Source organism: Pseudomonas sp. GW823-FHT05G12 (assembly GCF_058795575.1).
Genome location: NZ_CM179501.1, coordinates 1,650,928 through 1,706,662, shown reverse-complemented (window position 1 = coordinate 1,706,662; position 55,735 = coordinate 1,650,928). Strand labels below are relative to the sequence as shown.

General features: G+C 56.7%; 59 protein-coding genes and 1 pseudogene (2 of these 60 running past the window's edge). 24 read left to right on the top strand and 36 right to left on the bottom strand.

Annotation, left to right across the window (positions count from 1 at the left end):
- The 12 genes from flgJ to AC3RCM_RS07840 all read right to left on the bottom strand — a co-directional run.
- Positions 1–651: the 5' portion of a flagellar assembly peptidoglycan hydrolase FlgJ gene (gene flgJ, locus AC3RCM_RS07895; RefSeq protein WP_230064960.1), read on the bottom strand. The gene continues 504 nt to the left of window position 1, outside the view; the window shows 651 of its 1,155 coding nt (coding positions 1–651); it begins with the start codon at positions 649–651; its stop codon lies off the left edge, out of view.
- A gap of 11 nt (positions 652–662) precedes the next feature.
- The gene (locus tag AC3RCM_RS07890) at positions 663–1,772 is read right to left on the bottom strand and encodes a flagellar basal body P-ring protein FlgI (protein WP_004575771.1); all 1,110 of its coding nucleotides are present in this window, start codon (positions 1,770–1,772) and stop codon (positions 663–665) included.
- 12 nt (positions 1,773–1,784) lie between these two features.
- Positions 1,785–2,480 (bottom strand): flagellar basal body L-ring protein FlgH, encoded by a 696-nt coding sequence (flgH, locus tag AC3RCM_RS07885; protein ID WP_003254461.1) that lies wholly within the window; start codon positions 2,478–2,480, stop codon positions 1,785–1,787.
- Positions 2,481–2,516: 36 nt separating this feature from the next.
- The gene (flgG, locus tag AC3RCM_RS07880) at positions 2,517–3,302 is read right to left on the bottom strand and encodes a flagellar basal-body rod protein FlgG (protein ID WP_003254462.1); all 786 of its coding nucleotides are present in this window, start codon (positions 3,300–3,302) and stop codon (positions 2,517–2,519) included.
- 47 nt (positions 3,303–3,349) lie between these two features.
- Positions 3,350–4,090, bottom strand: a complete 741-nt coding sequence (gene flgF / locus AC3RCM_RS07875) for a flagellar basal-body rod protein FlgF (RefSeq protein WP_010955101.1) — start codon at positions 4,088–4,090, stop codon at positions 3,350–3,352.
- 160 nt (positions 4,091–4,250) lie between these two features.
- The gene (locus AC3RCM_RS07870; protein WP_003254464.1) at positions 4,251–4,442 is read right to left on the bottom strand and encodes a hypothetical protein; all 192 of its coding nucleotides are present in this window, start codon (positions 4,440–4,442) and stop codon (positions 4,251–4,253) included.
- A gap of 70 nt (positions 4,443–4,512) precedes the next feature.
- On the bottom strand, positions 4,513–5,835 hold the full coding sequence (gene flgE, locus AC3RCM_RS07865) for a flagellar hook protein FlgE (RefSeq protein ID WP_020189992.1): 1,323 nt from the start codon (positions 5,833–5,835) through the stop codon (positions 4,513–4,515).
- 28 nt (positions 5,836–5,863) lie between these two features.
- A complete protein-coding gene (flgD, locus tag AC3RCM_RS07860) occupies positions 5,864–6,565 on the bottom strand; it encodes a flagellar hook assembly protein FlgD (protein WP_143494362.1) in 702 nt (233 codons plus the stop codon).
- Between the two features lie 12 nt (positions 6,566–6,577).
- Positions 6,578–7,021, bottom strand: coding sequence for a flagellar basal body rod protein FlgC (flgC, locus tag AC3RCM_RS07855; protein ID WP_003254469.1), 444 nt, complete (start codon positions 7,019–7,021; stop codon positions 6,578–6,580).
- Between the two features lie 2 nt (positions 7,022–7,023).
- On the bottom strand, positions 7,024–7,434 hold the full coding sequence (flgB, locus tag AC3RCM_RS07850) for a flagellar basal body rod protein FlgB (protein ID WP_010955103.1): 411 nt from the start codon (positions 7,432–7,434) through the stop codon (positions 7,024–7,026).
- A 621-nt stretch (positions 7,435–8,055) separates the two neighbouring features.
- Entirely contained in the window at positions 8,056–8,883 is an 828-nt protein-coding gene (gene cheR / locus AC3RCM_RS07845) for a protein-glutamate O-methyltransferase CheR (RefSeq protein WP_004575768.1), read from the bottom strand.
- A 52-nt stretch (positions 8,884–8,935) separates the two neighbouring features.
- The gene (locus AC3RCM_RS07840; RefSeq protein ID WP_010955104.1) at positions 8,936–9,865 is read right to left on the bottom strand and encodes a chemotaxis protein CheV; all 930 of its coding nucleotides are present in this window, start codon (positions 9,863–9,865) and stop codon (positions 8,936–8,938) included.
- 77 nt (positions 9,866–9,942) lie between these two features.
- Between AC3RCM_RS07840 and flgA the strand changes: the two genes are divergently transcribed.
- The 4 genes from flgA (at position 9,943) to AC3RCM_RS07820 (ending at position 12,514) form a co-directional block, all read left to right on the top strand.
- Positions 9,943–10,695 (top strand): flagellar basal body P-ring formation chaperone FlgA, encoded by a 753-nt coding sequence (gene flgA, locus AC3RCM_RS07835; protein ID WP_020193297.1) that lies wholly within the window; start codon positions 9,943–9,945, stop codon positions 10,693–10,695.
- Positions 10,696–10,859: 164 nt separating this feature from the next.
- A complete protein-coding gene (flgM, locus tag AC3RCM_RS07830; RefSeq protein ID WP_003254479.1) occupies positions 10,860–11,174 on the top strand; it encodes a flagellar biosynthesis anti-sigma factor FlgM in 315 nt (104 codons plus the stop codon).
- Between the two features lie 49 nt (positions 11,175–11,223).
- Positions 11,224–11,691: a flagella synthesis protein FlgN gene (locus AC3RCM_RS07825; protein WP_010955106.1), complete on the top strand. Its 468-nt coding sequence runs from the start codon at positions 11,224–11,226 to the stop codon at positions 11,689–11,691.
- Between the two features lie 79 nt (positions 11,692–11,770).
- A complete protein-coding gene (locus tag AC3RCM_RS07820; RefSeq protein ID WP_064493115.1) occupies positions 11,771–12,514 on the top strand; it encodes a flagellar brake protein in 744 nt (247 codons plus the stop codon).
- Between the two features lie 93 nt (positions 12,515–12,607).
- Here the strand turns inward: AC3RCM_RS07820 and AC3RCM_RS07815 are convergent, their stop codons facing one another.
- From AC3RCM_RS07815 to bkdR, 3 genes are all read right to left on the bottom strand, one after another.
- The gene (locus tag AC3RCM_RS07815; protein WP_010955108.1) at positions 12,608–13,942 is read right to left on the bottom strand and encodes an MFS transporter; all 1,335 of its coding nucleotides are present in this window, start codon (positions 13,940–13,942) and stop codon (positions 12,608–12,610) included.
- 131 nt (positions 13,943–14,073) lie between these two features.
- A complete protein-coding gene (locus AC3RCM_RS07810; RefSeq protein ID WP_492629678.1) occupies positions 14,074–15,315 on the bottom strand; it encodes a glutamine synthetase family protein in 1,242 nt (413 codons plus the stop codon).
- Between the two features lie 228 nt (positions 15,316–15,543).
- Positions 15,544–16,029 (bottom strand): Bkd operon transcriptional regulator BkdR, encoded by a 486-nt coding sequence (gene bkdR / locus AC3RCM_RS07805; protein ID WP_003254485.1) that lies wholly within the window; start codon positions 16,027–16,029, stop codon positions 15,544–15,546.
- Positions 16,030–16,227: 198 nt separating this feature from the next.
- Here bkdR and AC3RCM_RS07800 point away from each other — a divergent pair, with 198 nt between their 5' ends.
- From AC3RCM_RS07800 to lpdA, 4 genes are read left to right on the top strand one after another with little or no spacing between them, the layout of a single operon-like run.
- Positions 16,228–17,460, top strand: coding sequence for a 3-methyl-2-oxobutanoate dehydrogenase (2-methylpropanoyl-transferring) subunit alpha (locus AC3RCM_RS07800; RefSeq protein WP_003254486.1), 1,233 nt, complete (start codon positions 16,228–16,230; stop codon positions 17,458–17,460).
- A 1-nt stretch (position 17,461) separates the two neighbouring features.
- Positions 17,462–18,520, top strand: coding sequence for an alpha-ketoacid dehydrogenase subunit beta (locus AC3RCM_RS07795; protein WP_012051588.1), 1,059 nt, complete (start codon positions 17,462–17,464; stop codon positions 18,518–18,520).
- Positions 18,521–19,792, top strand: a complete 1,272-nt coding sequence (locus tag AC3RCM_RS07790) for a dihydrolipoamide acetyltransferase family protein (protein WP_064493117.1) — start codon at positions 18,521–18,523, stop codon at positions 19,790–19,792.
- Positions 19,793–19,794: 2 nt separating this feature from the next.
- Positions 19,795–21,174, top strand: coding sequence for a dihydrolipoyl dehydrogenase (gene lpdA / locus AC3RCM_RS07785; RefSeq protein ID WP_492629490.1), 1,380 nt, complete (start codon positions 19,795–19,797; stop codon positions 21,172–21,174).
- 129 nt (positions 21,175–21,303) lie between these two features.
- On the opposite strand, the gene AC3RCM_RS07780 is transcribed toward lpdA, so the two are convergent.
- Complete coding sequence (locus AC3RCM_RS07780) at positions 21,304–22,302, bottom strand: sensor domain-containing diguanylate cyclase (RefSeq protein ID WP_010955114.1); 999 nt, start codon at positions 22,300–22,302, stop codon at positions 21,304–21,306.
- 215 nt (positions 22,303–22,517) lie between these two features.
- Here AC3RCM_RS07780 and AC3RCM_RS07775 point away from each other — a divergent pair, with 215 nt between their 5' ends.
- On the top strand, positions 22,518–23,045 hold the full coding sequence (locus tag AC3RCM_RS07775) for a hypothetical protein (protein WP_020193305.1): 528 nt from the start codon (positions 22,518–22,520) through the stop codon (positions 23,043–23,045).
- Positions 23,046–23,357: 312 nt separating this feature from the next.
- Positions 23,358–24,740 (top strand): amino acid permease, encoded by a 1,383-nt coding sequence (locus tag AC3RCM_RS07770; RefSeq protein ID WP_492629489.1) that lies wholly within the window; start codon positions 23,358–23,360, stop codon positions 24,738–24,740.
- Positions 24,741–25,135: 395 nt separating this feature from the next.
- Here the strand turns inward: AC3RCM_RS07770 and AC3RCM_RS07765 are convergent, their stop codons facing one another.
- Positions 25,136–25,804 carry a hypothetical protein gene (locus AC3RCM_RS07765; RefSeq protein WP_039612673.1) on the bottom strand — a complete coding sequence of 223 codons (669 nt, stop codon included), beginning with the start codon at positions 25,802–25,804 and terminating at the stop codon, positions 25,136–25,138.
- Positions 25,794–28,562, bottom strand: a complete 2,769-nt coding sequence (locus AC3RCM_RS07760; RefSeq protein ID WP_492629488.1) for a hypothetical protein — start codon at positions 28,560–28,562, stop codon at positions 25,794–25,796. The genes AC3RCM_RS07765 and AC3RCM_RS07760 overlap by 11 nt, the downstream gene beginning before the upstream one ends.
- Before the next feature lie 395 nt (positions 28,563–28,957).
- Between AC3RCM_RS07760 and AC3RCM_RS07755 the strand changes: the two are divergent.
- A pseudogene (locus AC3RCM_RS07755) lies at positions 28,958–29,239 on the top strand (transposase); the annotation flags it as partial.
- Between the two features lie 243 nt (positions 29,240–29,482).
- Here the strand turns inward: AC3RCM_RS07755 and AC3RCM_RS07750 are convergent.
- Positions 29,483–30,901, bottom strand: a complete 1,419-nt coding sequence (locus tag AC3RCM_RS07750) for a tyrosine-type recombinase/integrase (RefSeq protein WP_492629487.1) — start codon at positions 30,899–30,901, stop codon at positions 29,483–29,485.
- A gap of 1,350 nt (positions 30,902–32,251) precedes the next feature.
- On the opposite strand from AC3RCM_RS07750, the gene AC3RCM_RS07745 reads away from it, so the two are divergent.
- From AC3RCM_RS07745 to AC3RCM_RS07735, 3 genes are all read left to right on the top strand, one after another.
- Entirely contained in the window at positions 32,252–32,800 is a 549-nt protein-coding gene (locus AC3RCM_RS07745) for a hypothetical protein (RefSeq protein ID WP_492629486.1), read from the top strand.
- Positions 32,797–33,375, top strand: coding sequence for a hypothetical protein (locus AC3RCM_RS07740; RefSeq protein WP_492629485.1), 579 nt, complete (start codon positions 32,797–32,799; stop codon positions 33,373–33,375). The genes AC3RCM_RS07745 and AC3RCM_RS07740 overlap by 4 nt, the downstream gene beginning before the upstream one ends.
- Before the next feature lie 908 nt (positions 33,376–34,283).
- Entirely contained in the window at positions 34,284–34,607 is a 324-nt protein-coding gene (locus tag AC3RCM_RS07735) for a DUF7693 family protein (RefSeq protein ID WP_367237304.1), read from the top strand.
- 217 nt (positions 34,608–34,824) lie between these two features.
- Here the strand turns inward: AC3RCM_RS07735 and AC3RCM_RS07730 are convergent, their stop codons facing one another.
- From AC3RCM_RS07730 to AC3RCM_RS07710, 5 genes are all read right to left on the bottom strand, one after another.
- Positions 34,825–35,667 carry a hypothetical protein gene (locus tag AC3RCM_RS07730; protein ID WP_492629484.1) on the bottom strand — a complete coding sequence of 281 codons (843 nt, stop codon included), beginning with the start codon at positions 35,665–35,667 and terminating at the stop codon, positions 34,825–34,827.
- A gap of 538 nt (positions 35,668–36,205) precedes the next feature.
- Complete coding sequence (locus AC3RCM_RS07725; protein ID WP_492629483.1) at positions 36,206–36,697, bottom strand: Mov34/MPN/PAD-1 family protein; 492 nt, start codon at positions 36,695–36,697, stop codon at positions 36,206–36,208.
- Positions 36,685–38,289, bottom strand: a complete 1,605-nt coding sequence (locus tag AC3RCM_RS07720) for a ThiF family adenylyltransferase (protein ID WP_492629482.1) — start codon at positions 38,287–38,289, stop codon at positions 36,685–36,687. Before AC3RCM_RS07720 ends, AC3RCM_RS07725 begins: the two co-directional genes overlap by 13 nt.
- 13 nt (positions 38,290–38,302) lie before the next feature.
- Positions 38,303–39,439 carry a CBASS cGAMP synthase gene (locus AC3RCM_RS07715; protein ID WP_492629481.1) on the bottom strand — a complete coding sequence of 379 codons (1,137 nt, stop codon included), beginning with the start codon at positions 39,437–39,439 and terminating at the stop codon, positions 38,303–38,305.
- Positions 39,440–39,703: 264 nt separating this feature from the next.
- Positions 39,704–40,357 carry a Cap15 family cyclic dinucleotide receptor domain-containing protein gene (locus AC3RCM_RS07710; protein ID WP_367237310.1) on the bottom strand — a complete coding sequence of 218 codons (654 nt, stop codon included), beginning with the start codon at positions 40,355–40,357 and terminating at the stop codon, positions 39,704–39,706.
- 577 nt (positions 40,358–40,934) lie between these two features.
- Here AC3RCM_RS07710 and AC3RCM_RS07705 point away from each other — a divergent pair.
- Together AC3RCM_RS07705 and AC3RCM_RS07700 are read left to right on the top strand one after the other, a co-directional pair.
- Entirely contained in the window at positions 40,935–41,765 is an 831-nt protein-coding gene (locus AC3RCM_RS07705) for a hypothetical protein (RefSeq protein ID WP_492629480.1), read from the top strand.
- A gap of 22 nt (positions 41,766–41,787) precedes the next feature.
- Positions 41,788–41,970, top strand: a complete 183-nt coding sequence (locus AC3RCM_RS07700) for a type II toxin-antitoxin system Phd/YefM family antitoxin (protein ID WP_492629479.1) — start codon at positions 41,788–41,790, stop codon at positions 41,968–41,970.
- Between the two features lie 267 nt (positions 41,971–42,237).
- On the opposite strand, the gene AC3RCM_RS07695 is transcribed toward AC3RCM_RS07700, so the two are convergent.
- On the bottom strand, positions 42,238–42,447 hold the full coding sequence (locus tag AC3RCM_RS07695) for a hypothetical protein (protein ID WP_021782212.1): 210 nt from the start codon (positions 42,445–42,447) through the stop codon (positions 42,238–42,240).
- Between the two features lie 29 nt (positions 42,448–42,476).
- On the opposite strand from AC3RCM_RS07695, the gene AC3RCM_RS07690 reads away from it, so the two are divergent.
- Positions 42,477–42,815, top strand: a complete 339-nt coding sequence (locus AC3RCM_RS07690; protein ID WP_492629478.1) for a hypothetical protein — start codon at positions 42,477–42,479, stop codon at positions 42,813–42,815.
- 45 nt (positions 42,816–42,860) lie between these two features.
- On the opposite strand, the gene AC3RCM_RS07685 is transcribed toward AC3RCM_RS07690, so the two are convergent.
- A complete protein-coding gene (locus tag AC3RCM_RS07685) occupies positions 42,861–43,226 on the bottom strand; it encodes a hypothetical protein (protein ID WP_121757808.1) in 366 nt (121 codons plus the stop codon).
- A gap of 18 nt (positions 43,227–43,244) precedes the next feature.
- On the opposite strand from AC3RCM_RS07685, the gene AC3RCM_RS07680 reads away from it, so the two are divergent.
- A complete protein-coding gene (locus tag AC3RCM_RS07680) occupies positions 43,245–43,694 on the top strand; it encodes a 3'-5' exonuclease family protein (RefSeq protein ID WP_254483662.1) in 450 nt (149 codons plus the stop codon).
- Here the strand turns inward: AC3RCM_RS07680 and AC3RCM_RS07675 are convergent.
- Entirely contained in the window at positions 43,684–43,986 is a 303-nt protein-coding gene (locus tag AC3RCM_RS07675; protein ID WP_492629477.1) for a nucleotidyltransferase family protein, read from the bottom strand. The genes AC3RCM_RS07680 and AC3RCM_RS07675 overlap by 11 nt on opposite strands.
- Before the next feature lie 225 nt (positions 43,987–44,211).
- Here AC3RCM_RS07675 and AC3RCM_RS07670 point away from each other — a divergent pair, with 225 nt between their 5' ends.
- Positions 44,212–45,678, top strand: a complete 1,467-nt coding sequence (locus AC3RCM_RS07670) for a Shedu immune nuclease family protein (RefSeq protein ID WP_492629476.1) — start codon at positions 44,212–44,214, stop codon at positions 45,676–45,678.
- A gap of 155 nt (positions 45,679–45,833) precedes the next feature.
- On the opposite strand, the gene AC3RCM_RS07665 is transcribed toward AC3RCM_RS07670, so the two are convergent.
- Positions 45,834–46,043 (bottom strand): hypothetical protein, encoded by a 210-nt coding sequence (locus tag AC3RCM_RS07665; RefSeq protein WP_121757811.1) that lies wholly within the window; start codon positions 46,041–46,043, stop codon positions 45,834–45,836.
- A 321-nt stretch (positions 46,044–46,364) separates the two neighbouring features.
- Here AC3RCM_RS07665 and AC3RCM_RS07660 point away from each other — a divergent pair, with 321 nt between their 5' ends.
- The 4 genes from AC3RCM_RS07660 to AC3RCM_RS07645 all read left to right on the top strand — a co-directional run bounded on the left by AC3RCM_RS07660 (position 46,365) and on the right by AC3RCM_RS07645 (position 49,125).
- The gene (locus AC3RCM_RS07660) at positions 46,365–46,976 is read left to right on the top strand and encodes a histidine phosphatase family protein (RefSeq protein WP_121757812.1); all 612 of its coding nucleotides are present in this window, start codon (positions 46,365–46,367) and stop codon (positions 46,974–46,976) included.
- A 126-nt stretch (positions 46,977–47,102) separates the two neighbouring features.
- Complete coding sequence (locus AC3RCM_RS07655; protein WP_121757813.1) at positions 47,103–47,372, top strand: hypothetical protein; 270 nt, start codon at positions 47,103–47,105, stop codon at positions 47,370–47,372.
- Between the two features lie 18 nt (positions 47,373–47,390).
- Positions 47,391–48,755 carry a hypothetical protein gene (locus AC3RCM_RS07650; protein WP_492629475.1) on the top strand — a complete coding sequence of 455 codons (1,365 nt, stop codon included), beginning with the start codon at positions 47,391–47,393 and terminating at the stop codon, positions 48,753–48,755.
- Positions 48,756–48,831: 76 nt separating this feature from the next.
- Positions 48,832–49,125 carry a hypothetical protein gene (locus AC3RCM_RS07645; RefSeq protein ID WP_492629474.1) on the top strand — a complete coding sequence of 98 codons (294 nt, stop codon included), beginning with the start codon at positions 48,832–48,834 and terminating at the stop codon, positions 49,123–49,125.
- Between the two features lie 15 nt (positions 49,126–49,140).
- Here AC3RCM_RS07645 and AC3RCM_RS07640 read toward each other — a convergent pair whose 3' ends face one another.
- The 8 genes from AC3RCM_RS07640 to AC3RCM_RS07605 all read right to left on the bottom strand — a co-directional run bounded on the left by AC3RCM_RS07640 (position 49,141) and on the right by AC3RCM_RS07605 (position 55,030).
- Positions 49,141–49,842: a DNA-binding protein gene (locus AC3RCM_RS07640; protein ID WP_301159085.1), complete on the bottom strand. Its 702-nt coding sequence runs from the start codon at positions 49,840–49,842 to the stop codon at positions 49,141–49,143.
- 14 nt (positions 49,843–49,856) lie between these two features.
- Positions 49,857–49,991 carry a hypothetical protein gene (locus tag AC3RCM_RS07635; RefSeq protein WP_281869234.1) on the bottom strand — a complete coding sequence of 45 codons (135 nt, stop codon included), beginning with the start codon at positions 49,989–49,991 and terminating at the stop codon, positions 49,857–49,859.
- Between the two features lie 328 nt (positions 49,992–50,319).
- Positions 50,320–51,600 (bottom strand): translesion error-prone DNA polymerase V subunit UmuC, encoded by a 1,281-nt coding sequence (gene umuC / locus AC3RCM_RS07630; protein ID WP_492629473.1) that lies wholly within the window; start codon positions 51,598–51,600, stop codon positions 50,320–50,322.
- On the bottom strand, positions 51,587–52,015 hold the full coding sequence (locus tag AC3RCM_RS07625; RefSeq protein ID WP_492629472.1) for a LexA family protein: 429 nt from the start codon (positions 52,013–52,015) through the stop codon (positions 51,587–51,589). The genes umuC and AC3RCM_RS07625 overlap by 14 nt, the downstream gene beginning before the upstream one ends.
- A gap of 55 nt (positions 52,016–52,070) precedes the next feature.
- Positions 52,071–52,331, bottom strand: a complete 261-nt coding sequence (locus tag AC3RCM_RS07620; protein ID WP_492629471.1) for a hypothetical protein — start codon at positions 52,329–52,331, stop codon at positions 52,071–52,073.
- A 449-nt stretch (positions 52,332–52,780) separates the two neighbouring features.
- Positions 52,781–53,242: a MarR family winged helix-turn-helix transcriptional regulator gene (locus AC3RCM_RS07615; protein ID WP_492629470.1), complete on the bottom strand. Its 462-nt coding sequence runs from the start codon at positions 53,240–53,242 to the stop codon at positions 52,781–52,783.
- A gap of 104 nt (positions 53,243–53,346) precedes the next feature.
- Entirely contained in the window at positions 53,347–54,333 is a 987-nt protein-coding gene (locus AC3RCM_RS07610) for an aldo/keto reductase (protein WP_492629469.1), read from the bottom strand.
- 166 nt (positions 54,334–54,499) lie between these two features.
- Positions 54,500–55,030, bottom strand: coding sequence for a PaaI family thioesterase (locus tag AC3RCM_RS07605; RefSeq protein WP_492629468.1), 531 nt, complete (start codon positions 55,028–55,030; stop codon positions 54,500–54,502).
- A 245-nt stretch (positions 55,031–55,275) separates the two neighbouring features.
- On the opposite strand from AC3RCM_RS07605, the gene AC3RCM_RS07600 reads away from it, so the two are divergent.
- A protein-coding gene (locus tag AC3RCM_RS07600; protein WP_492629467.1) for a multidrug effflux MFS transporter crosses the window boundary here: on the top strand, positions 55,276–55,735 show its start. 764 nt of this gene lie beyond the right edge of the window; only the first 460 of its 1,224 coding nucleotides appear in the window; it begins with the start codon at positions 55,276–55,278; the stop codon falls past the right edge of the window.

Genomic DNA, 55,735 nt, shown 5'->3' with positions numbered 1-55,735 from the left:
GTTCGGTGCCAGCGGTGGCTGGGCCACGGCACGGCCGACAATGCGCAGGCCGTTGTCCGGCACGGCGAAGGCCTTGGCGACTGGCTGACCGTCACGGGCAGGCACGGCGGCGTTATTGGCAGTTTCCGCCGACGGCACGATACCGGCCAACAGGCGGTCGGTGAGTTTGCTGGGCAGGGCCAGGCGCCGCGCGTTGAGTGCAGCAACGTCATTTCGCGTAGTGGACGAGGCCATGGCATGCGCCGGCTCCGCCACCTTGTTGCCCCACAATGCCGGGCCACTGCTATCGACGCGCGGGAACGGGCTGGTATTGATCGACGCACTGCGGCCCTTGGTCAGCTGGCGCACCAGCACGTCCTGCAAGCCGATGCCGCCACCTTCGCGGGACATGCTCACGGCCAACTGCTGGTCGTACATGTCGCGGTACTGCTTGACCGTTTCGGTGTTCATCGGGTTGTCGTCGGCCAGCACGTCACTGGCCTTGCGCGAGGCCTTGAGCATTTCGCTGATGAACAGCGACTCGAATTCCTGGGCCACCTTGCGCACATTGGCTTCGCTGTCGCGGTCGCCGTGCTTGAGGGCACTCAGGCGGTTGAGGTCGGTATAGGCGCCGCTGTCGGCACTACCGGATACCTGGCTTTTGATATTCATCCGCGCCGTCCTCAGATCACGATCAGGTCGGCCTGCAAGGCGCCGGCCTGCTTCAAGGCTTCGAGGATCGCCATCAGGTCGCCGGGCGCTGCGCCCACCTGGTTCACCGCGCGGACGATTTCATCCAGCGTGGTGCCCGGGCCGAACTTGAACATCGGCTTGGCTTCCTGCTCGGCATTGACCCGCGAGCGTGGCACCACGGCAGTCTGACCATTGGAGAAGGCCCCCGGCTGGCTGACGATCGGGTCTTCGGTGATGGTCACGGTCAGGCTGCCGTGGGTAACCGCCGCCGGCGACACCTTGACGTTCTGGCCGATGACGATGGTGCCGGTACGCGAGTTGATGATGACCTTGGCCACCGCCTGGCCCGGGTCGATTTCGAGGTTTTCGAGGATCGACAGATAATCCACGCGCTGGCTTGGGTCCATCGGCGCGCTGACCCGTACCGAACCACCATCCACGGCCTGGGCCACGCCAGGGCCGAGCAGGTCGTTGACCTTGTCCACGATGCGCTTGGCGGTCGTGAAGTCGGGACGATTGAGGTTCAGGGTCAGGGTATTGCCCTGGTTGAAGCCGCTCGGCACCGCACGCTCGACACTGGCACCACCCGGGATACGGCCAGCCGACGGCACGTTGACAGTGATCTTGGAGCCGTCACGGCCCTCGGCGTCAAAGCCACCCACGACCAGGTTGCCCTGGGCAATGGCATAGACATTGCCGTCTATACCCTTGAGCGGGGTCATCAACAGGCTGCCGCCGCGCAGGCTCTTCGAGTTACCGATCGACGACACGGTGATGTCCACCACCTGGCCCGGCTTGGCGAACGGTGGCAGGTCGGCGTGCACCGACACTGCGGCAACGTTCTTCAGCTGCACGTTGCCGGAACCGGCCGGCACCTTGATGCCGAATTGCGACAGCATGTTGTTGAAGGTTTGCAGGGTGAACGGCGTCTGGGTGGTCTGGTCACCCGTGCCATTGAGGCCCACCACCAGGCCGTAACCAATCAACTGGTTGGAACGTACGCCAGAGATGCTGGCAATGTCCTTCAGGCGCTCGGCCTGGGCAGCGAAGGCGCAGGACAAAAGCAGGGTTGTGGCAATCAGCTGCCTCACGTTGAACATGGTCATCCGTACTCAGAAAGGCCAAAGCGGGCTGATGAAGAAGCGGTCCAGCCACCCGGGCTGGCTGGCATCGGCGAACGAACCGGTACCGGAGTAGGTGATGCGCGCGTCGGCCACACGGGTGGACGGCACGGTGTTGTCGGTGGCGATATCGTCAGCGCGAACCATGCCGGCAATGCGCACCAGCTCTTCGCCGGTGTTCAGGGTCAGCCACTTCTCGCCGCGCACGGCGATGATGCCGTTGGGCAGCACTTCGGCCACGGTGACGGTGATCGAACCGGTCAGCGTGTTGCCCTGGGTGGCCTTGCTGTCGCCCTTGGTCGCGCGATCGCCGCTATAACCGGCCTCCAGCGAAAGGTCGCCACCACCGAACGGATTATTGGTGTTGGGCGTGCTACCAAACAGCGAAGTCAGGCCGATGTCGGTCTTGCTGGTCTTGGCGATCTGCGAGCCCGCGTTCTTGCTGGCGGACGTGCGCTCATTGAGCGTGATGGTGATGATGTCACCCACCCGGAACGCCTTGCGGTCGCTGTACAGGTTCTGCTCGAAACCGGCCTGGTAGATTGAACCGTTGTTGGCCGCTGCCGGCAACGGGGTGCGCGGCAACACCGGCGCATAGTACGGGTCGTTGGGCTTGGGCGTCGGTGCGACGCAACCTGCCAGCAACACCGCCCCCCCCAGGGCGAAAACGGACAACAGACGATTCATGACACTTACCTCACGGGCGCAGCTGAGTGACAGGGCTTAGAGCTGTTGAGTAACGAACGACAGCATCTGGTCGGCCGTGGAAATGACTTTGGAGTTCATCTCGTAGGCACGCTGAGTGGTGATCATGTTCACCAGCTCTTCCACGGTACTGACGTTGGAGTTCTCCAGCGTCTGCTGCAAGGTGGTGCCAAAACCGTTCAGGCCTGGGGTGCCGACCTGCGGTGCACCACTGGCGGCGGTCTCGAGGAACAGGTTGTCGCCGATCGCCTGCAGGCCGGCCGGATTGATGAAGTCGGCGGTCTGGATGTTGCCGATCACCTGTGCAGCCGGGTTGCCGGCGGTGGTGATCGACACGGTGCCGTCCTGGCCAACGGTGAAGGTCTGGGCGTCGTTAGGCACGACAATGGCAGGTTCCAGGGCGTAGCCGTTGGCGGTGACGATCTGGCCATCGGAGTTCAGGTGGAAGGTGCCGTCACGGGTGTACGACACGGTGCCGTCCGGCTGCAGGACCTGGAAGAAACCGCGGCCGTTGACTGCCATGTCCAACGGGTTTTCGGTGGTTTGCAGGCTGCCGGCGACGAAGCTTTTCTGGGTGCCCACGATACGCACACCGGTACCGACCTGCAGGCCCGAGGGCAGCTCGCTGTCCTGGGTCGACTGGGCACCAGGCTGGCGCTTGATCTGGTAGAGCAGGTCTGCGAATTCGGCGCGATCACGCTTGAAGCCGGTGGTCGAGACGTTGGCCAGGTTGTTGGAAATGACCGTCAGGTTGGTGTCCTGAGCGGACAGGCCGGTTTTAGCGACCCAAAGAGCCGGAAGCATGTGAGTTCTCCTCGTGCGCCTGTTTTACGGCACCCGTTCAAAAGTGATTAGCCGATTTGCAAAACCCGAGCCATGGCTTCGTCGCCTTCCTTGGCCGTATTCATCATCTTGACGTGCAGTTCGAACTGGCGGGACAGCGCCAGCACCGAGGTCATTTCCTCGACAGCGTTGACATTGCTACCTTCCAGGAAGCCAGCCACCACCCGCACGTTGACGTCGGCATCGGCCGGCTGGCCGGAAGTGGTATGGATCAGACCGTCCAGGCCCTTCGTCAGGCCTTTGGTGTCCGGGTTGACCAGCTTGATGCGGTCGACCTCGGCCATCACCCGCGGGTCTTCACCCATGGAGCGGATGCTGATGGTGCCGTCGGCACCCACTTCCACTTTCTGCTCCGGCGGGATGGCGATCGGGCCACCGTTGCCGATCACCGGCATGCCATTGCCGGCACGCAGGACACCGAGGGCATCGATGTTCAGGCTACCGGTACGCACATAGGCTTCGCTGCCGTCCGGCGCCTGCACGGCGATAAAGCCTTTGCCGGTCACCGCCACGTCAAGGTCGCGGCCAGTTTCGACCAACGGGCCTTCACTGAAGTCGGTGGCCGGGCGCTCGGTCATGGCGAATGCACGCGCCGGAAAGCTGTCACCGAACACCGGCATCGAGCGGGCCTGCTCCAGGTCGCGCTGAAAACCGTTGGTGGAAATGTTCGCCAGGTTGTTGGCGTGGGCCTTCTGCGCCAGCGCGTTCTGGCTGGCGCCGGTCATGGCCACATAAAGCAACTTGTCCACAGTTTCTCCTCTGCGCGTAGCTGCCGCGCTGTCACTGGGCAGGTTCCAAGCAATAATTGAACCAAGTCTGAAACACCCGGTTTACGGGGCTTTCAGCGCGGCAAGGGGCAATAACCGTCAGTTTGTCGGCGGATGTTTGCCGCCTGCGGCAAGGGCTTGCTCAATGGGCGCGGCAGGCGGCGTTGTTGTAGGGGCCAGAGTGGCGCACCCAGCCTTTGCCCGGGTTGTGGGCCGAACACAGGTAGCGGCCGGTGACCAGGCTTTGCCATTGATAGAACGGGGCGGGGGCAGCGGGGGCCGGCAGAACCAGCACCAGCAGGGGGAACAAGGCCAGTAACGACAGCCGCTTCATTCGCATGAACCTTCACATTCTTGGGGCCGCTTTGCGGCCCCAATTACAAACACCACAGCAAAAACAATCATCAGGTCATCTGAATGATGGTCTGCATGATGGTGCTTTCAGTGGAAATGGTCTTGGCATTGGCCTGGTAGTTGCTCTGCGCCTTGATCAGGTTGACCAGCTCGCCGGTCAGGTCGACGTTGGAGTCCTCCAGGGCACCACCGGAAATCTGGCCGAGGGTACCGGTGTCCGGAGCGCCGATCACCGGCACGCCCGAGGCATAGGACTCTTTCCAGTTGGTACCGCCAATCGGCGTCAGGCCCTGCAGGTTGGCGAAGTTGGCAATCGCCACCTGGCCGATCACCTTGTCCTTGCCGTTGGTGAAGCTGGCAAACAGGTAGCCGTTCTGGTCGATGCTCAGCCCCGACAGCTCACCGGTGGCGAAGCCATCCTGGGTTTTGGCGATTTCTGCGGACGACGCGTTGTATTGGGTGGCACCCAGCATGTCCAGCTTCACACCGTCCGCGTTGGCGATGGCGCCATTGGCCGACCACTCTCCAGCGGCGTTTTTCTGCGCCGGGATCCAGTCGTTGAGCTGGAAGATCTTGTCTTCGCCAATGCTCAGGCCGCCCGCGACGTCACCCGCAGTCATTGCATCCTTGTCCAGCGTACCATCGGACTTGAACGGCACGGCGTTGACCAGCGGCGTGGTGGAAGCCGGATTGGCCGGGTTGCGGCCATCGATAGTGGTGTGCATGGACCAGGTATTGGTCGCGTCGTCCTTGATGAAGTACTGGTTCATCTGGTGTTCATTACCCTGGCTGTCGAACACCGGGGTATTGAACGTGAAGTTGTAGGAACTGGCATTGGTGGGATCGAAGGGCGTCACCGACGGGGAGGTCGCGGCCGAGTTCAGGTTGATCTTCTCGGTGATGAGGCCGGTCGGCTTCGGCGTCAGGTTGGAAGTATCGATCTGCAGGTCAGTCAGGATACCCTGGATGATCTTGCCGTCCTCGCCGACCGCATAACCCTGCAGGTTGGCACCCGAAGCATTCACCACATAACCGGCCTTGTCGCTGTAGAAAGCGCCCGCACGGGTGTAGATCTTCGAGCCGTTGTCGTTCAGGGCAAAGAAGCCGTTGCCATCGATAGCCATGTCCAGCGCCTGGCCGGTGGCGTTGATATTGCCTGGCGTGAACAGCTGCGAAACCGCGGCAGTCTTTACCCCGGTGCCGATCACGGTCTTGCCCGCGCTGGTGCCGCGGATAGAGTTGGAGTACTGGTCGGCGAACTCGGCACGCGACGACTTGAAGCCGGTGGTGGCAACGTTGGCAATGTTGTTGCCGGTAACGTTCAGGGCCTTGTTTGCTGCATAGAGGCCGCTAAGGCCGATATTGAAAGACATGTGTAACTCCTGTCGTTTTGCTCAGGCCCTAGATGCCGATGCTTTGGATTTTGGAAAGCGCAACACTGCCCAGCCCGGCCAGGTTGAGCGTCATCTCCGAACCGTTGCTACCCATGGTCACACTGGTAACCGAGGCCGGCAGGTTGGTGGTCATGGCCGTGGCCTGGCCATCGATCGAGGCGGTGGCCTTGAAGGTGTAGGTCCCGGCGGCCGCGACTTCACCGTCATCGTTCAGGCCATCCCAGGTAAAGTCGATGCTGCCAGACTTCTGGGTACCGAGTTCGATGGTGCGCACCAGTTTGTCGTCCTTGTCGTAGATCCCCACCGAGGTGGAGGTACTGGACGACGTCAGGTTGACCGAGCCCTTCATGTCCTTGCTGGTATCGACCACAGCCTTGTCGGTCTGGACAATGACATTGCGCCCGACCAGCGAGGAGGCCTGCAAGGCCTGGGAAGATTGCAGCCCAGCCGCGATGTAGGTCACTGCGTCGTTCAGCGACTGCATGCTTTCCAGACTGCTGAACTGCGCCAACTGGGCCACGAACTCGCCGTTTTCCTGCGGGTCGAGCGGGTTCTGGTTCTGCATCTGGGTGACCAGCAACTGCAGGAACGCGTCCTTGCCCAGCGCACTGCCGGCGGCGCCGGTAGAACTGTCAGTCTTGGACGTCTGCTTCTGCAGCGAGGTCAGGTATGCGCTGCCGACGTCTGTAGTGGAATTGGTGGTGGTCATGTCGGCTTCCTATCACTGCCCCAGGGTCAGCACTTTCTGCATCATGTTCTTGGCCGTGTTCATCAGTTCAGCGTTGGTCTGAAACGCGCGGCTGGCGGAGATCATGTCAGCCATCTCCTCGACCACATTGACGTTCGGGTAGTAGACGTAGCCGTCCTTGTTCGCCGCCGGGTGGTTCGGCTCGTAGCGTGCTTCAAGGGTACTCTGGTCTTCGACGATGCCTTTTACCTGCACGCCCTGCCCTGCCTCGCCCTGGTCTTCGAACAGCGACTGGCTGCTGCCGGCCTGCGCATTCTGGAAGGTGGTGGCGAACACCGGGTGGCGGGCGCGGTACGTCTGGTCGATGCTCGAAGACACGGTCTCGGCGTTGGCGATGTTGGACGCCACGGTGTTCAGACGCGTGTTCTGTGCGCTCATGCCGCTACCGGCAATGTTGAAGACACTGGAAAGGGACATGGTCATTCTCCCCGCAGGGCGGAAACCAGCCCTTTGAATTTACTGTTGAGCAAGGTGAAGCTGGCCTGGAAGCCAATCGCGTTTTCCGTGTAGTTCGATTGCTCGATCTGCGCATCCACGGTGTTCTGGTCGATCGACGGCTGCAGCGGCGTGCGGTACTTGAGGGTTTCATCGGCCATGGCCAGGCCCTCAGCTTCGATGTGCCGGCTGTTGGTCCGGTCAAGGTTGAAGCGGCCGCCGCTCTGCTGCTTGTCGCTTTCGGCTGCGAGCACCGAGGCGAAGTCCATGTCACGGGCCTTGTAGTTGGGCGTGTCGGCGTTGGCGATGTTGTTGGCCAGCACTTCAGCGCGCTGGGCGCGGAAGCCCAGTGCCTTTTCGTGAATACCAAGCGCCTTGTCGAAGCTGATGCTCATGTCAGGGAAACCTTCAGAGGTTGACCGGAATTTCGTTGAGCAAGGTATAGCAAGGGCTGTGCCAACCACTGAAAAGCCCGTGTTTATGGGGTTTTGCGGCGCAGTACTGTCAGATTGATGCCAGAAAAGCGGCAAAGGCCTTCCGCCTGAGGTGACAAAAGCGGCAATTGATGGGCGGCAAAAGCGGCAAAACAAAAAATTGACGTCAGTGTTTTCCTGGGCGGACCTCTTCGCGGGTAAACCCGCTCCTACGGCGGTCTGTGTCCAACCTCCGATGTATGTCCACCACCAATCTGCGTAGGAGCGGGTTTACCCGCGAATACGGTGGCGGCGGCAACGGTGAACGGCGGGTGGAGATTGGCCAGCAGGGCCGGCCTCTTCGCGGGTAAACCCGCTCCTACACGCGGCCTGTGCCCAACCACCGACCTGTGTCCACCCCCGATCCGTCGTAGGAGCGGGTTTACCCGCGAATACGGTAGCGGCAGCAACGGTGAACGGCGGGTGGTAAATGGCCAGCAGGGCCGGCCTCTTCGCGGGTAAACCCGCTCCTACGGGGATCTCGGCAGGAACAGCGGATAGGCAAACAAAAAGGCCGGCATCTCTCGATACCGGCCTTCGTGCTTACTTGGCCTGGTAGATGATCCCCGGGCTGCACTGCACCATCTGGTAATGGTCCGGCAAGCCGTTCAGCGCTTCCGAGGCGCCGAGGAACAGGTAGCCACCGGGCTTGAGGGTACTGTGAATGCGCAGCAGGATGTCCTTCTTCACCTGCGCCGAGAAATAGATCAGCACATTGCGACAAAACACGATGTCGAACTTGCCCAGACTGGCATAACTGTCGAGCAGGTTGAACGAGCGGAACTCGACACGGCTGCGAATCGCCGGCTTGACCGCCCAACGCCCCGGCCCCTTGGGGTCGAAGTAGCGCTGCAGGCGTTCCTGGGACAGGCCGCGGGCAATCGCCAGGCTGTCGTATTCGCCAGTCTTGCAGTTGGTCAGCATGGTGCCGGAGAGATCGGTGGCGACGATCTGCGCCCCCATCTTCAACTGGCCGAGGTTGCTGCGCTCGAACTCGTCGATCGCCATCGAGATGGAATACGGCTCCTGCCCCGACGAACAGGCCGCCGACCACATGCGCAGGCGCTGGCCGGGGTTGTTGCGGATGAACTCGGGGATCACCTTGTTCTTCAACACCTCGAACGGGTAGGTGTCGCGAAACCACAGGGTCTCGTTGGTGGTCATGGCATCGACCACCTGCTCGCGCAAACCGCCGCGCGGCTGGGCCTGAATGCGCTGCACCAGCTCACCCAGGCTCTTGATGCCCTGTTGTTCCATCAGCTTGTTGAGACGGCTGGAAACCAGGTACTGCTTATTCTCGCCCAGCAGGATGCCACAGGCTTTCTCCAGGAAGACCCGGAACTGTTCGAAATCCAAATTACCCGTAGACACTACTGCCGCCTCTTTTCAATCACTGGTGCCGGAGGGCATGCCCCCGGCTGCTTCAATGCGCTGCCTTGATCCGGTCGACCACCCGCTGGGCCAGGTCGTCCGGCTTGAACTTGGCCAGGAAGTCATCGGCGCCGACCTTCTTGACCATTGCCTGGTTGAACACCCCGGAAAGCGAAGTATGCAGGCAGATGTGCAATTTTTGCATGCGTGGATCGCTGCGAATCTCCGCGGTTAGCGTATATCCGTCCATTTCCGGCATTTCAATGTCCGAGATCATCATCAGGAACTCTTCTTCCGGCTTTTTGCCCTCATCCACCAGCTGACGCAGGTAGTTCAGCGCCTGACGGCCATCATTGAGCGCCACCACCTCGACCCCAACGGTCTGCAGGCAACGGCTGACCTGCTTGCGCGCCACTGACGAGTCGTCGACGGTCAGCACCCGCATCAACACCGCCTTGTCCTGCACTTCGGCATCGATCACACCGGCCGATACCGACTCGGACGACGGCGACACTTCGGCCAGCACCTTCTCCACGTCGATGATCTCGACCATGCGGTTGTCCACCCGGGTGACCGCGGTGAGGTAGTGATCACGGCCAGTACCCTTGGGTGGCGGATGGATCTCTTCCCAGTTCATGTTGACGATGCGCTCCACCGAATGCACCAGGAAGCCTTGGGTCTTGGTGTTGTACTCGGTGATGATCACGAAGCTGTTGCGTGTGTCTTCCTGCAACGGCCGCAACCCGGTGGCCATCGACAAGTCGAGGATCGGGATGGTCGCCCCGCGAATATTGGCAACGCCACGCACCACAGGGTGCGCCTTGGGCAGCAGGGTCAGCGCAGGGCATTGCAGTACTTCCCTGACCTTGAACACATTGATGCCGTAAAGCTGTTCGCCATTGAGGCGGAACAGCAGCAATTCCAGGCGATTCTGCCCCACCAGCTGCGTGCGCTGGTTGACCGAATCCATAACACCCGCCATGCCAGACTCCTTAACGTTTCAGCCTTTCGTTGCAACTCAGGTAGCGAGTCGGCACGGGCTTTGCTTTTTTGAGTGTCATGCACACGAAAACGACATTTTCCCGACGATTGACACGCCTGCTGACTGGCCCGCTGGCCATGCTGTGCCTGCTGATGCCCGGCGTTCGCACGGTGGCGAACGCGTTCACCTTGCCTGAACAGCTTATCGGTGTCACCCAAGGGTTTCTTGAATTCACCGTTGAAGATTATCTGTCCACCACCCAGACTGCCGGCCGCTATGAAATTCAGGTCAACCCGCTAGACCCACGCCTGCGCATGCCGTTGTGCAGCCAGCAGCTGGACGCCTCACTGGAAAGCCCGGCCCAGCCGCTGGGCCGGGTGACGGTACGGATACGCTGCAACGGCGCAGCACCGTGGACGGTATTCGTGCCGGCCACCGTGCGACTTTTCCGCGATGTGGTGGTGGTGACCCGCCCGCTCAAGCGCGACAACACGGTCGGCGAAGGTGACGTGGCCCTGCGCGAGCGCGATGTCGGCACCCTGGGCCAGGGCTTTCTGACCGAGCTGGACCAGGCGGTGGGCATGAAGATGCTGCGCCCCACGGTGATCGACCAGGTGCTCACCCCGCAACACCTGGAACAGGCCGAGGTGGTGCGCAAGGGTGACCAGGTGGTGATCATCGCCCGCAGTGGCAGCCTGAGTGTGCGCATGCCGGGCGAAGCCCTGAGCAAGGGCGGCCTGAGCGAGCAGATCCGGGTACGCAACCTCAATTCCAAACGCGTGGTCAAGGCCAGGGTGACCGGCCCGGGCCAGGTCGAGGTCAGTATGTAGGCCAGCCACCAGATTGCGCTGGCAGTGAGGAACCGCTTTTCCTAAACTGTGTCAGAACACGGGTTCGCGGGCTTGCCGACAGGCGGCAATGCATTTGTGCCTAAAGTTTATATCGGGTTGGCCGAAAACAAGGCAAGCGTCCAAATACCCAGAGGTTTCTGATCATGGTCATCGACTTCAGTCGTTTGAATAACTCTCCGTCCGTCACGGGCGGCGTGCGCGGCAACACCGCGTCCGGCAGCGCCGAAAAACCGGCAGCCAGCCAGGAAGCGGTGAAAGACACCAGCGCCAGCGGAGAGGCGGTACACCTCAGCCAAGAGGCACAGCAGTTGCAGAAGATCAGCGACAAGCTGCGCGACGAGCCCGTGGTCAACAGCGCCCGTGTGGCCCAGTTGAAGCAGGCGATCGCCGACGGCAGCTACCAGGTCGATGCCGGCCGGGTCGCCAGCAAACTGCTTGATTTCGAAGCCCAGCGCTGACCGTACGGCGCGCTGACTTCACGGACGCCAGAAAAGCCAAGAGTTAGCCATGCACGACACCACCTTGCTGCAACTGATCGAAGATGACATTGCCCCGATGCAGGAATTGCTCGACCTTCTGCACAAGGAAGCAATCGCCCTGCATGGCCGCGACATGCCGCTGCTGGAGCAAATCCTGGCGCGCAAGCAGTCGTTGATCATCTTGCTCGAGCAGCACGGCCAGCGCCGCAGCCAATTGCTCGGCAGCCTGGGCCTGAGTGCCGACCGCACCGGTGTGCAGGCTGTAGCTGCGCAGTCACCCCATGGTGATGTGATGCTGCAGCGGCTCGACATGTTGTCGCAACTGATGGACGACTGCCAGCAGGTCAACCAGACCAATGGCCGGATCATCCAGGTGCAGCAACACGTCACCAACAACCAGATCCGCATCCTTCAGGGCGGCGATTCGCCTTCGCTCTACGACAGCCGTGGCAGCACCTCGCCGCTGGCCAAGCCCCGCGCGCTCAGCCAAGTGTGATTTTTCTATCAAGGCACAGAACATAGTGGCAAAATGCCGTTACTTGCGTGTGTCGCTTTTGCCTGGAGAACAATAAGCTGTGTTCAATGAATCCGATGCCCCGCAACCACCCAAGGTGTTGAGCACCCCCTTGGAGATTGCGGCCAACTTGCGGCAGCTGCAGGAAAGCCACGACCCCCTGATCATCACCTTCCATGACCGCAGCCAGCGCTTCCAGAGCTATGTGGTGCACGTGGACCGCGAAAGCAACACCCTGGCACTGGATGAGATGATCCCCCGTGACGGCGAGAAATTCATCGAGAACGGCGAGCACTTCCGTGTCGAAGGCTTCCACGATGGTGTACGCATCGCCTGGGAATGCGATCACGCGCTGAAAATCAGCGAAGTCGACGGCCACCGCTGCTACAGCGGCCCCCTGCCGCAAGAGGTGACCTACCACCAGCGCCGCAACGCCTTCCGCGCCGCGCTGAAGCTATCGCAGCTGGTCGACATCATCCTTGACGGTGCTCACCTCAAGGGCAACGGCGCCATGCGAGGCAAGCTGCTGGATATCTCGGCCACCGGCTGCAAACTGCGCTTCGAAGGCAATGTCGAAGACCGCTTGCAACTGGGCCAGGTGTATGAGCGCTTCAAGGCGGGCAACCCACTGGGCCTGGTGGACACCATGGTCGAGCTGCGTCATCTGCACTATGAAGAGCGCATCAACACCACCTTTGCCGGCGTGCGCTTCCACAACCTGAGCGGGCAGGCGCAGCGCAAGATCGAGAGTTTCGTGTACCAGCTGCAGCGTGAGGCGCGGCGGTTCGACAAGGACGATTATTGATCGTCGGTCGGTAAAACAGAAAACGCCACCTGCTGAGGTGGCGTTTTCATTTGTGTTTCTGCTGGGCTGGCCTCTTCGCGGGTAAACCCGCTCCTACACCGACTTGCTGACCTCTTCAGGCGCCTGTTGCTGCGCGCCCTTCTCTTCATCCTCGGTGTCTTCAGCCGCCACCGGCGCCTGCATCACGTCCTGCACCGTCTGCTCATCCACTCGCGGGTCCAGCGCCGCCGATAATGGCGAACCGGCCGCCGGCATCGCCACGTGGCCCAGCGGTGCGTCCTGCACCTGATGCAGGCCGGTAACCGCTTTCGGCCGAATGCGCCAGACCAGCACCAGGGCAAAGAACACGAAGAAGGCATACAGCATCTGCGCGCCCAGCACTTTCATCAGAACCCCTGCCGCCAGCGGGCCGACGCATGCACCCACACCGTAGGTCACCAACAGCATCGCCGTCAGCGATACCCGGCGCTCGCTTTCCACGTGGTCATTGGAAAAAGCAACCGCCAGCGGGTACAGGCAAAACTGCAGCAACGAGATCAGGAAGCCGATACCGAACAGCAACTCCAGCGGCACACTGGGCAGTATTGCCAATGGCGCAGCAGCCAGCGCCAGCCCCACTGCCACACTCCGAATCAGCACCGCCCGGTCATAACGGTCAGACAACCAGCCCAGCGGCCACTGCACCAACAGGCCGGCAAAAATGCAGCTACCCATGAACAGACCGATCTGCTCGGTACTCATCCCCTGGCTTGACGCATACAAAGGCGCCAGACCGTAGAACGAGCCGACAATCAGCCCCGAGCCCAAAACCGTACTGAGCGACTGCGGCACGCGCTTGATGAAGAACTTCGGCTCCATCGGTGCCGGGCGCAAGGGCGCCGGGTGAATACGCCGGGTCATCGCCACGGGCACCAGGCACAGGGCAAAGCACATCGCCACCAGCATCAGCAGCTCAGGGCCGAGCTGCGGGTGCACCACCAGAATCAACTGGCCAAGCACCAGCCCCAGGTACGAGGCAATCATGTAGCCGCTGAACACCGCGCCCCGGTGCTTCACATCGGCCTGCTCATTGAGCCAGCTCTCGATGACCATGTATTGGCACATCATCCCCAGGCCGACGATCACGCGCAGCCCGACCCAGGCCGGTAGCCAGCTGGTCAGGCCATGGCCGAGCACCGCAGCGCCGACGATACCGGCACAGGTGGCATAGGCGCGTATGTGCCCTACCCGTCCGATCAGCCGGTGGCCAACCTTGCCGCCAACCGCCAGGCCAAAGTAGTTGGCCGCCATCAACGCACCCACCCACAGGCTGTCGACGTGGTCGGCAGCCAGGCGCAGGGCCAGGTAGGTGCTGAGCAGGCCCGAGCCGATCAACATCATCAGCGCGGCGAAATACAACGACTGAAACGGCTTCCATACATTTCGCATACGTCCCGTGGAGCTCCCTGGTCAGGTGGCAGTTTTGGGTGCTAGCAGCATAAAGGCAAAACCCGCCTGGCGCAGGCCCCCGACAGCTATTTGGCACTGCGGGGGCGTGCCCGGTGCAGGTTGTGTCGCGCTCAGGCCTGTGCCGCCAGGACCCGGCGCTCCCACGGCGTGATCTCGTCGAAGAAATCGCTCAGCTCAAGGGTCTTGCTGGCAATGTAGCCTTCGATGAACTCGCTGCCGAACAGTTCCCGCGCCAGCGTGCTGCGCTTGAGCCTTTCAAGGGCCGCGTGCAGCGTGCACGGCAGGCTCAGGTGCTCGGGCACTTCGAATTCGCCCTGGATGGCCGGCGATGGCTGCAAGCGCTGCTCGATGCCATGCAGCCCGGCGGCCAGGCTGGCTGCAATGGCCAGGTAGGGGTTGGCATCGGCGCCAGGCAGGCGGTTTTCCACCCGTCGCGCGACCGGCGCACTGGCCGGAATGCGCAAGCCAGCGGCGCGATTGTCCTCGGACCAGCACGCATTGTTCGGCGAGGCATAGGGGTGACACAGGCGCTGGTAGGAGTTGACGTTGGGTGCGAACAGGGCGGTGAAGTCGGCCATGCACGCCTGCAACCCGCCGATGAAATTGTGGAAGGTGTCTGTCGGCAGGCCCTGCTCGTCACTGAACACGTTACGCCCGCTGCCGGCCTCGACCAGGCTCTGGTGAATGTGCATGGAACTGCCGGGCGTACGCGCCAGCGGCTTGGCCATGCAGACCACGGTCAGCCCGTGCTTGAGCGCCACTTCCTTGAGCAGGTGCTTGAACAGGAAGGTCTGGTCGGCCAACAGCAGCGGGTCACCGTGCAGCAGGTTGATCTCGAACTGGCTGACACCCATTTCGTGCATGAAGGTGTCACGTGGCAGGCCGAGCGCGGCCATGCACTGGTACACCTCCTTGAAGAACGGGCGCAGGCCGTTGTTGGAACTGACACTGAACGCCGAATGGCCCAGCTCGCGGCGACCATCGCTGCCTACAGGCGGCAGGAACGGTTGCTGCGGGTCGGTGTTGGGGGCAAAGACGAAGAACTCCAGCTCGGTTGCCACTACCGGCGCCAGGCCCAGTGCCGCATAGCGGGCTATCACGGCCTTCAACTGGCCCCGGGTGGACAGTGCCGAGGGCCGGCCATCCAGCTCGTTGGCATCGCAGATGGCCAAGGCGCGGCCGTCATGGCTCCAGGGCAGACGGTGGACCTGACCGGGTTCGGCCACCAGTGCCAGGTCGCCGTCGTCACTGCCGTAGAATTTCGCTGGTGGATAACCGCCCATGATGCATTGCAGCAGCACGCCCCGGGCCATCTGCAGACGACGGCCTTCGAGGAAGCCTTCGGCGGTCATCACCTTGCCGCGCGGGACGCCGTTGAGGTCGGGGGTGACGCATTCGATTTCGTCGATGCCCTGGAGCTGAGCAGTGCTCATGACGCTTGTCCTTGTTGTTGTAGGCTGACAACAACATAGGCTGCGGGTGTTTAAAATATCAAGCAGCCTATTGGGTGGCTGTGCCGGCCTCTTCGCGGGTGAACCCGCACCTATAGGTGGATGCGATCCTTGTGCCGGCGCCGCCCCCTACTCCCGCAAGGTCATGCCATTGGCCGGCAACGGCAACGCCGTCTTGTAGCGCACCTGCTTCAGGGCAAAACTCGAACGAATATTGGCCACGCCCGGCAAGCGCGTCAGGTAATCGAGAAACCGCTCCAGCGCCTGGATGCTCGGCAGCAGCACCCGCAGCAGGTAATCCGGGTCGCCGGTCATCAGGTAGCACTCCATCACCTCAGGCCGCTCGGCGATCTCCTCTTCAAAGCGATGCAACGACTGCTCCACCTGTTTTTCCAGGCTGACATGGATAAACACATTCACATCCAGCCCCAGCACCTCAGGCGACAGCAAGGTCACCTGCTGGCGAATCACCCCCAGCTCTTCCATGGCCCGCACCCGGTTGAAACAAGGCGTGGGCGACAGGTTTACCGAGCGTGCCAGCTCGGCATTGGTGATGCGGGCGTTCTCTTGCAGGCTGTTGAGAATGCCGATATCGGTACGATCGAGTTTGCGCATAAGACAAAATCACCGGTTTTTTGTGTTTATGCGGAATGTTTATCTGCCCCGCTCAGCAAAGGCAATCAACTTGAGAGAAAAATTCTCCTGCCGTGCCACTAAGATGTAGGTGACGCTGACTTACCAGTCACAAGCCGGTACTCAGCGGCGGCCGCTTCAGAGCTCACAAAAACAAATACCCGAGCGAGCGTAAAAAGCATGAACGAGTACGCCCCCCTGCGTTTGCATGTGCCCGAGCCCACCGGCCGGCCAGGCTGCCAGACCGATTTTTCCTACCTGCGCCTCAACGATGCAGGTCAAGCCCGTAAACCCGCTATCGATGTCGATGCTGCCGACACTGCCGACCTGTCCTACAGCCTGGTCCGCGTGCTCGACGAGCAAGGCGATGCGCAAGGCCCCTGGGCCGAAGACATCGACCCGCAGATCCTTCGTCAAGGCATGCGCGCCATGCTCAAGACGCGGATCTTCGACAGCCGCATGGTGGTTGCCCAGCGCCAGAAGAAGATGTCCTTCTACATGCAAAGCCTGGGCGAAGAAGCCATCGGCAGCGGCCAGGCGCTGGCGCTGAACCGCACCGACATGTGCTTCCCGACCTACCGCCAGCAAAGCATCCTGATGGCCCGCGACGTGTCGCTGGTCGAGATGATCTGCCAACTGCTGTCCAACGAGCGCGACCCCCTCAAGGGCCGCCAGTTGCCGATCATGTATTCGGTGCGCGAGGCCGGCTTCTTCACCATCAGCGGCAACCTGGCGACCCAGTTCGTGCAGGCGGTCGGCTGGGCCATGGCATCGGCGATCAAGGGCGATACCAAGATCGCCTCGGCATGGATCGGTGACGGCGCTACTGCCGAGTCGGACTTCCACACCGCCCTTACCTTTGCCCACGTATACCGCGCCCCGGTCATCCTCAACGTGGTCAACAACCAGTGGGCCATTTCCACCTTCCAGGCCATCGCCGGTGGCGAGTCGACCACCTTTGCCGGCCGTGGCGTGGGTTGCGGTATTGCTTCGCTGCGGGTTGACGGCAACGACTTCGTCGCCGTGTACGCCGCCTCGCGCTGGGCGGCCGAGCGCGCCCGCCGCGGCCTGGGCCCAAGCCTGATCGAGTGGGTCACCTACCGTGCCGGCCCGCACTCGACGTCGGACGATCCCTCCAAGTACCGCCCTGCCGACGACTGGAGCCACTTCCCGCTGGGTGACCCGATCGCCCGCCTGAAGCAGCACCTGATCAAGATCGGCCACTGGTCCGAGGAAGAACACCAGGCCGTCACGGCCGAGCTCGAAGCTGCGGTAATTGCCGCACAGAAAGAAGCCGAGCAATACGGCACCCTGGCCAACGGGCACATCCCGAGCGCCGCCTCGATGTTCGAGGATGTGTACAAGGAGATGCCCGAACACCTGCGCCGTCAACGCCAGGAACTGGGGGTTTGAGATGAACGACCACAACAACAGCATCAACCCGGAAACCGCCATGGCCACCACTACCATGACCATGATCCAGGCCCTGCGCTCGGCCATGGATGTCATGCTTGAGCGCGACGACAATGTGGTGGTGTACGGCCAGGACGTCGGTTACTTCGGCGGCGTGTTCCGCTGCACCGAAGGCCTGCAGAACAAGTACGGCAAATCGCGCGTGTTCGACGCGCCCATCTCCGAGAGCGGCATCGTCGGTACCGCCGTGGGCATGGGTGCCTATGGCCTGCGCCCGGTGGTGGAGATCCAGTTCGCCGACTACTTCTACCCGGCCTCCGACCAGATCGTCTCCGAGCTGGCCCGCCTGCGTTACCGTTCGGCCGGCGAGTTCATTGCCCCGCTGACCCTGCGCATGCCTTGCGGCGGCGGCATCTATGGCGGCCAGACTCACAGCCAGAGCCCGGAAGCGATGTTCACCCAGGTGTGCGGCCTGCGCACCGTGATGCCGTCCAACCCTTATGACGCCAAAGGTCTGTTGATTGCCTCGATCGAATGCGACGACCCGGTAATCTTCCTGGAGCCCAAACGCCTGTACAACGGCCCGTTCGATGGCCACCACGACCGCCCGGTAACACCGTGGTCGAAGCACCCGCACAGCGCCGTGCCCGACGGTTATTACACCGTACCGCTGGACAAGGCCGCCATTACCCGCCCTGGCAATGACGTGACCGTGCTGACCTACGGCACCACGGTGTACGTGGCCCAGGTGGCCGCCGAAGAAAGCGGCGTCGATGCCGAAGTGATCGACCTGCGCAGCCTGTGGCCGCTGGACCTGGACACCATCGTCGAGTCGGTGAAGAAGACCGGCCGTTGCGTGGTGGTGCACGAGGCCACCCGCACCTGCGGCTTCGGTGCCGAGCTGGTGTCGCTGGTGCAGGAGCACTGCTTCCACCACCTGGAGGCGCCGATCGAACGCGTCACCGGCTGGGACACCCCCTACCCTCACGCACAGGAATGGGCTTACTTCCCAGGCCCTTCGCGGGTAGGTGCGGCACTGAAAAAGGTCATGGAGGTCTGAATGGGCACGCACGTCATCAAGATGCCGGACATTGGCGAAGGCATCGCGCAGGTCGAGTTGGTGGAATGGTTCGTCAAGGTCGGCGACATCATCGCCGAGGACCAGGTGGTGGCCGACGTCATGACCGACAAGGCCACCGTGGAAATCCCCTCGCCGGTCAGCGGCAAGGTGTTGGCCCTGGGTGGCCAGCCCGGGGAAGTGATGGCGGTCGGTAGCGAACTGATCCGCATCGAAGTGGAAGGCAGCGGCAACCATGTGGATGTGCCTCAGCCAAAACCGGTAGAGGCCCCGGCTGCCCCCATTGCAGCCAAGCCGGAACCGCAGAAAGACGTAAAACCCGCCGTGTACCAAGCGCCCGCCAACCACGAAGCTGCGCCCATCGTGCCGCGCCAGCCGGGCGACAAGCCGCTGGCCTCGCCTGCCGTGCGCAAACGCGCCCTGGACGCCGGTATCGAACTGCGTTATGTGCATGGTAGCGGCCCGGCCGGGCGCATTCTGCACGAAGACCTCGACGCCTTCATGAGCAAGCCGCAAAGCAATGCCGGGCAAGCACCTGATGGTTATGCCAAGCGCACCGACAGCGAGCAGGTGCCAGTGATCGGCCTGCGCCGCAAGATCGCCCAGCGCATGCAGGACGCCAAACGCCGGGTCGCGCACTTCAGTTATGTCGAGGAAATCGACGTCACCGCCCTGGAAGCCCTGCGCCAGCAACTCAACAGCAAGCACGGCGAGAGCCGTGGCAAGCTGACCTTGCTGCCATTCCTGGTGCGCGCCCTCGTCGTGGCGCTGCGTGACTTCCCGCAGATCAACGCGACCTACGACGACGAAGCGCAGATCATCACCCGCCATGGCGCGGTGCATGTGGGCATTGCCACTCAAGGTGACAACGGCCTGATGGTGCCCGTGCTGCGCCACGCCGAAGCAGGCAGCCTGTGGGCCAATGCCGGCGAGATTTCGCGCCTGGCCAACGCTGCACGTAACAACAAGGCCAGCCGTGAAGAGCTGTCCGGCTCGACCATCACCCTGACCAGCCTTGGCGCCCTGGGTGGCATTGTCAGCACGCCGGTGGTCAACACCCCGGAAGTGGCAATCGTCGGGGTCAACCGCATGGTCGAACGGCCAGTGGTGATCGACGGCCAGATCGTCGTGCGCAAGATGATGAACCTGTCCAGCTCGTTCGACCACCGCGTGGTCGATGGCATGGACGCCGCCCTGTTCATCCAGGCCGTGCGTGGCCTGCTCGAACAACCCGCCTGCCTGTTCGTGGAGTGAGCATGCAACAGATTATCCAGACTACCCTGTTGATCATCGGCGGCGGCCCTGGCGGCTATGTAGCAGCCATCCGCGCCGGGCAACTGGGCATTCCTACCGTACTGGTGGAAGGCCAGGCACTGGGCGGCACCTGCCTGAACATCGGCTGCATCCCGTCCAAGGCGCTGATCCACGTGGCCGAGCAGTTTCACCAGGCCTCGCGCTTTACCGAACCCTCGCCGCTGGGCATCAGCGTGGCTTCGCCGCGCCTGGACATCGGCCAGAGCGTCACCTGGAAGGACGGCATTGTCGACCGGCTGACCACCGGTGTTGCCGCCCTGCTGAAAAAGCACGGGGTGAAAGTGATGCATGGCTGGGCCAAGGTACTGGACGGCAAGCAGGTCGAGGTCGATGGCCAGCGTATCCAGTGCGAGCATCTGTTGCTGGCGACCGGTTCCAGCAGTGTCGAACTGCCTATGCTGCCGCTGGGTGGCCCGGTGATTTCCTCGACCGAAGCCCTGGCGCCGAAAGCCCTGCCGCAACACCTGGTAGTGGTCGGCGGTGGCTATATCGGCCTGGAGCTGGGCATTGCCTATCGCAAGCTGGGTGCACAGGTGAGTGTGGTGGAAGCGCGTGAGCGCATCCTGCCGACCTACGACAGCGAATTGACCGCCCCGGTGGCCGAGTCGCTGAAGAAACTGGGCATAGCGCTGCACCTGGGCCACAGCGTCGAGGGCTACGAAAATGGCTGCCTGCTGGCCAGCGACGGCAAGGGTGGGCAACTGCGCCTTGAGGCCGACCAGGTACTGGTGGCCGTGGGCCGCCGGCCGCACACCAAGGGTTTCAACCTGGAATGCCTGGACCTGAAGATGAACGGCGCCGCCATTGCCATCGACGAGCGCTGTCACACCAGCATGCACAACGTCTGGGCCATTGGCGACGTCGCTGGCGAACCGATGCTGGCGCACCGGGCCATGGCCCAGGGCGAGATGGTCGCCGAAATCATCGCCGGCAAGGCCCGACGCTTCGAACCGGCAGCGATTGCCGCCGTTTGCTTTACCGACCCGGAAGTGGTGGTGGTCGGCAAGACCCCGGAACAAGCCAGCCAGCAGGGCCTGGACTGCATCGTCGCGCAGTTCCCGTTTGCCGCCAACGGCCGGGCCATGAGCCTGGAATCGAAAAGCGGTTTTGTGCGCGTGGTGGCGCGGCGCGACAACCACTTGATCCTGGGCTGGCAGGCGGTTGGCGTGGCGGTTTCCGAGCTGTCCATCGCGTTTGCCCAATCGCTGGAGATGGGCGCGCGCCTGGAAGATGTGGCCGGCACCATTCATGCCCACCCAACGCTCGGTGAAGCGGTACAGGAAGCCGCACTGCGCGCCCTGGGCCACGCCTTGCATATCTGACACTGAAGCGGCTGAGGCCGATTTGGCCCGCTGCGCCGAGAGGCGCTGCGGGTCTTTTTTCATTCAGGCCATCCAAGCCTCCAGAGAACCCTAAGCCTCCAGAGAACCGCACACTCTTTGAGGGGCTAGCTACTCGGCAATTGCGTTCTTGCCTGTCCCCTTGGCCCTGTAGAGCGCCTTGTCGGCACGTGCCAGAAGCGCGTGCTGGTCCTCCCCTTCCCGCCATTGCACCACGCCATAGCTCATGGTCAGCCGGCAATCACCCACCGGCTCCACCTGCTCCAGCACCTGACGCAAGCGCGCCGCCACATCCAGCGCCTCCCCCAGCGCGGTCTGCGGCAGCACGATGACGAACTCGTCGCCGCCCCAGCGCGCCAGCAGGTCCAGCTCGCGCAAGCAGGTGCGCAGGCTTTCGGCCACCCGGACCAGCGCCGCATCGCCACGGGCGTGACCGTAGCGGTCGTTGATCGGCTTGAAATCATCCATGTCCATGGCAATCAGCGACAACGGCTGGCGGAAGCGCTGGGCGCGCTGGCACTCCAGCTGCAACGCGCTCTCCAGCCGGTAACGGTTGGCGACACGGGTCAACGCATCGCGTTCGGCCAATTCACGGTTTTCGTCCAGTTGCCGCTGCAACTGCTGGTTCACCCAGGACAACTCACGGGTGCGTTCGGCCACCTGAAACTCCAGCGACTGGTTCTTCTGTTCCAGCTGAGACACCAAACGCTTGCCAGCGTCGATATTGCGATGCGCACCCAGCATGCGCGCCACGGAACCGTCCTCGTTATGCGCGATGATGTAGCCGCTGTCTTCGATCCAGATGTAGCTGCCGTCCTGACAACGGCAACGGTATTCAATGCGGTAGCGCTCGTTGCGGTGATTGATATAGGCCTCGAAATGGGCCATTACCCGTGGGTAGTCTTCGGGATGGATCACGCTTTCCCAGGTAAATACCGAGTTGGCCATGGAGTGGCTGGCATAACCCAGCATGCTGTACCAGCCCGGGTTGCGATAGACGTAACCGGTATTGGCATTCCAGTCCCAGATGCCATCGCTGATCAAATCGAACAAGGTGTGCAATTGCTGTTCACTGAAGCCGGCAGGTACCGGCCTGGTGTCTTGACTCATGGACGCTCTCCCTGATGCCCAGCAACTGCGCTCCGATCAAGGGGCTGCCGACAGTGGTGTTGATTGCCGCGAGCGGCAAGATGATGCCTATCACGGGCAAGCATATGCCCACCCGCGTGCAACCGAAATAGCGCCAACGCCCTGATTTCGACCGGCACAGCGCTGGCATGGCTTTTGCGCTTGGTACCTGCCAACGAGATTTCCAAGGAGGAAACATGATAATCGCCCCTAACGGCGTCAGCTGGCAGCCCACGCTCCACCAGCCTCGGTACACCAGCGATGAGCAGACAGTGGCCCAGATTGCACCGCTGCGCACGCCAATAACCACCGCCAACACCGCGAGCCAACAACAGAGCGGGGGCAGCACCGCTCAGCAAAACGCTGAGGATGCTCGTGCAGAAGCCTTTGCCAAGTTCAAGGTGATGCTGCAAAACCTGGGTTCTGCGACCACTGAGCCGGTCATCGGAGAACCCCTGCCGCCCAAGACTGCCCGGCAGGAATTTCACGACTTCATGTCCAAGTCGCCCGGCGAGATGATCAAGGAAAAACTGCTGCGTGAAATAGGCCTGACCGAAGAAGAGTACGACGCCCTGCCGCCCGAAATGAAAGCAAAGGTCGACGAGTTGATCGCCCAGCGCATGAAAGAAGACATCGAGCGCAAGATCGAGGAGAAAGCGCAAGAGCAGGTCGCCAAGGTGGACGGCGGTGTGGATGAAGAGCAACAAGCGGCTCGCCCGGTATGAGGGAGTGGCAGCGGCCGGTAAGGAGAGCGCCGCGGTTCGTCCAAGGCGACCCAGCCTGAACGGTTTGAAGGCGTCCGGTAGCGTCGATGTTCAGGTGGTGCATGGCTTCGCCAACTGCACCGCTACCGGCGCCATGACCGGTCTCAGGAAAAATCGGCAGGATGTTGTGCAGAGAATTCGTTTGAGGTCCTTGGCCTTATTGTCCAGGGTGGCAGGCTGGTAGCTATTTGCCACGCGTGGACGCAGGCGCATGACGATGCCTGCGTAGGGGAACGATGCCGGATCCCCCCTAAAATAAGAGAGGACAAGGAAATGCAATCACACGGTTTGAAGCAAAGCCTCAAGCAGCGGCATATCACCATGATCGCGCTGGGTGGGGTGATCGGTGCAGGGCTGTTCATGGGCTCGGGCTCACTGATCGCATCGGCAGGGCCCGCGGCCATACTGTCGTATTTCATTGGTGGCCTGGTGGTCACCCTGGTCATGTTCATGCTGGGCGAAATGGCCTGCCGCAACCCGGATGCAGGGTCGTTCTCGACCTACGCCAACACCTACCTCGGCGACTGGGCTGGGTTTGCGGTCGGCTGGCTGTACTGGTTCAAGTCGATGATGACCATCACCCTGGAAGCGGTACTGCTGGGCGCCATCCTGCATGACTTCCTGCCCTGGCTACCGATCTGGGCAGGCGCCTTCCTGATGCTGGTGACACTCATGGCCAGCAACGCCTACTCGGTGCGTTCGTTTGCCGAAGTAGAGTATTGGCTGGCTGCGATGAAGGTCGCCACCATCCTCATCTTCATGCTGCTGGGCGTCTCGATCCTGCTCGGCCTGCACAGTGAGATTCCCGCCCCCGGCCTGATCAACCTCACCGCCCATGACGGCTTCATGCCCAACGGCCTGTCACCGGTGATGGCCGGCGTTATCGTGGTCATTTTCTCCCTGGGCGGCAGCGAAATTGCCGCTGTGGCCGCGGGTGAGTCAGAGAACCCGCGACAGAACGTGATCCGCGCGATCAAGAGCGTGATACTGCGGGTGATGCTGTTCTACGTAGGTTCTGTGTCGATCCTGATCCTTTGCCTGCCCTGGACCGACAAGGCCAACCTGGCCTCGCCCTATGTTTCGCTGTTCAGCCTGGCCGGGTTCGGTGGTGCTGCAGTGGCCATGAAACTGGTGCTGTTCGTCTCGTTCATGTCGGTGATGAACTCGTTCATGTTCTCCAACTCACGCATGCTGTTCTCGCTGAGCCAGCGCGGTCACGCGCCCAAGCTGTTCTCACGCACCAGTGCCAAGGGCGTACCGATCAATGCACTGCTGCTGAGCCTGTCGATCTGCACGATGATCCTGACCGTGCACTTTGTCAGTGGCGGCGACCTGTTCATGACCTTGGCCAAGAGTACCGGCAGCCTGGTCATGGTCGTATGGATCTTCATCATCATCGCCCACGTGGCCATGCGCGTGAAAACCCGCCACGAAGCGGTCGCCGCAAACGCCTTCCGTGCCTGGCTGTTCCCCTACACCAATATCATTGCGCTGTTCGCCTTGCTGGCAGTCATCGGCACCCAGGCGTTCGACCCGGCATCGCGTTTTCAGTTCTGGTTCACGGTGCTGACGGTATTGCTGGTGGTGGCGGGGTACTTCCTGATGCGCCAGCGGCTGGCGTCAAGCGCGGTGTTAGCCCACGAACGTGATGCATGACAGCGCTGGCCACGCGCAGGTGCTGTCAACAGCAGCACGGCGGCGACAAAGGCGACGGAGACAATAATGGGAATGACGAGAATGGCGTCCCAGGCAGGAATTGAACCTTTATCTGGGGGAGGACTATCCTCAAGACTGCAAAAAACTCGATAACATATTGATTTTAATAGAACATTAGCGAAGCACTCATGACCCTGTCCGAGGAACCGGTCTCCCGAACAATTACACCCTTGCAACGCCCGTTTTCCAGCCTGTCGTCAAGAACCCACAATGCACCCGGCAGATCGAGGTAGGCTGCGGTTAATTACCTAAACTGATAATTACCATCGGAAGCAGGGTGAGAAAAATTCCGCACCAACTGTCAAATCATTTCGTTTCGACCTACATATTGCAGTCTACTTCCTGCGAGGAGTAGAAGGCTTAATTTCCTTCTGCTTCCACTCCAAATAGCCCTTGATAACATCCATACCAATAATTCTTCGCTGCAGAACGTTATCAAGAAACACGCCACTGGAATCAAACTTAAGAAATGATCCAAACTCTTCAATTAATGCATCAATAGCAAAATAAGCGCTAGTAACTTCATCCCTGCCTGAGTGTAAAGCAATCTTTCCACCAGTCAATTCCAACTCGATCAACTGACTATTTGCCTCGCTCAACTCCGCAGCCAACCTAGCGCATTCATTAGACAGCCTTGAGCATTGCAACCTCAGCTTGGCATCAGACCTAACATTTCTTCTTGACTTATTTATCACGCACTGAGGATTTTCCAATATAAATGTATCAACGATAGCCGAATAAAATTCTGACTTGTAAAGCCCACTCACGCTGACATGAGCGGCCTTGTCCGCTACGGCAACAAGACCATCAGGCACGCTTCCCTGAAGCGCCAATTTTTCGGCATCTTCAATACCCGCAGCAACATAGATGAGAAGACGTTTTTTTGAAAGAAACGTTAATTTTCTTTCTGCAATTTCTTCTAACACCCTCACCAAAATCGCGGCTCGAGCTTCAATCCTCTGAATGTCAGATTTTCGCTTCGGTATCGCACCTTTATGAATCAATCCCATCCTCCTTAATGCCTCTAGCATCAGCCACATGCTTGAACCACTCGACATCAGAAACTTCAAGAAGCCTCAACAACTTGCCGTAATCAAAGTCGGCTTTATTTATTTCCTCTCTCAACAAAGCAGCGAGCCGTGTTTCAGGATTAACTACTACAGGCTCTAAAAGCGCCTGGTAAATTTCGCCTTTCTGGGCAAGAATAAACCTAATCGCACGATTAACTTTGTCTCTGAAGCCGACCGACATAGTAGTAGGGAATTCAACTACCTCATCCAACCTCCGTAAGAAATCCTCCGCTGAGCCTCGTTCAACAACATGACGGGTTACTACTTTGGTCACCAGATCTTTGTCACCAACAACATGAGAATAACCTACAGCACTTTCGCGATGCTTAAAAACTAGAGAATCTAATATTCTCTCTAAAAAATACCAAGCAACAAGCTCCTCACCAAGCGAATTTAACTCGCGCTCCAGCATTGCCAGCTCTTCGGACGAGAAAGTATCCCTGCTCTCGGCCAATCTACTTTGAATTCGTTCAAAGTCTTCAGCCAATTGATGCCTCGTCGCGGACACAGCAAAAATTGAATTGAGCGACCAAACTGCCAATGGGCACCACGGACAAATTTTCCGCCCTTTAAAACGCACCATTACATGCGCAGGGCAGACATAGCCTCTCACACAAACATGAGTAGAACTCTGCACCAAATTTGCCGACTTCTCATTGGCGACAATCTCAAATGCGCCTGGCTCTTTATTATTAGAATCATCCACATCAGAAAAATTCAGCAAACCAAATTCATTAATAACTCTACTCACATCGCCGGTACCGCGACTCAAAAGCAATGCTTCAAACTGTCCCTCAACATCAGCTCGCTTGATTAACGGACGCTTCAACGGCTCCTTAGTATTGATTACACCTGCAAAACGGCGCCGGAAGTCGTCAGCGCCAGTGTCATAATGCATGACAGTTTTTGCAGTTTGACCTGTAGTTTTCGCCACTTCCTCTGGCGTTAGTCGACTCAAAAGATGAGTGATATGCATAGCCCTCCCGCTGTGGCCGGTCAATTTCGACCGTACTCGAACAGGGCAGAAAGATAACTCTCCATATTGAGGATCAGCATATGTTGCAACCTTCACTGCATCACTCTTCACCCTAACTGCCTGCCATTGCTCCCACGTGTAATAGTCAGTTTTTCGAGATTTTGTTTCACGTGGACTACCCATGAATGCTGCACATTCTACTGTGCCATCACCATTCCTGCGCATCCAACTCTGAAAATCCAACATCGAGTGAGTAATTACCTGGGCATACATCTCATCTTTGACTGGATATCCAGAATGAGCATCATTACAAAATAGACAGTTAATCTCACCCCACTTTGAATTGACATTCCCCTCATAAAAACAGCTCTTCCCAAATCCAGGGGCTTTAGTTTCAGAAAAAATATCCGCACGCCATTTCGCCTGGCGATCTAATTGCGATATTACGGCATAGCGACAATGAACAGTGAAAGGTTCGGTTCTAATTTTATCCGTATTTATAAACAAATAGGACAACCCTACTTGCGGATCAATATCTCGATCCACATGAATGGCATATGTGTCGCAACTTAGCCACTGTAAGTTCTGCCCTCTCAGGCCACCCCTAACCAAACAATACGGGAAAATTGTAGTAGCCGGATTATAACGATATTCATTGCCTATCTTAAGAAGCACAAGGGCTCTTCGACTCACAGACAGAATAGGATGCAGGCCGTCACTCAGATATACGACTGGCACATATCCGATTTCATTAAAGTCCAAAACAGCCAACTCATTGTCACTGTACCTATACCTCATACCCTTGACATAGCCATCCAGGAATGGCTCCGCAGTCGCTATTGCCTCCAAATACTTAACATAAACATCCTCGTGCTCAGATGTAAATGTGTGTTTATTTGTCCGATAAGCCTTTTGGGTGGGAGGTAGCCACCATATAGGCTGAGACAATTTTTCACAACCTGCTGCATCAGGGCGGAAATCAATCAGATGCTGAAAAAATCGCCTCAGGCTGTTACCAACAGCATAATAAAACTCATAACCCATAACTTCAGAAAACTCCCAATATGATAAAGGGCGCATTCCATCCGATTTTAATTTCGGCTTATAAAAAATACGACCCACGAACATATTTGGGAATTTAGGATACAGAAATTCCGCACCTGGATTCTTATGAAACCACGCAGGCAGATACACAAACAGATACAAATTGAATCTTCCAAAGCATGTTAAGAGAATTTGGGAATTCTCATAAGATTGCTCCTCCGCGTATTCCGCCTGGAGCCGTAGCCAAGTATTCACTGCAACCTCTATATCTACTCCCACCTTGGCCCATGCAACCTCAAGGTTTAATCTTTTGATACCCATCCCGTAAAAACTAGCAGCAGCGAGCTTTAAATCATCCATCATGAAAGAAACCAACTTAATTGGATCTGAATAATTACAGAACGAAGACTCAAGTAATTCTTGCTGCCCTCGACTGACCATTCTGTCAATCGCATCTTTGGTTAAATTCATAGTCGCTTCCCTCACTTGAATCGGATCAACTGAAAGCCTTACTCCAAATCTCTTTTTCAACACATCAACTATCTGATCCAAAGGCAAAGGAGAGTTCTTCTCTGACTCGTCCAAGCTAAACTCTTTCCACTTTCGAATATCCTCCAAGCCAACATCTTCAGGTTTGTACCAAGATGACGCTAGGGCAAGCTTCACCCCCATCTGAATAACAGTCCTTTCTTTTCGCTCTTGAGGATCGTATTGACGGGGCGCCTTACTCCTTGTAATTCTTATAATGTCTAACTCCCGAAACACTTTCGCGATGGATGTGTAACATGCATATCGATCCGAAACCTCATCTATCCAAGATGCCTGCGGGCGAGTGAAGCGATATGGCAGTATCAAACACTGCATCCTATGTAAATCAATTAAAAGAAATTTTATTATGTGATTCAGTTGCGTCCGTGTAGACCTGCCAACATCCGGTGTGTGACCTATACGCACCAGAACTACAATTTCTGCTTCACTTAGGGATTCTCCGATCAAGTCAGCACAGGCCATCTGACCTGTGCTGAAATAGCCCTCCGTCCAACTGCCTTCTACAAGCCCGCCATCCCATGAGCCAGATGAGCTTTTCCGATTTCGAGTACGCCGGTAAGCGCAAGCAAACCCGTCGCGAGCGTTTCCTGGCCGAGATGGAACAGGTGGTTCCGTGGAGCGGATTGGTGGCGTTGATCGAGCCTCACTACCCAAAGGCTGGCGGTGGCCGCAAGCCGTATCCACTGGAAACCATGCTGCGCATTCACCTGCTGCAAAACTGGTTCTCGTTGAGCGATCCAGCCATGGAAGAGGCACTGTACGAGATTACTTCGATGCGCCAGTTTGCTCGGCTGACGCTCAGCGCTCCGATTCCTTAGCAAACCCTCTCGATCCTCCAGCGCAGCCTCCAGAAGCTCAGATATATATGTAAAAATTTCATCTCGAGATGGCCGATACGAACTGAAGCGTTTAAGAAATCGTGGCTTAACACCGGAAACTTCATCTAACGCATGGATGAGCCGGACAACAGACTCCCGGAAGCACTCCATTAACTGAAGCGCTGAAACAAGGAAAATAATACCTTCGGTAATATTAATCATTCACTACTCCAGACTTTTATTGCCTGACCGCTCCCTGGCTATTTTCAGCCTCAACGCAGCAATCCTTTTTTCATGAAATCCGATAATCATTTCATCCACACCTTTATTGCCATCAGTTTTGAAAGCAGTAAAAGCGACCGAAAGCTTCTCGTTGAGTAACTGGAGACTCACAATTGCGTACCTAGCGACACTTGCAACATCGGCATGTCCTGTCAAGGCCATGACCTCGTAATCTGACAAGCCAATCCCCTCGGTATGTTCGACGAAATTCTTCATATAAAAACAATAACTGTGCCTCAGGCTATGCAGCTTTAACCTGTAGCGATCAGTCTTAAACCCCAGCACACCTTCAGCTGCACGAGTGAAAGGTTCTGCAATTACGCTCCCATAATCACAGAGGAACAATGGATATCCAAATTGTGACTGAAACACGAAATCATTATCTACATGTGCCCGATATTCGTACGTCAAGTATTTTTCAAGATTTTCAAAAAACATCTCCCCGTATGGCTCCAATAGCAACGTATATTTTGTCATCCGCCCTTTCCATGACAACATGTCAATTTGACTAGCGCTCAGGCCGGCATATGAATCTTGCATGCTGCTTCGATCTGAAGGATTGACCGCATAGACCTCACGCCTTTCGAAGTCAATATCCGCCCACAATAGTTGCAAAGCTTCAGATGCTCGCAAAGAGGTTGCTGCTATAAGAGACCACAGAGCAGCATCTCGATAAGAAGGAGCAGACCTTATTAACTCGCCAATTTTATCGAGTGGAAAGAATTTATCTTCTTCGTAGGGATCATGATTTTTCTTGGCTTTCGGCAAGTGGCCAAAAACACGCATTCTTTTGGAGTTTCTTGAACGCTTTACCTTCCTACCATACATACCCTCTAAAACAAGAATCTCTTGCTCCGACCTAGGTTGCCCGACATTCTTCAAGCTGCCGATTAGTTGAATCTCGTCACTAACGTCAGTATCTGGTGGCCAGGCTGCGGAATCTGCGCAATGCTCATAGCACGACTCAATCAGTTGCTCTATCGCGGCATGATGAATCCCGGATGTTTTGTTACTTACCATTGGAGAGGGTCTTCGTCTAGCAATCGCCTGCACCAATGGCGACATAGATCTCAAACCTTGAGTTATATAGGAGTGATACAATCGAGCAAGCATGATGTAGCTTGACCTATCTACGGCTCCGCAAACCTCCAACCCCACAACTAGATAATCTAAAAAAGAAGCACCCTTGTAGGAGTAGGATTTCATCGTGTTGAAGCTGAACCCCAACCCAATCATCCATATAATGAAAATTTCAAAAGCCCGTGATTTCACCCATACACCCGGCGATGCTTCTGATAGACACTTAAAGGCATTACGCCCTAGACAGACATCCTTTCTCACCACATATTTTAAATTTGGCATGCTGGCACCTCCTTGATGGAATACTTTTGGCATTTATCAAAGAAACCATTGCTACCATTGATAGCCACGCGGCTTCAGGCGCACTATATGGCGCAATCAATATTGCGAGCGACGTAGATTCAAAATAGAGGTGACATATATACAGCTGTTCTTCATCTACCGCGACCATGTCAATTGCCGAGTCAGAAAATTATCAGACCCGACCAAACAGTATTGCCTATAGAGTTAAATGCCTGATTATTCAATGCAGAACTCCAAAAGCCTATTAAAGCCGCTGAGGTCGTGCCCCCCTACCGACCAAAATTGCATCAAGGGGACAGTCGAACAAACTCAACTTTATGAACCGTCAGGATCTTGCCGACCCTTTGAGGAGGGCACACAACCATTTGCCAGGTCGTGCCCGTGAGCTTCGATCCTCATATTCATACCATCCTCTTACTCACCCTGAACCGTAATCCAACAGCGCTCTAAGCACTAGCTGAGAGTAGCTCACACGGCAAGCATAGCAAGTAGGGAAGTTCCCACCCTAGATATGAATAATAATCTACCATATGTCAATTTAGAGAAAATTAAATCACCAACTACAAACAAAAAACGATATCAGACAAGCACTTACAAAAAACAATAAATCCCAAGATATTCTTATTTGTATAAAGCCATGAAACATTCGCACCCCAAAAAAATTTTCATTTGTATATCTCGGTGCTACTCATATATTTGAATTTGGAAGACCCATCTATCCACTTCTATATTGCTACAGTCGGGTTTCTAGAGGCATCGCCTTCCCATAGCTCGATCATCATCATCTGTATTGCAGCCCGAAGATCTCAAGCACAAAGCCCACCAAGGTGCGGCCCGGCAACGGTTCAGCTCCGATCCGCAGCTGGCTGCTCGAAGCTGCCCCGGTCAACCCCTACCGTATGGTCTGGCGCTTTACAGAGCCTTCGGCCAGGTATATCCGAATCCATCACAAGACTGCTGATCAGTAGGTGGTCGTTACCGCCTGCCCTTTCCTGTACGAAGCAGATCTTCGATGGGGGGGAAAGATGCCTAAAGCATAGGCGGCCCGAAAATCACCAGGTGTGAGATCAGCAAGCGCCCACAGCGTTTTTCCGCGTGCGGTTCTTCGCGTCTCGACTCATAGCGCTCAGCTTGCCTCGCATCCGCGTCAGCATCTGGCTTGCACGGTTGCTCTATAAGAAATCGCCCTTAACATTGGCTCCCAGTCTAAGGGTATGCTCTTAAGATACTGAATTGCATGGGTATTTTTTCATTTTTTCACTCTCGCTTCCTTGACCACTCCCGGTTAATGGTCTTCATTTTTTATGACCACACAGGAGAGAAATGGTCATGAGATCAGCACCTCTTTTCCGCCCGGAATGCGCTCAAGTAGCCTTGGTCGGCGGGCCCGACTACGTCATCTTCAGCTGCTTGCAGTGGCAAGACGAAAACCTCCGGGTAATGACCCAGCCCGCCAAACAGACCTTTTGCGTGATGCACGGCGATTACCTCGATCATCGCTTCATCATGGCCTTGGAGCGTGCTTATCTCCGAGGAGCATTGGCTCCGGTGAAGCTGATCGCTATCCATGAGCATGGTCTGGATATCTTTCTGGACAGCAAGGTATCTGGCAGCAGCATCCCGGCCATCGAGGCTATTTGGGAAATCGATACCCACCTTTATTCGGGTCGGCATTACACCGTAGCTTTCGCGAGCGAAGACGAGATCTACTCAGGTCGTTCTGACTACCCATTCTGGCCTGTGGTCAAAGAGATCATGGAGTCAACCACTCTGGGCATCAGTCCGTATGAGCTCCCCTGCTATGACGAAAATGACCTGGAAGACTACACCGACGACAGCCTGAGCTTTCTCCCTTCTATCGATGAGGGCCAGCCATGATCTACTCTAGATTCCTGTATACCGAGTTCGAGCAGCCTCATAACGATGACGGTGAAGGTGGATTTACGATCTTCAGCACCCCGCAATCATTGGGTGCCTATGCAACGGACGAACAGCGTGTAGGCTTTCTTAACTTCGCTGTCTTGTGGGATGGAGAACCTGATACCAGAGTCATCTATCTGGCCGAGCAAGCAATCGTCCGTGACGTTATGGCGCCAGTCAGGCTTCTACATGCGCATGAGGGTACGCTCACCGTCGTCTATGACTCTGAATGCGAAGATCTCGACTATGATGCGCTCAAGACGGCATGGGAAGACATCGGTTCTGGCGTACAGCTGGAATGTTGGACTGTTGAAGTGATCGAAGAATGTGTAGTAGGCCACTTGCTCTTCGGTGGGCGGCTGTTCCGCAAGTACGCTCCCGAAATTATGGCTAGTGGTAATCTGGGAATGTCGTTTTACACCGAAGAAAATTTCTTGTTTGCGGATAACTGGTCAGAGGATGAAATGTTTGGCTCTGGGCAGCAGCAGGATTCAGACGATGAATCACCACCTCCAAACGGGGAACTCTTCTAGGTAGGCCAGTGTTGTGAGGGCGCCCTGGGTAGGTTGGGCGCGCCCTTCGGGCCGGCTGTCGTGAACCAAGCCGCTCGCCGCATGGCGGCGTCTTGGCCCTTACGGGCTTCCATCCTCGCGTCTCCGCCGTACTGGCTGCGCGCTCCGCTTGCTCTGTCTAGCATCAAATGAGCGTCTTTCTTGGCATCTGCATGCCACCCTGTTAACTCACTTCCTCGCCGCCTAGTCCTCTCTCTTGCGCGAGTGCTGATCCCCAAGCTGGTGCAGTTCCTGGCGATCAGATTTTGGTACTCAGCCAGGGGAAAAATGTGTTTTCCGTCAAAAATTTTTGGTCAGTGATTCGTGCTCATAATGCGAGTAGGTACGCTCTACTGCTCGCCACCCCAGTTTTCGTTAAGCCTCTGGACTTCGATTCGACGCAAAAAAGGCCAGTCCATCTCCGGCTGAAGGGTCTTTGGACTCTTCCCTTGCTAGTTGCTAGCGCTTGGGCATACCTCATAAGCACGTGGATTGCGTGGGGCTTTGTGCAGACTGCTCGCTCATGGGTGCTGTTGCCCTTGCCGAACAGATATCACTGAAGACCTGCGAGCAGTGTTGCGCGTCTGGCAAGCAAATTGGCGGCAGGTGGGTAAGTACGCTCTGCCCTATGCACGATGCAGGAGACGGCTAGTGGCCACGATAATCAGCTTCAGCTAGGCACGGAGACGCTTTCGACGGCTCGCCGCGCTCCTCGTCAAGGGTCATTCATCATCACCAAGCACGGTAACCCCTAACTGTTCATGGATGCACCCGAGCACTGGAAAAATCCAGAGTCTGGAAGTTCCAGGGGAGGAGAACATTTGTACACATCTGTTGAACAGCTTCACCAGGCGCACCACGGCCCAGAGCTTTGATCGAGGACGAGAGAGATGAGCGAGGGCAGTGTGAACTCTCTCACGGCACGTGAGGTTTCTCAGGTTCTGCGAGAAGCGGTGTTCGGTCGAAGCCAGATGCGAAAGACCGGGCACCAGAGATGGGACGAGATGTTCGTCGGCCTTTTCGTGATCGACATCGAAGGTTGGCGCATCACCATTTTCAATGACTGTGATGAACTGGACTACTGCGAGAGCTGCGAAAGCCCGGACGGGCGGGTTTGGCATTTCGACTCTGGAGATCGATACGGGACAGATCCGATTGCTCTGCTCAGCTCCTGGGAGCACGGGGTGCTGGAGAGCCTATTGAGATCGCTTTGAGAGTAACCACACCACACTCAGGAAGCAGGGGCCAGCAGTTGCCGTGGAGGAGACGCCCCCCTGCTTGGACTACAGCCGATCTTCTTCGCAGTAGTCATGTATTCTTTCTAGAATTGAATTTTCCCCTCTCCCCCATGCATCTGGTGCTTTCATTTACGGTTGCATTTTTCAACGCTCTCTGCATTGTCGCAATCAGCCGTACTAGGAAGGCTTACGTCTACTTCGCTGGATTTTTTACCTGATTATGCCGACGTGCTTGTGCTTGTGCTTGTGCTTGTGCTTGTGCTTGTGCTTGTGCTTGTGCTTGTGCTTGTGCTTGTGCTTGTGCTTGTGCTTGTGCTTGTGCTTGTGCTTGTGCTTGTGCTTGTGCTTTGAGAGCTAAAACCTCACTCTCCAAAATATCAATTTTCTTATCCCTTTCGTAGATGACAGTAGTCTGCGATGAGAGCTTTAGCTGCGTCGCCTTCAACTCGTCATTTAAGCCTTGGTTTTCTTTAACCACATCAGATAGAGCCGTGCTCAGCTTACCTATCAGTTGAGACTGTGCCAGCTCTTCAGCCTTCTTTGAATCTATCGAAGATGATGACGAATAGAATTGCACCATAATCAGCATCGATATAATTATGAAATACAGAACAAGAAGCCATTGAGCGCCCATTTTAGCAAAAAAATATTTTCTAAAAACCCCTTTTGCAACGACTGTTCTCCTGGCAGGAGTTAATTTCTTGCTATACCTCATCAGGCGCCACAAAGATCGCACTTCTTGAATGAATGACTTGGACTTTTTCGTCCCATAAATAAATTTTACTATTGTCCTCTGAGCATAAATCAAGTTCATCAATAACAGTAAAACGCCACCAATCAAGAGGATTATGACTGGAATGTATGAGGTGGTAGGTTGCTGTTCTGCCTTCACCATGTCACGCAACAGCCCTGCACCAAGAATCATCGCACCCGCGATACCAACATTCCGCACATGGTCAAATATGGCTTTGGGGTCTTTCGACAAGAAGCTATCGACCGCCTTCCCAAACGATTTTATTTCTTCTAAAGAAATCATTCATCAAACTCAATTAATACGCCTAAAGTTTATCTCCCCAAGAAGATAGTGAATTATAAGCCATTCATTACCCCAGCACAATCAAGGAGCACCCGCGAATATTTTCCAGAAGCATAAAGCAAACGACATCTCAACTCTCGCCCGGCAATTCAAAATTTGCAAACACTACTCTCTGCACTGTAGGCCCTCTTTTCTCGAGAGATTAAACCTCCGTGCAAGTGCATCGTAGCATCAAGGCTCTCACGAATAATTGGGCCGTCCTTGAACCGGCACGCCCGCTTGACCTGCGCCGATTTGCAATAACAGTTAGACTGGCCAACGACCGGACTCGAGTTTCCAGATGGGAGAATGGTGAACTGCAGCCGCAGCAGTTGGTGAATGCTCTGCATGGGTTGAGTCTTCTCAATGGGGAGCGCCGTTCGGCCAAGCTGGAAGAGCTACACGGGCGATACGCTGGCACCTACGGGCTAGTTGCTAATTGGTCTCCTCGACTCGCCTTCGTAACGAACGAATGCCAACGGCTTATAGGTTCACTTCCTCACTCGGCGAGAGCATCGTAAGCGTCAGCGAGCACTTGCCGTCTGCCAGTGCTAAACATGTATTCAACATGTAGGCCTTGGCACCCGACAATCACTGCCAGGATTGGCCGACCATCGCGTCGGTCTTTTGCTAGCTTTTCCCATTCACGTAAGTCAATGGATGATGGCATTGGATGATTCTGGGGGTGGGTGTGCCACTCACCAAGATACCGAATCAGTCCATTGCTCTCCCTCCACCGTCTCATGGCAAAACGGTGGTGGAAATAAGGCATGCGTTCAAATAGAAATTTGAAGCGCCTATCCAGCCTTGATGGCTCAGTAGCCTCGATGATCTCGAGATGATCGCCCCGGACATACCCAAGCAATATCCCACCAGCCTCAGTCGAGTCATGGCCTTCTTGGATATACTTTTTGAACACCTGTAACGGCTGACCTCCCAAGTATACGAACTGGTTTGTGCCAGGGCATTTCCACGTATTCAAGAACGGCATGCAGGACACCCCTGACGACGTAGAGGTGAGCAATCTGGAGTCGCAAGCTCGAAGTTCTGATCGGCAAGTCGTGTGCTCAGAGAAGGCCATGGTTTGGAACCAGCCCAAGCTAGCGTTGCGTCAAATCCCAGTGCGGCAGCCTGGATGGAAACTGAGGCAGGGAATGGAACATACAAGCCTTCACAACCCTGACCGGCAAAGATAGGTGATACCCCGCTGATTACTGATAGCAACGAACCATCGCGATTGAAGTCGCTGAGACAGCGATAGCACCCTTGCCCCGCGTGCTGTTTGAGCAGTGAGCGCACTGCTACACCGGCACCCTCAATCCACACGTGCAAGATAGGATATGAGACAGCCTTAGCAAGCCAATGACCTAACGCTTCCTCCCCGGTAGCATCAATAACTAGGTCAAGCCCTTCGAGAGGGGCATCCTTTGCGTCCATTTCAATAGGAATTAGATTAGCCAACGGAGCAGGCAGTTTTAGTTCTTTAGCAAGGGCCTTAGCCTTACCCTCCAATAATCGATTTAGACCTAGGCGATGACGACCTACATTTGAGGGCATCAGGAGGTCGTTATCGATCAGCCGAAGCTCGCCACCTCCACTTCCAGCACCCGCTTTCACTAGCATGTCGGCCAAGAAACCGCCGATGGTACCGCACCCTATTAGCCCAATACGCTTACCCAAAAGCGTGGTCTGACCGGGAATGTTGCGCCCAGCAAGGTACTTGTCATCGAGGCGCAGCATCTGCACCGGACGTATAGGACAGTCGAAAATTGGCAACCGTTGATCTGTTGAGCGGCTTGCCTTTGGACGATTTCGTTGAAGCTCACTCACGAGAAAGCCGTAGCTGTAGCCGGTTTTGGGAGACTCGATCGTAATCAAGACGCCTCGCTTACGAGCTCGGTAAGCCGAAACGATCTTATCGCGCACTTTACGCCTACATGCTTCATCCATTTCCCTCTGCCAATCCAGTACCTGCGCGACCGTCTCCGGCGGCCAATCTCTCTGCAATGGTCTCGGCGCAGCAGCGGACGTGATCATTTCGATACGCACATCGACGCTAATGATCGTTCTGCCTGAACGCGCAAATTTAACTTTGCTTCGTTCAGCGCTATCGGTGAGAACATACATCTTGTTGTCCGACAGCTGGAGCACCTCCAAACTGCCAGAAGATCGCCTCTCGATGTCACACAAGCAGTAGATGCCTTTCCAGTAAGCGAAAAACTCCTCCTGGAGATCTTCAACCATTTTGCCGGACACGATTTGCTCGAGTACGTGGATGGCTTGCCGTAGAGAAGTTATAGTTTGCCCAACGGGATCGAAGATATCGATCACCTCTGTCCCTGGCGCAGCATAACAAAGGTACCCGTCCGACCCCACATGCGGCAGCACCTTGGGTAGATTCTCGGGCAACCGAGTAAGCCAGATATCCAAAGGCTGAGTAAACGACTTGTCGATCCAGACTTCGCAAGGAACATCACCCTGGCTAGTGGGCAATGAACCTTTCATCGCCAAATACGCGGGATCCGGCTGGGGATCCACTTTCGTGAACCCCCAGCCGATCATATGGCGCAATACCTCGGGCATTGCATCCATAAAGTCAGCCCGCTTTGGTACGTTTTACCGGCTCAGCTGGCCCTGCCAGAGGGGGAATCGCAGCCATGAAAGACGGTAATGCTTCTGTGTTGGCCTTCATGCGATCTGGATCATTAGGGAGCCGGTCGCCCAGCATTTCAAGCAGCCAATTGAACGCGACCTGTGAGTCGGTTGCCTCAATTGCACCTTCGAGATAACGCGCAAAGGTCTCGAATCTCTCCACAGCTTCAGCGATGGATTCCTTGGACATATGCTCGGTCAGAGACGACTCCGGGTCGATGGGGCTCGCTACGCCGGCCTGCAAAGCAGCAGGGATTCCCTTGACAATGTGCAGAAGAGCGCGATCATCCCGCTTCTCGAAACGCTCATACAGCGGACATGCTATCGCCATCAACAGAATGGAACTTGGGCCCTTTTCTTCCCACTGCTTGTCGCGGAATGCCTTGAGATAACGAACCACACGTACAAGTTGATCCTTACCTTCCACCTCAGCTTTGAACCAATCTTTCATAGCCATAGGGTCAGACTTACGCCAGCCCTGCTCGCGATCGGCCAACAAAATCTGATCAGAGGGCAGTGTCTTCCAGGTCTGCTGCTCTGCGTTCATCGCCGAGTCAAACGCTCTGCCCTCAATGCTTTCAAGGCCAGCCTTCAGAAGCATAAATCGAGTGTCTGGGATGACGTAAAGCGGGAGGTCAATGTGAGCATATTCCGAAATTGTCACTCGCACGCAAGTGGTCTTGCTCTCGGTACGCCAGCCTTTCGAATCGCAAATAGGCTTGAGAACCTCAGTGACGGCTTCGAAGAACAGCTCAATCGCGAGCTTAGGGCTGCTCTTCTCTCTCATGACGCTCAGAGGGAGGTACACACCATCATCGATATCAGACTGCTGAGGTGGGGTGATGCAAGGGCTATTCAGCGTCTTGTAGGCACGCGAGCCTTGAATGTAGAACCTCGGTTGGCAGATATCGCCTTCTAATCCCTTGTCGCGTAGGACATTCGACAGATCAGCTTTCAGAGCAACTCGAATCTCTTTACGAGCGCCGTCAATCTCCCCCAGTTGCTTCGCAGAGAGGTCAAGTTCATCTAGGAAACAGGTATCCCCGGTGGTGGTGTACAACAACGGACTAAAATTTGGCATAGCGTCTCCGCTCAAAGGGTAATGAACGATGCCTGCAGCAGTTGCTGACCCCTCAAAACGGGACTGCCAAACGCCCCCGCATTTCCGAATCTTGCGACTGCATCCCCACGCCGACTTCGCTCCAAAGGGTGCAATCTACGGTTGAAAATCAGCTACCTTGCTTGACGACACACGTGAGACACCATGTTGCCATCACACCACATGTAGATCAATAGAAAAGCAAAGGCACCACATATGGTGCCCTCTAGCGTTGTCTTCATATGTCTAAGCACTTCTGGTAAACGTGATGGTTCCCGCTGTATTCAGCCCCTCCGTCCACTTCCGATCAGTAAAATACGTGCCCTCCATGACGAGGCCTTCACCGCGTTCTTTGACAAAAACTCGTGCGGCACCTGTATGGGTGTTCGTGTCCGTTGCCACAGGAACCTGGGTGTAGTTAACGTACATGTAATTCAGCTCTATCAACCCCATCTGCTCGCTTGGTCGGACAGAGACGCTGATGGTTTTGGAGTCGGAATACCTACTTTCGGAAACGAATTCCATCTGCACCCTGGAAAAGCGAGCTTTTATCTTCACCCTCCCTTGTACGGCGTGAAGCAACGCACCGTCACCCTGGCCAAGCCACTTCTGCATTACCCCCCAGTTCGATTGCAGTTGGACATCCCATTCACCATCAATTGGCGGCAGGAATTTGCGGATGAGCGGAGCCCGGCATAACCACACAAACAAGGGCGTTTCACCAAGCACATAGAACACGATGCTGCCCCACCATACCGCTGACATCACTGGTCGTTGAAGCCCCTGCAATGGGCCATCCAAAAGCGCTTGCAAATTGTGGAAATTCAATAGAAGAAAAACAGCCAAGCATGTGATGGCGAAGGCTGAAAGTGTCTTGGTAAGCCCAATGACCTGATACATGCCATTCCTCAAAATGATCTCTGAATCCCATACCCTATACCCTCGCTATCGCGGAGTACATGAGGCATGCGTGGTGCTCGCGGCCACCTGGCAGGCTAGCGCCCCTCCCCGTAACCGCCGATCTTCGTGAGCGGGCCAGCCGACCCTCTTCTACGGAGGTAAGATAGAAGAGATTAAGCGTTAGACTCTGTTAATCGCCGCCTAGGCGTGCCCCACGGGGGCGGCTGTACTGAACCGCCCCCTGGCTTCGCTAGGTTCCGGCCCTATCGGGCTTCCATCTTCTCGCCTCTAGCCCATCGTGAGCCGGCGCACTCCGCTTGCGGTCGTTTCTGATACCCGAGCATCCTCCCCCCCGTCAAACTAACCTGGCGATGCCCTTTCCGCAGCCTGTTGCGGAGTCATTTTGGCTGACTTATGATCAGGCCAGGCGGTGATGGTCGCCTGGCGCCTGTTTCGCGAAGCAATAGCCCATCGTAGATACACCCTTTCGTTTTACATCGGCATGTCCCTAACCAGGCGCTGCCCGGTGAACAGGCAATCGGTAACCAAAGCGTCGAATGGTTTTGGAGACTTTGCTATGTCCGATTTTTCCCCTCTCAGCATCATCAAATCGCAAGCCAAGCAGCATGCTCGTGAACACGACATGAAGCTTTCTGCTGCCCAAGAAGCGCTTGCGCGTCAGGCAGGGTTCGAGGAGTACCACGAGCTCGTTGTCGTCGCCCGGCGAAACCCCATGGATCCTCGGCTGATGCTCGCCGCCTTTGGCGTGCGTGATTTCAAGGACGCGATTGACGAGGACGATGTGTTCTCCGAGCTGGATCAAGAGCTGAATCACATGCTGTCCGGCGCGATGGACGAGACTAACGCCAGTGAGTTCACCATCGGTGAAAGCGAGGTGGAGTCAGCCGCCTATGACGATGCGACTGGCGTACTCAGGTTGGGCATGTCTATCGACTGGGAAGGCAAACAGGATCCTGACCGTGTGTACTACGGCAGGGTTTTCTTCCTCAAGGCGGATGTTGACCTGATTCGGCGGGACGGCAGGTGGTCGCTCGGGGAAGACGGTGTTTCCATCACCGGGAGCGAAACGGATGCAGACCGTGATCGCAGGACTGAATGGGAGTACATGGAGCACCAGCAGGCCGCTGAAAGCGAGGAGCACCGCCCCAGCATGAGCATGGCGCAAGCGCTGGCCAATGAGCTGAAGATATCGCTGAAGGATGCGGAGCTTCTGGCAGACGCCGAAGTAACCGCGAACACCTCGGATGACGGGATGATCTACAGCTACTGGGTGGACGTTGAGCCGTATGCCGAGGGAGCGCTTCGGGATGATCTGCTGGCCCGGTTCGGCACCTTGGAGATCGAGTTGGACGTCAACTTCTTCGACGACATCCATCCTGAAATGTAAGTGAACTGGGGGTGGTCGGCTGATGAGCTGGTCACCTTCAACTCAGTTCTGCGAGAGTGAGGGCTTCGGCATGCAGGTGATCAGCGCAACGCAGGCAAGACGGCGTTTCCGGAGGATCATGAAGCTCCTGCAGCAGGGGCACTCGTTCGTGATCACCAAGAACGGTAAGCCGGCCTGCAAGCTTGTGCCGCCTGAGGTTCCGTGACATGCGCACGGTGTGCGGAAAAACCCGCTAAGAAATCCGAAAAAACCAGGATACTTCCTCGCTGTAAGCCAGGCGTGGCGAGGGCTCTAGGGTTTTCTTGAATCCGCAAATTTGCTGGCTCGGCCCTGCGGGCGCAGCTGTCGTACACCAAACCCTGGCTGCGCCCGGTTTTGGCCCTACGGGCTTCCATCCTCTCGCCTCTGGCCCTTCGGGCCGGCGCGCTCCGCTTGCAAATTTGCCAACAAACGCAAAGACCACTGCGATCCACTAATGGACTGACTGCCCAAGCGTGCCAGCCTTGTGCAACTGGTAGTCGATGACGGTTTGATACAGGTGATCAGCCTCGAGGCGGAGCCTTTCGATCTCCTCGGCTGGTCGCCCTTCATCCACAGCCTTTTGATGGGCACGGACGGCTTGGAGAGCCTGCTGCAAGAGCGGCTCGCCGGCCTCTGCCATGCCCAGGATCGTTCTCTTCATCGCGACCTCTTACTGCGATGGGCGTTCAAGTGCTCGAGCTCTTGGTGCCACACCGCTACAAACTTCTCGAAGTCGCGCAAATAGGGCCCCTCTGCCAGGCGGGTAGACCCGACACTCGCCGCTCGGAAGCGCTGCAGCCACGGCTCAGGGATGCTGTGCTCAGCGATCAGCTGGACGCCGTTGTGGAGCTTGGTGATGACGACATCGACGAGTTCCTGGGCCGAGAGATGATCACCAGCCGCGACGTCTTGCAGGGCTTGGTCAACCTCGTCGAGCTCAGCCAGCACTATTTCAGCGCGAGCGTCTCCAGGCTGGAAGTCGGCAAGTGCCCACAACGCTCTGCGCCTCGCGATCTCCAGGCTCCGTAGCCGATGATCAATCGTCACATCACTTCTCCCTGCCGCAGGTGGACGTCACAGGCCAAGTTCGACTTCTAACTGCGATCCCCGCAAGGTACGGGTGAGCTCGCCTCTCGGCAGTCTTGCCAGGATTCCATCGGCGAGGTCATTGGCGTGCCGGGCGTACAACGTGACTACACCTGGTACAGGCACGCGATCTGGAACGAGGGCCCCGACTCGCACCTGGGCAATTTTCAGTATATTCACGACATCTGCGGGTAGCGTGTCGGTCGACAGGTGCTCGACGGTCGGCCTTGTGGGAGGGCTCGCACCGTCCCACAGATCTACAATCGTTTCCAACAGCTTTTCGGGGCCGAAATACGCCAAGGCGATTTCCCACAGGCAGCCTTCCTGGGACAACTTCAGGCGGGCCCTAGTCATTGCAGAGGTTCCAACAGCATGAGGCTCTTTCTGGATTGTGAATTCTCTCAGCTCAGCGCGCAGGCGAAGCTGATCTCCCTGGCTCTGGTTGGCCAGGATCGCCGGGAATTCTACGTCGAAGTGGTCGACGCGTGGCGAGAAGAAGACTGCAGTGAGTTCGTGAAGGAGATCGTACTGCCGCAGCTCTGGGGAGGTGAGTACGCCATGCCGATTATCGAGGCCAGAGCGGCGCTCCTGCGGTTCTTGGCTACCTACGACGAAGAGCTCGAGGTTGTCACAGACGCACCAGCCTACGACTGGGAGCTGTTTTGCGAGCTCGCCTATCAAGATGGGAAATGGCCCAAGAACGTCAGAAACTTTCCCACTGATGCCACGACACTGGCCGCGACGAACGATGGGGAAGATCTGCCTCACCATGCCCTGCTGGACGCGAGGATCATCGCAAGCATGTTCACAGCTAGAGCGTAACCATTTCCTGCTCGATGGATTGCCTGAGGTGCTCAGGCATGTTGTTGCAGACGTGGAAATCGACTGGCACTCCCACCATGGCCTGGAGCTCATCCTCGAGCTCGGCGATGTCGAACAAGGAAATCTTGCCGGCCATTGCTGGAGGGATGGTGGCGAGCAGATCGAGGTCACTCCCTTCGTGATCATCGCCTCGAGCGGCAGAGCCGAAGAGTTTGGGCTCAATGAAGCCATAGGCCTCGATGAGGCGCCGAACCTCCCCCTCCTTTCCTCGTATCGCTTCAGTGGGCCTCATACCTTTCTCCTTGAAACAAGGTCTTTCTGGTTGAGTGAACAGACCGATTCGCCTTGGCAGATACTCACCGATGGCCCGGCGTATCGGCATTTTGGTGCTCGTCTTTCCGGAGCTCAAACGGCTCGTTAGACTCGGTATCACGCGTTCGACGACCAGGCAACACCGACCACCTTTTTAATCAGGGACGACACCACTATGCCTTCCATGCGCCCCTCGCAGTACGCCATGCAACAGCGTACCGACGATGGCCCTTTCCTCTTGTTTGAACGTGAAGAGTACCTCGGTGAGTTCGAGGAAGATGTGCCATCCCCACACCATGCAGACAGTGGGTTTGAGCCTGAAGAAGACATTGAGGACTATGGAATTTCACGTGTGTTCTACAGCGATGTGCCGCTGCCGAACGACTCGCCGGATTGGCACCTGATACTGGAAGTGACTTCGGAAGATCTGACGATCTACCCCATCTACGCCCGGTCGGGCCATGCGAGATACGGCAAGCCAAAATACGACAGCATCAAGTCGATCAGGATAACTCGTTCGGTCTACCGGCCATACACCCATCCTGGCAACGAATATGATCTCGAATTGTTGCTGGGCTCGCTCCCTGAAGGTTTCGCGAAAGACTGGCGGCACGGTCTGGGGTTGCTCTACGAGTACCGCTTCATCGTTCAGGCAGTGGCCAGCATTCAAGGGGTGGTAACCATCATGCTGCACGGCCAGGATGGCCGAAACGACACCGTGGTGGAGGGAGAAACCTATCTCCTGGGGGTTGAGCAGTTCCAGCGTTTGAGGAAGCATCTGGATCGCCTGACGCAGCGTCATCAACGTGAAACTGCGGAAGACAAAAGGTTGGTCTGCTATGCCGGCCTGCTACACAAAGCTTCACCTGAGAATTACCCAGCAAGAGCAAGGCGACTTCCTCCTGACTTCCTTGCCAGCCTTGTGGCTCTGGGATCCGGGCCAACTCGCCTTTCCCTGAAGGATCAAAAGCAGGCGGCGGCTCTTGCTCAGCAGAGCGTGCCGGCGCTCGCAAAAACTGCCCGACGTACTCTGTACAACCTCAAATCGGAAATCGAGCTCGTCACCCTCGGACAACTCATCGCAGCGTACCGAAGCATGCTGGACGGCAACGCCAACGAGAACAGGTGGCAGCGTTTCCTCAGTGAAAACTCGTTCGTTCTGGATATGGCGTTCGGGTATCCCGTGAAGTTGATTGCAGAACAACCCTATGTCGGTGGCAAGGACATCAATGGGCAAGGAGGCCAGTATTCCGACTTCGTGATGGCGGCAAAGGCCACTGGGAATCTTGCTCTGATCGAAATCAAACACCCTCAACACGACCTACTGGGGAAACCCTACCGCAAGACCTACGTCCCCTCTTATGAACTAAGTGGATCCGTGGCTCAGGTGATCAGCCAGCGGAGCGTTCTGCAGAAGAACATCCTTGGGCTGACCGAAGATCTCGATGAGCGCGTCCACGCACATGCTGTGGCGGCCATAGTCATCATCGGGCGCAATCCAACAAAGGTCGTTGAGCAGCGTGCCTTTGAGCAGTACCGCAACAGCTTGAAGGATGTCCTGGTGATCACTTTCGATGAAATGCTGGAACGGCTCGAAGCCATTCACAAAGCCTTGGCACCGAAGCCCCCAGTTGTCCTTGAGCCCATTAGCGACGAAGACCTGCCCTTCTAGACTGCCGTACCGCGAGCACAATGAAGTCGCCTTCAGCGTTCGCCGAAAGGCTGGGCTTCAGCCCACGAGACAAAGGCCGTCACTGGATCGGTACGGTTGATGCGGTACAGGAAGCGTTAAGTCGCTGATAGACGGGGCGCGCTCGGCCCAGCGGCTCAATGGCCGTTATCAGCGGGCATGCCAAAGGCCCGGAGTTGGTAATCCGTGACGGCTTGGAAGCTATGCTCCGCCAGAAGCCTCAGTCGCTCCAGCTCAGCCCCCGCGACTCCGTCAGCCTGAGCTTGGTGATACACCTTCAGCGCCTCAACGGCCTGGCTGTACAGAGGGTCATCAGGCAACAACACCTTGCTGAGGTCTTTCTTCATCACCCTCTCCGCTTTGTCTGACCTACCCCTTTGCGATTGGGGTGCAGTTAGCGAGCTCGGTCAGATAAGCCTGATGATCCCGGACAACCGTGTCCAACGTCTCCTGGTTTAGGAACGGTGGGCGTGGACGGGCCATCTTGCGTTCGTAGGAGCTCGGGGGAGTCTTCTTCGGCTCATGGAAAATTTGTCGAGTCACTCCAACGAATCTCAGGCAGGTCGGTTGAGGCAAGCATACAACGACATCCCTTCACCATGGCTATCCCGCACTGTTCCGTGCCAGCATTACTCGACCTAGGAAGCGTCATCAGAGAAAGATAGTCGATGAAGAATGTGAGGCTCATACGACATGGCGAGAGCGCCGCGAACGCAGGCCAGCCTACCAGGGATCACGCGAGTATTCCCCTCACCGCAAAAGGGCTGGAGCAAGCCCATATGGTCGCTAGGTCATTCACCAGAGCCCCTGATCTCATCGTTGCTTCTCCGTTTCTTCGCGCCCAGGCAACCGCTCATGTGACGGCAGCCCTCTACCCCGCTGTTGCCTTCGAAACCTGGCCGATTCAGGAGTACACGTACTTGGCGCCGGCCCGATGCGTCGATACCACGATTTCACAGCGACGCGGCTGGGTTGAGGCCTACTGGTCAAAGGCTGATCCGACTCTCTGTGATGGAGAAGGTGCGGAGTCATTTCTTGATTTCGTGGCCAGGGCTATGCATTTTCTTGACCGACTCGCAGAGCAACCGGCCAATGACATCGCGGCGTTCGCGCATGGTCAGTTCATCAACACAGTGGTTTGGCTACTCGAGCGTAAGCATAGGGAAATCGATGGCGGAGCAATGCGTGATTGGCGGGAATATGAGATCGCCAACCACGTGGAAAACGGCCAGGGATATTCCATCTACAGATGCTCAGGCCAATGGAGAATCGGTCAGTGAGGAAGCGGGTGACCTCCCCAAAACCGTAGCCCAAAAAATTAAATCGGATTACCTGCTCGAAGGTGGATGGTTGATCGGATGACACTGGACTGGCGATCCCAATCAACAGAAACGCAGAGGTTATCCATGATCAAGAAGACCGTTTCCTTCGCCTGGACAGCTGGTGGTGACTCCTACCACTTGCAGCAGGCTCGTAAGAAGTTCTCGGAGCCTGAGTACCTGAACGCTCTGGCCCAGGCTATCCAGGACGTGAAACCCGGCACCTGCTTCCGTGACGCCATGCGCCAAGCCATCACGGTGGATGAGTACACTGTCGGCGTGCTCGGCGGCCAGGAACTGGGCAAACGCACTCGGGCAATCCTCGAAGACCAACCTGCTGCCGCTCCTGCCCGGTAATCAGATATGGGAAAGATGATGAGCGACAAAGGACAAGAGAGGCTTGCTCAAGGATATCTCGCTCGAAAAGATCGAGCAGTTCAAAGCATCCAAGAAATCCTAGGCCTCGACAAGCAAGCGTATCAAAACTGGCTTGACAGCATGACGGCAGATGACCGCTCTACCCACGACGAGGAAGTCGGACGGTACATGGAGCTTTGCACGATCATGTATGCCCTGCGTCCGCAATGGTCGGGTCAGCTTCAACTGGCTGCGCCAGAGGTGACACCAGGCAAAGATCAGGCTAGCTACATCGGCCCACTTGGAAAATTTCTGGATGGAGCCATCAAAGATGGCAAGCCTGTACCTCAATATCTGCGAGACGCAGCTGATCATATTTCCGAGCTGAACGACGCAAGAAGGCGCTTCCTCGTAGAGCTGCTGAATCAATTGCGTCCGCAAGAGAAGGAGAAATACGGTGGCCTCCTAGCTAGCTGCGAGGCGATGCTGAGTGCTCTGCCAAACATCAAGCTCGGCGAAACCCTGGAACACCTGGATCTGTGCTGGAAATTCCGATACGAAGATATTAATGAGCTGTTGGCACATGTGCCTATCTTCGACCCTCGGACTGAAGCTAAATGGCGACACCAGCGGGTCACAGCTAAAAGCAAGGAAGCGGTTCGGATTGTCCTCAAGGGCGTCGAACCCAGCAAGGACTCACTTGCTGCAAAGCTGATGTTGTCGAGCATGCTCAATCGATATCACTGGGAATTTCTGGAGCTGGAGCGCTATGAAGAAATCGCAGTTTCGAACCTGCAGCGCTTGATTGAAGGCCTACAGGCAATTGGAGACGACCGCGTCCCAGCCGACCTCGGAGAGGAAGAGTTCAGGGCTTGGCTGATGGATCGCTTTTCTGGCCCGCAATTTGGGGAAGAGCGGGCTTGGCGCTCGTTGAAGAACATGCATTTAGACCGGGCTTACGATCAAGCAAAATGGATCATGGACTGGGAAAGAATCGACTTCATCAAGCACGAGGTCAGCGAGAGCGTTCTTCATAACCTGTGCGTTCTGAACGTGGTCTGGAGCTACTGCATTCGCGAAAAGCATGACCTGCGGATTGCTGATATCAAAGACTATGACCTCGTGAATATGCGAGAGATTCAGACCGGGGAGCAGGTGCCACTGACCAGGATCAAGTACCAGCAGAGGCAACTGAACACAATGCTTCGCAGCCTTCAGCATGAAGCGCTGGATACCGAGAAGCTCTGGATCCAGACCGATATCAACAGAGATCTTCGCACCCACCGAATGCAGTTCATCAGATCAAGCTTCAAGGACACTACGTTGAGCGAGTGGAAAGCACTCTCAAAATATGCAATGGGAATCGCTCTCTACAGGAGATGATCCTCAGGCAGGTTGAGTAATGCAATTGGGCTGGATACCAGCTGCAACTGGGTCTACGCCCTGCCGACGACGGGGCATGCAGAAGCGACGGTTATCGCAAAAAAAACAAATCGGAAACCCTGCCAAATCTGCCGAAAATCTGCTGTTTAAATACGGTTGCCCTGAAAAATGGAGGGGGCAACCAATGATGAAAACTGCTCTAAAAACAATCGTGCGGGATGTGGTCATTGCGGTATTGAGCGCCTACATCGTGGCACTGCTGCAGGCTGGTGACCAGCCCAAATCCGACACGGATCGCCAGCCCCGAGTCATGTACGTCCAGCACCAGGAGCCGGCATATGCCGGCGACCAGGTCTTGGTGAGGATTTGATGACGGACGACCGCGCTATGCGGTCGCTGGCACCTTATCGGGGGCGACTTTGCTGCCAACGAAAAATTCGCGATTGCCACGAAGGAAATACTTGTTCGACTCCTTCTTGCGGCCTCCTTCCTCGGTCTGCTCCTTGCCGATATTCATCAGCAGCCCGGTGCTCACGAGGAAGGCGTTTGCAGCGGGGATCCGCTTCTCAGGCACTCCAGTTTTCTTGTTTATCGTTTCGAACGAACACATGCTGTGGAACGAGTAATTGTCGCGGTTCGCCGCGTAGAACAGGAACAGCTTCAGGGCATCAAGCTCGCACTTGGTGCGCTTGTGGAAAAGCTGGAAAGCCTCAATGTGCCGCGAACGTGTGTTGTACAAGGTTCGCGCTGGCAGCTTGCACCAGTTACCACCAGGTTGGAAGTCAGGGAAAATGTAGCGATTGTTGCGTCCCTCCTTCTCTACCTGAATCCGCTCTGTGAGCACTAACCCCTCGACTCCCTCGGCGACGAGCGCCCGGCTCAGGCCAGTAATCTCACTAAGTCGGTTGTAAGTCTCTTCGCATACCAGTTGAAGCTGATCGTCCCTCCATACCTCTTGCTGCTGCGTCAGCATCGCTATGTACAGCTGCAGCGAGGCGATGGCCGTCGATCCACGAACGGTGGACTTATGGCTCCAGCCGAAACTCTTCAGTCCGCCTTCGCGCAGCCAAACAGCTGGAGTGCGCACCCAAGGCAACATCCTCATTTCGACACCCCCAACAGACCAATGACAACAAAAGCCGCAAGCACGGCAAACGACAAGACAAGAGGAACCAGTTTGTCAGCGCGGTCAGCAAGCTTATGCAGCGAGTCCAGCAATTTTTTAACGGTGTTCATTTTGCAGCCCTCAGTTAATCGATGACCGCAGTCTGATCCTCCTTCACACGTGTTTCTAGAAACAGGCGCCCCAAATTTACCAACAAATTTTAATTTTTTATCAGCAAAATCAATAGTTTACCCAAGAATAAATCGGTATTCCGAAAAGGTAAATCAGTTCATAAGATCGTATTTTGGTTGATTTTTGATCATTTTCACACCCATTTTGTAGCTCATGGAACCTGCTTCGACCAGGTGCTGGCTTATTCAAATCGCCCATAACATTTGCCTCTGAGCTTCGCCTTTGAAGACCTGGAATAGCCCACGCACCATCGCTCATCAGTGAACGCTACTTACAGTAAACCGTCCAAAGCTCATCCATCTTGGTGGTGAAGCTCTGGCTCATCATTTCTCGCCGCATGCCCCAAGAAGGATTGATTGGCACGCTTGCCAGGCGCATGGTGCCGCGCCCCCACCGGGCATTCACGGTGTCCAGGACACCCATGAGTTTTTCACTCGCCTCTGGCTGTGAGGCTGTGAAGAGGTCACCTGTGATCTCCCCACGCTGGCTCAGGTCAAGCAACAACACCTCCGCCTTGCTGTATCGGAAACCCTCACGGTAAACACGCGCAACACCCTCTAACGCGGCCTTGGTTAGCAGGCGAGTGTCATCGGTGGGGTACGGCAGCTCAACAAGCACCCCATTCGCGTATTTCGCCTCGTCGGGATTGAACATGCCTGTTCTGATGCTTACTCGGACGCGCTTACATAGCGACTCTTGGGCCCGCAATTTTTCAGCGGCACGTGAAGCGTATGTTGAGACGGCCTCTCGGATTGGGGCCAGGTCTGTCAGGCGCTCGCCGAACATTCTGCTGCAACAGATCTCCTGCTTCGGCGGGTTCGGCTCATCCAATTCCATGCAGGTGGTGCCTGCTAGTTCGCGAGCTGTCTTCTCCACTACGACGCTGAATTTCTTCCGCAGCGTCCACGCGTCAGCATGGGCTAGCTCCCAGGCAGTTCGGATGCCCATCGCCTCAAGGTGAGCCGACATTCGCCGGCCAATCCCCCATACATCGGACGCATCGCATTTCTTCAACACCCAGTCGCGCTTGGTCTTGTCACGAAGATCGACGACGCCGCCTGTGTGGCTTTGCCATTTCTTCGCGGAATGGTTTGCGAGCTTGGCCAGGGTCTTGGTCGACGCGATGCCGACACCAACGGGAATGCCGGTACGACGATACACCTCCGCTCGGATCTTCCTGCCAAGCAACTCAAGATCTCCAGGCATGCCGGTCAGGTCAGCGAATGCTTCATCGATGCTGTAGACCTCGGACGCCGGCACCATGGACTCGATGACGGTCATGACGCGTTCGGACATGTCGCCGTATAACTGGTAATTGGACGAGCATGCCACGATGCCGTGCTTACGGAGCTTGTCCTTAATCTGAAAAAAGGGCTCGCCCATTTTGATCCAGGGCTTGGCGTCAGCCGACCGAGCGATTACACAGCCGTCGTTGTTGCTCAGGACGACGACGGGCTTGTGCCGCAAGTCGAGCCTGAACACCCGCTCACAGCTGGCGTAAAAGCTGTTGCAGTCGATCAGGGCGAATACGCGATCAGAGCTTGGCATGGCTGCGCACGCTGTAGGTCACCACACCCCAGATTTCGAGCTCCTCACCCTCCAGGAGATACCTGGACGGGTAACGAGGGTTCTCGGAGCGCAGCACGACCTGGGCGCCCTCACGACCTAAACGCTTGCACAGCGGTTCGCAATTCACCGCAGCGATCACAATATGACCTGGCTCTGGAGGGATTGAGCGGTCGACGATCACCAGGTCACCAGGGTAAATGCCGGCACCGATCATGGAGTCACCCTCCACCCGGACGAGGTAAATATGAGGTGCTCGCACGTCGAGCAGTTCATCAAGCGAGATTCGCTTTTCGACATGGTCGGCTGCTGGTGACGGAAACCCTGCAGGTACTTGGAATGAGAAGAGCGGCAGCTTTGCTCCGCTGGGTTCGAGGGGGCCGAGAATCGAAAGCATGACGAAAACGCCTGTACTGTATATGCGTACAGTTAAGCGCTATACCGCGACTCGGTCAATCCGCCTCAGCGATGACGTGATGATCGGTTGCAGGTGGGAAGAGAAAAATACATGGGGCAGTCACCTCCTGATCGGCCCCTCCTGACTGATCTCCGTGAGCCAGCTCCTCACGGGTGGACAAGAATGCGACGTCGCTACCTAGCACATCACCGAACTGCATCCCAGCGCTCTCGGCCAGCTCGTTCTCGGCGAGAACGCTGCTCTTGGTAGCTCCTTCAGAAAGCAGGACAGCAACCTTGCCCAGGGTATGCAGCAAGTTGAAATCGGGCTCCGGCCCTTCCCTGCCTAGATCACTCTTCGAAGCACAGAATGCTATCGAGCAAGGCTCGACTAATCCAGCATGCTCACCAACTGAACAATAGTGCAATCAGGGGCACGTTCTAAAATACTCGCCCGCACAGTTTTTTCGTCTATTCCCCAAATTTCCTGCTCGTGAACTCCCACCACGTTGCTGAACAACACAACATCGAACCTCAAGAGCGGAACAAGATTATCTACAGGGAGCTCACACTCAGTGGTATAAGCTGCCGAATCAGGCATTAGTGTGTAAGTATCTTCCTTGTGTTAAACTTCTACCTGAGCGCCTTCCGGAAAGAAACGCCCTGGTTCCTGCGTGTCTCGTACAAATTGCATACGCATAGCAATACCTCACATCTAAAGTGATAAAGGCAATAATACGAGTCCAAATGTAACGTTAAGGATTACTCAGAGACTTTGCTCACTCGCATTATCAATCCCGTCATCCAGGCATTGAATGCCGGCGTCCAAGATGTCGTGCAAGGTCGCGACGGTCTCTAATCCGAGTTTGTCATTGAGGGCATCTTGAGCTTGCTTCCAAGCCCTCTGGCCCTCGGCCTGCTTAGCTCGGCCTGCCTCAGTGGCTACCACTACGCGACTCCGGGCGTCCCTTCCCGGCTGAATTTCAATCCACCCATGCGCCACTAATGGCTGGGTGTTGCGGGTCAGCGTCGACGCGTCCATTTGCATGCGTTTAGCAAGATCACCTGGACGGATTGGGCCAAGCCTTACGACATAGGACAGCAATGCGTACTGGGTATTTTTCAAACCGGTCGCAGCGACGTAGCTATCGTAATGCCGAGTCACCATTCGCGTCAGTTGCCTGAGCTTCAGGTTGGTACAGCCTTGAGGCTTGCGGATGTTTTCCATGAGACAGACTTGCACCTACAACAGTTGTATATGCAACCATATCCCAAAGTGCCTTAGCCAACAAGCAGCATACGGCTGACAAGCCCCTCGGGACACCTGAAAGCTTACTTCCCACCCCAGATGATTGGCGTTCTTGCTGGAGCGGCTGGATTCAAACTGCTCACGATATCCAAGCGATCAATCTGCTCCGGAGTCATTTGCAAGTTCAGGGCGGCAAGGTTATCCACAAGGTGAGACAGCGAACGTGGCCCGAGGATTGGGACAGAGCCGTGAGTACCTGCCCAGGCGAGCGCAACTTGGCCTGGAGTGGTGCCCAGTTCCTCGGCGATCTTGATAACGGTGTCCAGCACCTCAGTTCTCTGAGCCGAGTTTTCAGGCTGGAACACTTTCCCGCCAAGCGCTTCCGCACGCCCCGCTTCGCCTTTTCGGTATTTCCCGGTCAGCAACCCTCCGCCCAGAGGCGACCACGTCACCATGCCCAGATTGAAGGCTTGAGATGCAGGGAAAATATCGGCCTCGGGCTCGCGTCGTACCAGGCTGTGCTCGAACTGAACCGCAGCAATCGGCAGGGAGCGGGTCAGCTCAGCAATCGTCACAGCCCTCGAGAGCTGCCATGCAGAGAAATTCGACAACCCGGCGTACAGAATCTTGCCGGCCCGGGCGAGATCATCGAGGCCACGCAGGATCTCTTCCAAAGGTGTCACACCGTCCGGATGATGCACCCAATACATGTCGATTCGATCCGTCCCCAGGCGCTTGAGGCTTGCCTCGACCGACGCAACCATCGCCTTCCGGCTATTGCCGGTAACGAGGCGGTTGCCATTGGGGTTTGCACCGTTTGTGTACTTTGTGGCCAACACAAAATCTTCGCGGCGACCTTTCAGCAGCTCGCCCACAAGCTCTTCAGACTCGCCGAACTGGTAGATGTCAGCGGTATCAATGAAATTGCCGCCTGCCTCTGCATAGGCATTGAAGAGGCTTTTGCTGACCTCAGGATCAGCGCCATGGCCCCAGCCAGTTCCGAAATTACCGGTTCCAAGGGCTACTTGAGAAACCCGCAACCCAGTATTTCCAAATGCAACGTACTTCATATTCAAACTCCGATCAGAACTGACTATATCCAACGCCTCAGAGCAGTTAACTTTGAGGCAGTTACAAAGGTGCAGAAAAACGCTCCGCTCAAAGCCAAGCTCCAAGCAGTTGAGGTTCTTCCTTTAACTACATACGTGAAGGCGGGTGAACTCAGCCCGCCGAAACTCAGGCGCGATATTCGAATATCAAACACGTGGTAGTAGCGTGCGCATAAAGCTTGCCGTCTGGGCCAATAATGCGGCCCTCCGCTATGGCGACCTGTCGCCCTACCTGGATGACCTTCCCTTCTGCACGCACCACCGCGACATCAGCAGTCAGGGCCCGCACCATGTTCACCTTGAGCTCCAAGGTCGTGTAAGCCTTCCCTGCAGGTAGCGTGGTGTGGATCGCACACCCAACCGCTGAATCGAGGATCGTTGCGTACCAGCCGCCATGAACCGTTCCCATGGGGTTGTAGTGCCGCACCTGCGGGCGGCCCTGAAAAACAGCCTCACCAGGGCTCATCTGTATCGGTATGAAGCTGAGGGTGTCTCCCATCGGTGGCTGTGGGAGCTCACCATCGAAAATCGCGTTGAACATCTCCATACCAGAACGACTGGCGACCTCTTCGGCGGATGCCACGCCAGGAGATCTGAGGCGAGCTCGAACCCTCTCCTCCTCAGCAAGCCAGCGAACACTCTCGTCGAATTCTCCCATCGGCTCCCCCTCAGCAAACAGTTGCATATACAAATGTTGTAGATACAATAATCCAGTATGAGCGCCTCAGCAAGCCCCTGTTTGGCCCGAGCCGCTCCAGCCAAGAAACGAGCAGAGCTGCTCGCGCCGCCAGGAATCGCGGCATTCGTAGCTGCACGAACACCTTGCTCTTAGACCGCCCTGAAGCTTTTCAAGGCCGCCTTCAAGACGAGGTACAGAATTCATTTGCTAGAGATGAACAGCGCATGAGCGACGACCCAATGCCGCAGGTAGCTGCTATCCGAACCGATAGCTCGAACCCTGCTTCGAACATCACGACGTTGCACACAGGTGCTGTGCTACTCCTCGCAGCGCTGGCAGCTATGGGGGCACTGGCAACGAACATCATCTTGCCCGCATTTCCTTCAATGGCACGCGACCTGGGAGCCTCAATCAGCCAGCTGAGTGGAACGCTGAGTAGCTTTTTCCTGGTGTTCGGACTGGGACAGTTGGTGGTGGGCCCGCTATCGGATCGCTTTGGCCGGCAACGCCTGGTGCTGTCCGGCTTGGCCATTTTCATGCTCGGAAGTGTCGTGTGCGCATTGGCAGATTCTCTACCCGCACTCATTGCAGGGCGGAGCATTCAGGCGCTGGGCGTGTGCGCTACAGCAGTGTTATCACGTGCCATAGCTCGTGACTTGTATGACGGTGAAGAGCTGGCACGAG

Excerpts from the sequence above, each read along its gene's own strand:
- AC3RCM_RS07890 (WP_004575771.1), bottom strand. The coding sequence starts at position 1,772 with ATGTTCAACGTGAGGCAGCTGATTGCCACAACCCTGCTTTTGTCCTGC.
- flgH (WP_003254461.1), bottom strand. The coding sequence starts at position 2,480 with ATGAATCGTCTGTTGTCCGTTTTCGCCCTGGGGGGGGCGGTGTTGCTG.
- flgG (WP_003254462.1), bottom strand. The coding sequence starts at position 3,302 with ATGCTTCCGGCTCTTTGGGTCGCTAAAACCGGCCTGTCCGCTCAGGAC.
- AC3RCM_RS07870 (WP_003254464.1), bottom strand. The coding sequence starts at position 4,442 with ATGAAGCGGCTGTCGTTACTGGCCTTGTTCCCCCTGCTGGTGCTGGTT.
- flgE (WP_020189992.1), bottom strand. The coding sequence starts at position 5,835 with ATGTCTTTCAATATCGGCCTTAGCGGCCTCTATGCAGCAAACAAGGCC.
- flgD (WP_143494362.1), bottom strand. The coding sequence starts at position 6,565 with ATGACCACCACCAATTCCACTACAGACGTCGGCAGCGCATACCTGACC.
- flgC (WP_003254469.1), bottom strand. The coding sequence starts at position 7,021 with ATGTCCCTTTCCAGTGTCTTCAACATTGCCGGTAGCGGCATGAGCGCA.
- flgB (WP_010955103.1), bottom strand. The coding sequence starts at position 7,434 with ATGAGCATCAGCTTCGACAAGGCGCTTGGTATTCACGAAAAGGCACTG.
- AC3RCM_RS07840 (WP_010955104.1), bottom strand. The coding sequence starts at position 9,865 with ATGGCGGGTGTTATGGATTCGGTCAACCAGCGCACGCAGCTGGTGGGG.
- flgA (WP_020193297.1), top strand. The coding sequence starts at position 9,943 with ATGCACACGAAAACGACATTTTCCCGACGATTGACACGCCTGCTGACT.
- flgM (WP_003254479.1), top strand. The coding sequence starts at position 10,860 with ATGGTCATCGACTTCAGTCGTTTGAATAACTCTCCGTCCGTCACGGGC.
- AC3RCM_RS07825 (WP_010955106.1), top strand. The coding sequence starts at position 11,224 with ATGCACGACACCACCTTGCTGCAACTGATCGAAGATGACATTGCCCCG.
- AC3RCM_RS07815 (WP_010955108.1), bottom strand. The coding sequence starts at position 13,942 with ATGCGAAATGTATGGAAGCCGTTTCAGTCGTTGTATTTCGCCGCGCTG.
- AC3RCM_RS07810 (WP_492629678.1), bottom strand. The coding sequence starts at position 15,315 with ATGACCGCCGAAGGCTTCCTCGAAGGCCGTCGTCTGCAGATGGCCCGG.
- bkdR (WP_003254485.1), bottom strand. The coding sequence starts at position 16,029 with ATGCGCAAACTCGATCGTACCGATATCGGCATTCTCAACAGCCTGCAA.
- AC3RCM_RS07800 (WP_003254486.1), top strand. The coding sequence starts at position 16,228 with ATGAACGAGTACGCCCCCCTGCGTTTGCATGTGCCCGAGCCCACCGGC.
- AC3RCM_RS07795 (WP_012051588.1), top strand. The coding sequence starts at position 17,462 with ATGAACGACCACAACAACAGCATCAACCCGGAAACCGCCATGGCCACC.
- AC3RCM_RS07790 (WP_064493117.1), top strand. The coding sequence starts at position 18,521 with ATGGGCACGCACGTCATCAAGATGCCGGACATTGGCGAAGGCATCGCG.
- lpdA (WP_492629490.1), top strand. The coding sequence starts at position 19,795 with ATGCAACAGATTATCCAGACTACCCTGTTGATCATCGGCGGCGGCCCT.
- AC3RCM_RS07780 (WP_010955114.1), bottom strand. The coding sequence starts at position 22,302 with ATGAGTCAAGACACCAGGCCGGTACCTGCCGGCTTCAGTGAACAGCAA.
- AC3RCM_RS07775 (WP_020193305.1), top strand. The coding sequence starts at position 22,518 with ATGATAATCGCCCCTAACGGCGTCAGCTGGCAGCCCACGCTCCACCAG.
- AC3RCM_RS07770 (WP_492629489.1), top strand. The coding sequence starts at position 23,358 with ATGCAATCACACGGTTTGAAGCAAAGCCTCAAGCAGCGGCATATCACC.
- AC3RCM_RS07760 (WP_492629488.1), bottom strand. The coding sequence starts at position 28,562 with ATGGGGGTGAAGCTTGCCCTAGCGTCATCTTGGTACAAACCTGAAGAT.
- AC3RCM_RS07750 (WP_492629487.1), bottom strand. The coding sequence starts at position 30,901 with ATGCCAAATTTAAAATATGTGGTGAGAAAGGATGTCTGTCTAGGGCGT.
- AC3RCM_RS07745 (WP_492629486.1), top strand. The coding sequence starts at position 32,252 with ATGAGATCAGCACCTCTTTTCCGCCCGGAATGCGCTCAAGTAGCCTTG.
- AC3RCM_RS07740 (WP_492629485.1), top strand. The coding sequence starts at position 32,797 with ATGATCTACTCTAGATTCCTGTATACCGAGTTCGAGCAGCCTCATAAC.
- AC3RCM_RS07735 (WP_367237304.1), top strand. The coding sequence starts at position 34,284 with ATGAGCGAGGGCAGTGTGAACTCTCTCACGGCACGTGAGGTTTCTCAG.
- AC3RCM_RS07730 (WP_492629484.1), bottom strand. The coding sequence starts at position 35,667 with ATGATTTCTTTAGAAGAAATAAAATCGTTTGGGAAGGCGGTCGATAGC.
- AC3RCM_RS07725 (WP_492629483.1), bottom strand. The coding sequence starts at position 36,697 with ATGCCGTTCTTGAATACGTGGAAATGCCCTGGCACAAACCAGTTCGTA.
- AC3RCM_RS07720 (WP_492629482.1), bottom strand. The coding sequence starts at position 38,289 with ATGCCCGAGGTATTGCGCCATATGATCGGCTGGGGGTTCACGAAAGTG.
- AC3RCM_RS07715 (WP_492629481.1), bottom strand. The coding sequence starts at position 39,439 with ATGCCAAATTTTAGTCCGTTGTTGTACACCACCACCGGGGATACCTGT.
- AC3RCM_RS07710 (WP_367237310.1), bottom strand. The coding sequence starts at position 40,357 with ATGTATCAGGTCATTGGGCTTACCAAGACACTTTCAGCCTTCGCCATC.
- AC3RCM_RS07705 (WP_492629480.1), top strand. The coding sequence starts at position 40,935 with ATGTCCGATTTTTCCCCTCTCAGCATCATCAAATCGCAAGCCAAGCAG.
- AC3RCM_RS07700 (WP_492629479.1), top strand. The coding sequence starts at position 41,788 with ATGAGCTGGTCACCTTCAACTCAGTTCTGCGAGAGTGAGGGCTTCGGC.
- AC3RCM_RS07695 (WP_021782212.1), bottom strand. The coding sequence starts at position 42,447 with ATGAAGAGAACGATCCTGGGCATGGCAGAGGCCGGCGAGCCGCTCTTG.
- AC3RCM_RS07685 (WP_121757808.1), bottom strand. The coding sequence starts at position 43,226 with ATGACTAGGGCCCGCCTGAAGTTGTCCCAGGAAGGCTGCCTGTGGGAA.
- AC3RCM_RS07680 (WP_254483662.1), top strand. The coding sequence starts at position 43,245 with ATGAGGCTCTTTCTGGATTGTGAATTCTCTCAGCTCAGCGCGCAGGCG.
- AC3RCM_RS07675 (WP_492629477.1), bottom strand. The coding sequence starts at position 43,986 with ATGAGGCCCACTGAAGCGATACGAGGAAAGGAGGGGGAGGTTCGGCGC.
- AC3RCM_RS07670 (WP_492629476.1), top strand. The coding sequence starts at position 44,212 with ATGCAACAGCGTACCGACGATGGCCCTTTCCTCTTGTTTGAACGTGAA.
- AC3RCM_RS07665 (WP_121757811.1), bottom strand. The coding sequence starts at position 46,043 with ATGAAGAAAGACCTCAGCAAGGTGTTGTTGCCTGATGACCCTCTGTAC.
- AC3RCM_RS07660 (WP_121757812.1), top strand. The coding sequence starts at position 46,365 with ATGAAGAATGTGAGGCTCATACGACATGGCGAGAGCGCCGCGAACGCA.
- AC3RCM_RS07655 (WP_121757813.1), top strand. The coding sequence starts at position 47,103 with ATGATCAAGAAGACCGTTTCCTTCGCCTGGACAGCTGGTGGTGACTCC.
- AC3RCM_RS07650 (WP_492629475.1), top strand. The coding sequence starts at position 47,391 with ATGAGCGACAAAGGACAAGAGAGGCTTGCTCAAGGATATCTCGCTCGA.
- AC3RCM_RS07645 (WP_492629474.1), top strand. The coding sequence starts at position 48,832 with ATGCAGAAGCGACGGTTATCGCAAAAAAAACAAATCGGAAACCCTGCC.
- AC3RCM_RS07635 (WP_281869234.1), bottom strand. The coding sequence starts at position 49,991 with ATGAACACCGTTAAAAAATTGCTGGACTCGCTGCATAAGCTTGCTGAC.
- umuC (WP_492629473.1), bottom strand. The coding sequence starts at position 51,600 with ATGCCAAGCTCTGATCGCGTATTCGCCCTGATCGACTGCAACAGCTTT.
- AC3RCM_RS07625 (WP_492629472.1), bottom strand. The coding sequence starts at position 52,015 with ATGCTTTCGATTCTCGGCCCCCTCGAACCCAGCGGAGCAAAGCTGCCG.
- AC3RCM_RS07615 (WP_492629470.1), bottom strand. The coding sequence starts at position 53,242 with ATGGAAAACATCCGCAAGCCTCAAGGCTGTACCAACCTGAAGCTCAGG.
- AC3RCM_RS07610 (WP_492629469.1), bottom strand. The coding sequence starts at position 54,333 with ATGAAGTACGTTGCATTTGGAAATACTGGGTTGCGGGTTTCTCAAGTA.
- AC3RCM_RS07605 (WP_492629468.1), bottom strand. The coding sequence starts at position 55,030 with ATGGGAGAATTCGACGAGAGTGTTCGCTGGCTTGCTGAGGAGGAGAGG.